The organism is Stenotrophomonas sp. DDT-1, from assembly GCF_001580555.1.
Lineage (GTDB): Bacteria > Pseudomonadota > Gammaproteobacteria > Xanthomonadales > Xanthomonadaceae > Stenotrophomonas > Stenotrophomonas sepilia.
In genome coordinates this window covers 1-54131 of sequence record NZ_LEKR01000027.1, presented here as the reverse complement: position 1 = coordinate 54131, position 54131 = coordinate 1, and the positions used below count along the sequence as shown (strand labels likewise).

The 54131-nt window shown below is 67.3% G+C and carries 60 protein-coding genes and 1 pseudogene; 38 read left to right on the top strand and 23 right to left on the bottom strand.

From position 1 onward, the window contains the following. Nucleotides 1-7 precede the first annotated feature (7 nt). The 16 genes from AB839_RS13735 (at nt 8) to AB839_RS13660 (ending at nt 13176) form a co-directional block, all read left to right on the top strand. Nucleotides 8-1009: a KpsF/GutQ family sugar-phosphate isomerase gene (locus tag AB839_RS13735; protein ID WP_061479792.1), complete on the top strand. Its 1002-nt coding sequence runs from the start codon at nt 8-10 to the stop codon at nt 1007-1009. A gap of 66 nt (nt 1010-1075) precedes the next feature. Then, a complete protein-coding gene (locus AB839_RS13730; protein WP_049415164.1) occupies nt 1076-1624 on the top strand; it encodes an HAD hydrolase family protein in 549 nt (182 codons plus the stop codon). Next, entirely contained in the window at nt 1621-2196 is a 576-nt protein-coding gene (gene lptC, locus AB839_RS13725; RefSeq protein WP_005415560.1) for an LPS export ABC transporter periplasmic protein LptC, read from the top strand. Before AB839_RS13730 ends, lptC begins: the two co-directional genes overlap by 4 nt. Nucleotides 2197-2297: 101 nt before the next feature. Continuing rightward, complete coding sequence (lptA, locus tag AB839_RS13720; RefSeq protein ID WP_061479791.1) at nt 2298-2864, top strand: lipopolysaccharide transport periplasmic protein LptA; 567 nt, start codon at nt 2298-2300, stop codon at nt 2862-2864. Next, the gene (gene lptB / locus AB839_RS13715; protein ID WP_005415558.1) at nt 2864-3583 is read left to right on the top strand and encodes an LPS export ABC transporter ATP-binding protein; all 720 of its coding nucleotides are present in this window, start codon (nt 2864-2866) and stop codon (nt 3581-3583) included. The genes lptA and lptB overlap by 1 nt, the downstream gene beginning before the upstream one ends. 40 nt (nt 3584-3623) lie before the next feature. Beyond that, entirely contained in the window at nt 3624-5045 is a 1422-nt protein-coding gene (locus AB839_RS13710; protein ID WP_061479790.1) for an RNA polymerase factor sigma-54, read from the top strand. 58 nt (nt 5046-5103) lie between these two features. Next, nucleotides 5104-5421 carry a ribosome-associated translation inhibitor RaiA gene (raiA, locus tag AB839_RS13705; RefSeq protein ID WP_005415556.1) on the top strand — a complete coding sequence of 106 codons (318 nt, stop codon included), beginning with the start codon at nt 5104-5106 and terminating at the stop codon, nt 5419-5421. 21 nt (nt 5422-5442) lie between these two features. After that, nucleotides 5443-5895 carry a PTS sugar transporter subunit IIA gene (locus tag AB839_RS13700; RefSeq protein WP_061479789.1) on the top strand — a complete coding sequence of 151 codons (453 nt, stop codon included), beginning with the start codon at nt 5443-5445 and terminating at the stop codon, nt 5893-5895. Then, the gene (gene hprK / locus AB839_RS13695) at nt 5892-6842 is read left to right on the top strand and encodes an HPr(Ser) kinase/phosphatase (RefSeq protein ID WP_005408388.1); all 951 of its coding nucleotides are present in this window, start codon (nt 5892-5894) and stop codon (nt 6840-6842) included. The genes AB839_RS13700 and hprK overlap by 4 nt, the downstream gene beginning before the upstream one ends. Before the next feature lie 27 nt (nt 6843-6869). Next, nucleotides 6870-7754: an RNase adapter RapZ gene (rapZ, locus tag AB839_RS13690; protein WP_005415554.1), complete on the top strand. Its 885-nt coding sequence runs from the start codon at nt 6870-6872 to the stop codon at nt 7752-7754. A gap of 266 nt (nt 7755-8020) precedes the next feature. Then, a complete protein-coding gene (locus tag AB839_RS13685; RefSeq protein WP_005408386.1) occupies nt 8021-8413 on the top strand; it encodes a hypothetical protein in 393 nt (130 codons plus the stop codon). Then, complete coding sequence (locus AB839_RS13680) at nt 8406-8675, top strand: HPr family phosphocarrier protein (RefSeq protein ID WP_005408385.1); 270 nt, start codon at nt 8406-8408, stop codon at nt 8673-8675. The genes AB839_RS13685 and AB839_RS13680 overlap by 8 nt, the downstream gene beginning before the upstream one ends. Nucleotides 8676-8677: 2 nt before the next feature. Beyond that, nucleotides 8678-10447: a phosphoenolpyruvate--protein phosphotransferase gene (ptsP, locus tag AB839_RS13675; RefSeq protein WP_061479788.1), complete on the top strand. Its 1770-nt coding sequence runs from the start codon at nt 8678-8680 to the stop codon at nt 10445-10447. Between the two features lie 126 nt (nt 10448-10573). After that, nucleotides 10574-11935, top strand: a complete 1362-nt coding sequence (gene mgtE / locus AB839_RS13670) for a magnesium transporter (RefSeq protein ID WP_061479787.1) — start codon at nt 10574-10576, stop codon at nt 11933-11935. 105 nt (nt 11936-12040) lie between these two features. Then, the gene (locus AB839_RS13665) at nt 12041-12307 is read left to right on the top strand and encodes a hypothetical protein (protein WP_061479786.1); all 267 of its coding nucleotides are present in this window, start codon (nt 12041-12043) and stop codon (nt 12305-12307) included. Between the two features lie 71 nt (nt 12308-12378). Further along, nucleotides 12379-13176: a prolyl oligopeptidase family serine peptidase gene (locus tag AB839_RS13660; RefSeq protein WP_061479785.1), complete on the top strand. Its 798-nt coding sequence runs from the start codon at nt 12379-12381 to the stop codon at nt 13174-13176. Nucleotides 13177-13296: 120 nt separating this feature from the next. Here AB839_RS13660 and AB839_RS13655 read toward each other — a convergent pair whose 3' ends face one another. The 4 genes from AB839_RS13655 to AB839_RS13640 all read right to left on the bottom strand — a co-directional run bounded on the left by AB839_RS13655 (nt 13297) and on the right by AB839_RS13640 (nt 16055). Continuing rightward, nucleotides 13297-13788, bottom strand: coding sequence for a transposase (locus tag AB839_RS13655; RefSeq protein ID WP_061479784.1), 492 nt, complete (start codon nt 13786-13788; stop codon nt 13297-13299). Nucleotides 13789-14034: 246 nt separating this feature from the next. Continuing rightward, nucleotides 14035-14985, bottom strand: a complete 951-nt coding sequence (locus AB839_RS13650; protein ID WP_061479783.1) for an aspartate carbamoyltransferase catalytic subunit — start codon at nt 14983-14985, stop codon at nt 14035-14037. Between the two features lie 16 nt (nt 14986-15001). After that, nucleotides 15002-15496: a Holliday junction resolvase RuvX gene (gene ruvX / locus AB839_RS13645; protein ID WP_049410643.1), complete on the bottom strand. Its 495-nt coding sequence runs from the start codon at nt 15494-15496 to the stop codon at nt 15002-15004. Further along, nucleotides 15489-16055, bottom strand: a complete 567-nt coding sequence (locus AB839_RS13640; RefSeq protein ID WP_058979385.1) for a YqgE/AlgH family protein — start codon at nt 16053-16055, stop codon at nt 15489-15491. The genes ruvX and AB839_RS13640 overlap by 8 nt, the downstream gene beginning before the upstream one ends. Nucleotides 16056-16146: 91 nt before the next feature. Between AB839_RS13640 and AB839_RS13635 the strand changes: the two genes are divergently transcribed. Continuing rightward, nucleotides 16147-17940: a DUF4153 domain-containing protein gene (locus AB839_RS13635; RefSeq protein ID WP_061479782.1), complete on the top strand. Its 1794-nt coding sequence runs from the start codon at nt 16147-16149 to the stop codon at nt 17938-17940. After that, the gene (locus tag AB839_RS13630; RefSeq protein WP_061479781.1) at nt 17937-18482 is read left to right on the top strand and encodes a DNA-3-methyladenine glycosylase I; all 546 of its coding nucleotides are present in this window, start codon (nt 17937-17939) and stop codon (nt 18480-18482) included. Before AB839_RS13635 ends, AB839_RS13630 begins: the two co-directional genes overlap by 4 nt. An 85-nt stretch (nt 18483-18567) precedes the next feature. Here the strand turns inward: AB839_RS13630 and AB839_RS13625 are convergent, their stop codons facing one another. The 3 genes from AB839_RS13625 to AB839_RS13615 form a co-directional block, all read right to left on the bottom strand. Then, a complete protein-coding gene (locus AB839_RS13625) occupies nt 18568-19275 on the bottom strand; it encodes a YitT family protein (RefSeq protein ID WP_014036228.1) in 708 nt (235 codons plus the stop codon). Nucleotides 19276-19368: 93 nt separating this feature from the next. After that, nucleotides 19369-19818 carry a GNAT family N-acetyltransferase gene (locus AB839_RS13620; RefSeq protein ID WP_061479780.1) on the bottom strand — a complete coding sequence of 150 codons (450 nt, stop codon included), beginning with the start codon at nt 19816-19818 and terminating at the stop codon, nt 19369-19371. A 96-nt stretch (nt 19819-19914) separates the two neighbouring features. Further along, nucleotides 19915-20127: a DUF4287 domain-containing protein gene (locus AB839_RS13615; RefSeq protein ID WP_005408372.1), complete on the bottom strand. Its 213-nt coding sequence runs from the start codon at nt 20125-20127 to the stop codon at nt 19915-19917. 396 nt (nt 20128-20523) lie between these two features. On the opposite strand from AB839_RS13615, the gene AB839_RS13610 reads away from it, so the two are divergent. Beyond that, a complete protein-coding gene (locus AB839_RS13610) occupies nt 20524-21420 on the top strand; it encodes a LysR family transcriptional regulator (protein WP_061479779.1) in 897 nt (298 codons plus the stop codon). Between the two features lie 42 nt (nt 21421-21462). On the opposite strand, the gene AB839_RS13605 is transcribed toward AB839_RS13610, so the two are convergent. The 3 genes from AB839_RS13605 to AB839_RS13595 form a co-directional block, all read right to left on the bottom strand. Beyond that, nucleotides 21463-22446: an aldo/keto reductase gene (locus tag AB839_RS13605; protein ID WP_061479778.1), complete on the bottom strand. Its 984-nt coding sequence runs from the start codon at nt 22444-22446 to the stop codon at nt 21463-21465. Between the two features lie 121 nt (nt 22447-22567). Next, nucleotides 22568-23731: a PilT/PilU family type 4a pilus ATPase gene (locus AB839_RS13600; RefSeq protein WP_061479777.1), complete on the bottom strand. Its 1164-nt coding sequence runs from the start codon at nt 23729-23731 to the stop codon at nt 22568-22570. Nucleotides 23732-23809: 78 nt separating this feature from the next. Then, on the bottom strand, nt 23810-24847 hold the full coding sequence (locus tag AB839_RS13595) for a type IV pilus twitching motility protein PilT (RefSeq protein WP_004147099.1): 1038 nt from the start codon (nt 24845-24847) through the stop codon (nt 23810-23812). A gap of 87 nt (nt 24848-24934) precedes the next feature. Between AB839_RS13595 and AB839_RS13590 the strand changes: the two genes are divergently transcribed. After that, complete coding sequence (locus tag AB839_RS13590; protein ID WP_061479776.1) at nt 24935-25612, top strand: YggS family pyridoxal phosphate-dependent enzyme; 678 nt, start codon at nt 24935-24937, stop codon at nt 25610-25612. An 18-nt stretch (nt 25613-25630) separates the two neighbouring features. Beyond that, nucleotides 25631-26452, top strand: coding sequence for a pyrroline-5-carboxylate reductase (proC, locus tag AB839_RS13585; RefSeq protein ID WP_061479775.1), 822 nt, complete (start codon nt 25631-25633; stop codon nt 26450-26452). A gap of 59 nt (nt 26453-26511) precedes the next feature. On the opposite strand, the gene AB839_RS13580 is transcribed toward proC, so the two are convergent. Then, the gene (locus AB839_RS13580) at nt 26512-27387 is read right to left on the bottom strand and encodes a LysR family transcriptional regulator (protein ID WP_061479774.1); all 876 of its coding nucleotides are present in this window, start codon (nt 27385-27387) and stop codon (nt 26512-26514) included. A gap of 98 nt (nt 27388-27485) precedes the next feature. On the opposite strand from AB839_RS13580, the gene AB839_RS13575 reads away from it, so the two are divergent. Beyond that, nucleotides 27486-28088 (top strand): short chain dehydrogenase, encoded by a 603-nt coding sequence (locus AB839_RS13575; RefSeq protein ID WP_061479773.1) that lies wholly within the window; start codon nt 27486-27488, stop codon nt 28086-28088. A gap of 78 nt (nt 28089-28166) precedes the next feature. Here the strand turns inward: AB839_RS13575 and soxR are convergent, their stop codons facing one another. Beyond that, entirely contained in the window at nt 28167-28601 is a 435-nt protein-coding gene (soxR, locus tag AB839_RS13570; protein ID WP_061479772.1) for a redox-sensitive transcriptional activator SoxR, read from the bottom strand. 29 nt (nt 28602-28630) lie between these two features. Between soxR and AB839_RS13565 the strand changes: the two genes are divergently transcribed. Beyond that, nucleotides 28631-30052 carry an MFS transporter gene (locus tag AB839_RS13565; protein ID WP_061479771.1) on the top strand — a complete coding sequence of 474 codons (1422 nt, stop codon included), beginning with the start codon at nt 28631-28633 and terminating at the stop codon, nt 30050-30052. Nucleotides 30053-30139: 87 nt separating this feature from the next. On the opposite strand, the gene AB839_RS13560 is transcribed toward AB839_RS13565, so the two are convergent. Together AB839_RS13560 and AB839_RS13555 are read right to left on the bottom strand one after the other, a co-directional pair. Beyond that, the gene (locus AB839_RS13560; protein ID WP_061479770.1) at nt 30140-32161 is read right to left on the bottom strand and encodes an alpha/beta hydrolase; all 2022 of its coding nucleotides are present in this window, start codon (nt 32159-32161) and stop codon (nt 30140-30142) included. Further along, the gene (locus AB839_RS13555; RefSeq protein WP_082783349.1) at nt 32161-33135 is read right to left on the bottom strand and encodes a DUF4105 domain-containing protein; all 975 of its coding nucleotides are present in this window, start codon (nt 33133-33135) and stop codon (nt 32161-32163) included. Before AB839_RS13555 ends, AB839_RS13560 begins: the two co-directional genes overlap by 1 nt. 170 nt (nt 33136-33305) lie before the next feature. Here AB839_RS13555 and AB839_RS13550 point away from each other — a divergent pair, with 170 nt between their 5' ends. Further along, nucleotides 33306-33710: a GFA family protein gene (locus AB839_RS13550; RefSeq protein ID WP_061479768.1), complete on the top strand. Its 405-nt coding sequence runs from the start codon at nt 33306-33308 to the stop codon at nt 33708-33710. Between the two features lie 278 nt (nt 33711-33988). Here the strand turns inward: AB839_RS13550 and AB839_RS13545 are convergent, their stop codons facing one another. Further along, nucleotides 33989-35506: an MFS transporter gene (locus AB839_RS13545; RefSeq protein WP_061479795.1), complete on the bottom strand. Its 1518-nt coding sequence runs from the start codon at nt 35504-35506 to the stop codon at nt 33989-33991. Between the two features lie 107 nt (nt 35507-35613). Between AB839_RS13545 and AB839_RS13540 the strand changes: the two are divergent. Continuing rightward, nucleotides 35614-36538 (top strand): annotated as a pseudogene (locus AB839_RS13540) (LysR substrate-binding domain-containing protein). Between the two features lie 25 nt (nt 36539-36563). On the opposite strand, the gene AB839_RS13535 reads toward AB839_RS13540, so the two are convergent. Further along, the gene (locus AB839_RS13535) at nt 36564-37493 is read right to left on the bottom strand and encodes a LysR substrate-binding domain-containing protein (RefSeq protein ID WP_061479767.1); all 930 of its coding nucleotides are present in this window, start codon (nt 37491-37493) and stop codon (nt 36564-36566) included. 115 nt (nt 37494-37608) lie between these two features. Between AB839_RS13535 and AB839_RS13530 the strand changes: the two genes are divergently transcribed. After that, nucleotides 37609-38307: a glutathione S-transferase family protein gene (locus AB839_RS13530; RefSeq protein WP_061479766.1), complete on the top strand. Its 699-nt coding sequence runs from the start codon at nt 37609-37611 to the stop codon at nt 38305-38307. Between the two features lie 87 nt (nt 38308-38394). Beyond that, the gene (locus AB839_RS13525) at nt 38395-39069 is read left to right on the top strand and encodes a class I SAM-dependent methyltransferase (protein WP_061479765.1); all 675 of its coding nucleotides are present in this window, start codon (nt 38395-38397) and stop codon (nt 39067-39069) included. A 3-nt stretch (nt 39070-39072) separates the two neighbouring features. Here AB839_RS13525 and smqnr read toward each other — a convergent pair whose 3' ends face one another. After that, nucleotides 39073-39720, bottom strand: a complete 648-nt coding sequence (gene smqnr / locus AB839_RS13520; protein WP_061479793.1) for a SmQnr family pentapeptide repeat protein — start codon at nt 39718-39720, stop codon at nt 39073-39075. Nucleotides 39721-39879: 159 nt separating this feature from the next. On the opposite strand from smqnr, the gene AB839_RS13515 reads away from it, so the two are divergent. Together AB839_RS13515 and AB839_RS13510 are read left to right on the top strand one after the other, a co-directional pair. Continuing rightward, nucleotides 39880-40656 (top strand): DeoR/GlpR family DNA-binding transcription regulator, encoded by a 777-nt coding sequence (locus tag AB839_RS13515; RefSeq protein WP_061479764.1) that lies wholly within the window; start codon nt 39880-39882, stop codon nt 40654-40656. Between the two features lie 11 nt (nt 40657-40667). Beyond that, a complete protein-coding gene (locus tag AB839_RS13510; protein WP_061479763.1) occupies nt 40668-41801 on the top strand; it encodes an MFS transporter in 1134 nt (377 codons plus the stop codon). 9 nt (nt 41802-41810) lie between these two features. On the opposite strand, the gene AB839_RS13505 is transcribed toward AB839_RS13510, so the two are convergent. From AB839_RS13505 to AB839_RS21235, 5 genes are all read right to left on the bottom strand, one after another. Further along, the gene (locus AB839_RS13505) at nt 41811-43316 is read right to left on the bottom strand and encodes a PepSY domain-containing protein (RefSeq protein ID WP_061479762.1); all 1506 of its coding nucleotides are present in this window, start codon (nt 43314-43316) and stop codon (nt 41811-41813) included. 11 nt (nt 43317-43327) lie between these two features. Next, nucleotides 43328-45466, bottom strand: coding sequence for a TonB-dependent receptor (locus AB839_RS13500; RefSeq protein WP_061479761.1), 2139 nt, complete (start codon nt 45464-45466; stop codon nt 43328-43330). 129 nt (nt 45467-45595) lie between these two features. Continuing rightward, nucleotides 45596-45991, bottom strand: a complete 396-nt coding sequence (locus AB839_RS13495; protein ID WP_061479760.1) for a DUF2946 family protein — start codon at nt 45989-45991, stop codon at nt 45596-45598. Nucleotides 45992-46201: 210 nt separating this feature from the next. Next, the gene (locus tag AB839_RS13490) at nt 46202-46456 is read right to left on the bottom strand and encodes a hypothetical protein (RefSeq protein WP_005408345.1); all 255 of its coding nucleotides are present in this window, start codon (nt 46454-46456) and stop codon (nt 46202-46204) included. 11 nt (nt 46457-46467) lie between these two features. Continuing rightward, nucleotides 46468-46692: a hypothetical protein gene (locus AB839_RS21235; protein WP_082783348.1), complete on the bottom strand. Its 225-nt coding sequence runs from the start codon at nt 46690-46692 to the stop codon at nt 46468-46470. A gap of 487 nt (nt 46693-47179) precedes the next feature. Here AB839_RS21235 and AB839_RS13485 point away from each other — a divergent pair, with 487 nt between their 5' ends. The 7 genes from AB839_RS13485 (at nt 47180) to AB839_RS13455 (ending at nt 52731) form a co-directional block, all read left to right on the top strand. Further along, complete coding sequence (locus AB839_RS13485) at nt 47180-49516, top strand: VapE domain-containing protein (protein WP_061479759.1); 2337 nt, start codon at nt 47180-47182, stop codon at nt 49514-49516. Between the two features lie 156 nt (nt 49517-49672). After that, nucleotides 49673-49900, top strand: a complete 228-nt coding sequence (locus AB839_RS13480; RefSeq protein ID WP_061479758.1) for a hypothetical protein — start codon at nt 49673-49675, stop codon at nt 49898-49900. A 40-nt stretch (nt 49901-49940) separates the two neighbouring features. Further along, nucleotides 49941-50579 carry a hypothetical protein gene (locus tag AB839_RS13475; protein ID WP_061479757.1) on the top strand — a complete coding sequence of 213 codons (639 nt, stop codon included), beginning with the start codon at nt 49941-49943 and terminating at the stop codon, nt 50577-50579. A gap of 154 nt (nt 50580-50733) precedes the next feature. Beyond that, nucleotides 50734-51117 (top strand): hypothetical protein, encoded by a 384-nt coding sequence (locus AB839_RS13470; protein ID WP_061479756.1) that lies wholly within the window; start codon nt 50734-50736, stop codon nt 51115-51117. Nucleotides 51118-51473: 356 nt separating this feature from the next. After that, on the top strand, nt 51474-51902 hold the full coding sequence (locus AB839_RS13465) for a Mor transcription activator family protein (RefSeq protein ID WP_232460607.1): 429 nt from the start codon (nt 51474-51476) through the stop codon (nt 51900-51902). Beyond that, nucleotides 51899-52249 carry a hypothetical protein gene (locus AB839_RS13460; protein ID WP_057501923.1) on the top strand — a complete coding sequence of 117 codons (351 nt, stop codon included), beginning with the start codon at nt 51899-51901 and terminating at the stop codon, nt 52247-52249. Before AB839_RS13465 ends, AB839_RS13460 begins: the two co-directional genes overlap by 4 nt. Beyond that, nucleotides 52246-52731, top strand: a complete 486-nt coding sequence (locus AB839_RS13455; RefSeq protein ID WP_061479754.1) for a glycoside hydrolase family 104 protein — start codon at nt 52246-52248, stop codon at nt 52729-52731. Before AB839_RS13460 ends, AB839_RS13455 begins: the two co-directional genes overlap by 4 nt. Nucleotides 52732-52811: 80 nt before the next feature. Here the strand turns inward: AB839_RS13455 and AB839_RS21575 are convergent, their stop codons facing one another. After that, entirely contained in the window at nt 52812-53012 is a 201-nt protein-coding gene (locus AB839_RS21575; protein WP_156476667.1) for a hypothetical protein, read from the bottom strand. Between AB839_RS21575 and AB839_RS21570 the strand changes: the two genes are divergently transcribed. Both AB839_RS21570 and AB839_RS13440 read left to right on the top strand, forming a co-directional pair. Then, complete coding sequence (locus AB839_RS21570) at nt 53011-53358, top strand: hypothetical protein (protein WP_156476665.1); 348 nt, start codon at nt 53011-53013, stop codon at nt 53356-53358. The genes AB839_RS21575 and AB839_RS21570 overlap by 2 nt on opposite strands. 116 nt (nt 53359-53474) lie before the next feature. Next, the gene (locus AB839_RS13440; RefSeq protein ID WP_061479751.1) at nt 53475-54029 is read left to right on the top strand and encodes a hypothetical protein; all 555 of its coding nucleotides are present in this window, start codon (nt 53475-53477) and stop codon (nt 54027-54029) included. Nucleotides 54030-54131 lie beyond the last annotated feature (102 nt).

Genomic DNA, 54131 nt, shown 5'->3' with positions numbered 1-54131 from the left:
CGTCCGCATGGCCGAATCCCTGTTGCCCCCCCGTTCCGTCGACCCTGCCGGCCTGGTCGCCAGTGGCCGCCGCGTGTTCGAGATCGAGCGGCAGGCGCTGGATGCCGTCGCCGACCGCCTTGGCGAGGCCTTCCAGCAGGCCTGCGAGGCGATCCTGGCCAGCCGCGGCCGGGTGGTCGCCACCGGCATGGGCAAGTCCGGCCACATTGCCCGCAAGATCGCCGCCACCCTGGCCTCCACCGGCACACCGGCGTTCTACGTGCATCCCGGCGAAGCCGGCCACGGCGACCTGGGCATGATCACCGAAGCCGACGTGGTGCTGGCCCTGTCCTATTCGGGCGAGTCCGATGAGGTGCTGATGCTGCTGCCGGTGCTCAAGCGCCAGGGCAACGTGCTGATTTCCATGACCGGCCGCCCGCAGTCGAGCCTGGCCACCGCCGCCGACATCCACCTGGATGTAAGCGTACCGGCCGAGGCCTGCCCGCTGGCGCTGGCGCCGACCTCCAGCACCACCGCCTCGCTGGCGATGGGCGATGCGCTGGCCGTAGCCCTGCTTGACGCACGCGGCTTCACCGCCGACGACTTCGCCCGCTCGCACCCGGCCGGCAGCCTCGGCCGTCGCCTGCTGCTGCACATCACCGATGTCATGCACACCGGCGAGGACCTGCCCAGCGTGAGCGCCGATGCCAGCCTCAGCGAGGCGCTGGTGGAAATGAGCCGCAAGCGGCTCGGCATGACCGCCGTGGTCGACGCCGATGGCGTGCTGATCGGCCTGTTCACCGACGGCGACCTGCGCCGGGCGCTGGACAGCGCGCTGGACGTGCGCACCGCGAAGATCGCCGATGTGATGACCCGCAACCCGCGCACCATCGGTGCCGACCAGCTGGCCGTAGAGGCCGCGCGGCAGATGGAGACCCAGAAAATCAACGGCCTGATCGTGGTCGATGGCCAGGGCCGTGCGGTCGGCGCGCTGAACATTCATGACCTGTTGCGGGCCCGGGTGGTTTAACCGACAGCCCGTAGACCCCATTCAGTCTGTAATGCCCCACACGCCCCCACCGAGCCTGATCGCCTGATGCCCTGGTCCCCGCTGCCCGCGTTCCCCGCCCACCTGCATGCCGCTGCGGCCCGCGTCCGCCTGGCCTGCTTCGACGTGGACGGTACCCTCACCGACGGTCGGCTGTACTACGACAAGGACGGCAACGAGAGCAAGGCGTACTTCGTGCAGGACGGTCTGGGCCTGAAACTGCTGCAGCAGCACGGCATCCACCCCGTGCTGATCACCGCGCGCAACAGCCAGTCCGCGCTCAAGCGCGGCGCCGACCTCGGCATCGACACCCAGATCGCCGTGGGTGACAAGCTGGCCAGCGTGCAGGCGCTGTGTGCGCAGCATGGCATCGGCCTGGAGCAGGTGGCCTTCATGGGCGACGACCTGCCGGACCTGGCGCCGCTGGGCGCGGTCGGGCTGGCGGTGGCGCCAGCCAACGCCCACCCGTGGATCGCCGAGCGCGTGCACTGGCAGACCCGCGCCGATGGCGGACGTGGCGCCGCCCGTGAACTGTGCGACATCCTGCTGGCCGCCCAGGGCCATGTGGACGCGGTGCTGGCGAGGTTCGGCGCATGAACCTGCCCACCCTGAACTGGCGCACCGTGCTCGGCATCGGCCTGCTGCTGGCGGCCCTGCTCAGCAGCTGGGCCGCCCTGCGCAACCGCGACAAGGGCCCGGCCACTGCCGGCCAGGACGCCGGCGTGGACTACATCCTGCACGACTTCCAGATCGTCGCACTGGATGAGCAGGGCAAGGAATCGACCACCCTGCGCGCACCGCGGCTGGAACGGCAGCGCGGCGACCAGACCATCAACATCGCCACCCCACTGTTCGAGATGCCGGACAAGGATGGCAAGCACTGGACCCTGCGCGCCGAGACCGGCTGGCTCAGTGCCAAGGGCGACGAGATGAAGCTGCGCGGCAATGTCGCTGGCGACAGTCCGGCCGATCCGGGCGTGGTGCCGACCACGTTCCGCACCGACCACCTGGATGTGTTCCCGAAGGAAAACCGTGCCCGCACCGATGCGCGGGTCACCATGACCCGTCCCGGCATGGAACAGTCCGGCGTCGGCTTCGAGGTGGATTCGAAGAACAACACGTATCATTTCCTCAGCCAGTCCAAGGGCCGTTACACGCCCCGACGCTGATTCCGCCACCCTCCTGCGACGTCCCCGGACCGGCGCAAGGAAGGCGGCCCACCCACCCGCCGCCGGTTTCCCGGACGGCCCCACCGGTAGAACGGACCCCGATGAAGATCCCCTTTGCAGCCGTACTCGCGCTCGGTCTCCTGGTTCCCAGCGCTGGCTTTGCCAAGTCCACTGATCGCAACGAGAACATGAACATCGACTCGGGCGCCCAGTCGGGCGTGCTCACCGGCGATGGCAAGACCGTGCTCTCGCAGGGCGTGACCGTTACCCAGGGCACGCTGGACATCCGCGCGTCCGAAGCGGAGATCTACCTCAAGGACGGCGAGGCCGTGCGTGCGGTATTCACCGGCAAGCAGGCCACGATGAAGCAGCAGCTCGACGACGGCACCTGGATGGACGCGGTGGCTGATCGCATCGACTACGACATCAAGACCGAGATCATCACCCTGACCGGCAACTACAAGGTCACCAGCGCGCGCGGCACCAATGCCGGCCAGCGCATGGTCTACAACACCCGCACCGGGGAGATGAACTCCGGTGGCGATGGCAGCCGTGTGCGCACTGTCATTCCGCCGAAGAACAAGAACGCGGCGGCACAGCCGGCCGCCGCACCCAAGGCGGCGGCTCCTGCCAGCGCGCCGGCCAGGCCGGCGGGGAGCAAGAAGTAATGCTCGTCGCCAAGGGCCTGCGCAAGCGCTACAAGCAGCGCGAAGTCGTCAAGGACTTCGGGCTGACCCTCGACGCCGGTGAAGTGGTCGGCCTGCTCGGCCCCAACGGTGCCGGCAAGACCACCTGCTTCTACATGATCGTCGGCCTGGTCGCCGCCGATGCAGGCAGCATCGTGCTCGACGGCAAGGACATCACCAGCGACCCGATGTACACCCGTGCCAAGCAGGGCGTGGGCTACCTGCCGCAGGAGCCGTCGGTGTTCCGCAAGCTGACCGTGGCCGACAACCTCCGCCTGGTGCTTGAACTGCGCGAAGACCTGGATTCGGCCGGCCGCGAACGCGAATTGAACAGCCTGCTCGATGAGCTGCAGCTGGGCCATGTCGCCGACCAGCTCGGTGCCAGCCTGTCCGGTGGCGAACGTCGTCGCTGCGAGATCGCCCGCGCACTGGCCGCGCAGCCGCGCCTGATCCTGCTCGACGAACCGTTTGCCGGTGTCGACCCGATCTCGGTGGGCGAAATCCAGCGCATCGTCACCCATCTCAAGCAGCGTGGCATCGGCGTGCTGATCACCGACCACAACGTGCGCGAGACCTTGGGAATCTGCGACCGCGCGTATATCCTCGCCGAGGGCACCGTGCTGGCCCAGGGCTCGCCGGAGGCGATCCTGGACAACGCTGACGTACGTCGCGTCTACCTTGGGGATTCCTTCAAGCTGTGACCGCAGGTGCTGGGTCCCTTTCCTTCCATTCGGCACAGGCATGAAGACTCGGCTGCAGACATCGTTGGGACAGCAGCTGGTGCTCACCCCCCAGCTGCAGCAGGCGATCAAGCTGCTGCAGATGTCCACGACCGAGCTGGAGCTTGAAATCGCCCAGGCCGTGGAAAGCAATCCGCTGCTGGACTGGGCCGACAGCAACGACAGCAGTGCCGCCAATGAAGGCGGCGACAACACGGACGCCGACACGCCGGCCGAACGCACCGACAATGGCGACGACTGGGCACCGGCCGAGCTCGACTGGAGCGCTGCCGGCAGTGGCGGCAGCTTCGACGATGATGATGACACCGGCAGCGCCGCCGAGCGCGTGGCCGAAACCGAGACGCTGGCCGACCACCTGCTGTGGCAGCTGCACCTGTCGCATCTTTCCATGCATGACCGCAGCATCGGCGCTGCGCTGATCGATGCGTTGGACGACGACGGTTACCTGCGCGAACCGCTGGCCACCATCGCCGAAACCCTACTGCCGTCGGTCCATGCCGATGAGGATGAAATCCTTGCGGTGCTGCATCGCATCCAGCGCTTCGACCCGGTCGGCGTTGCCGCGCGCACGCTCGGCGAATGCCTGCAGCTGCAGCTTGATGTGTTGCCTGGCGACACCGCGGGCCTGGCGCTGGCGCGGCAGATTGCCGCAGGCCCGCTGGAACGGCTGCCACGCAGTGGCGTCGCCGGTCTGGCCCATGAACTGAAACAGCCGCTGGATGAGGTCGAGACGGCGGTCGCCCTGCTGCGCTCGCTGGACCCGCGTCCAGGGACCCAGATCGCGCCGCTTTCGCAGGATACCTACGTGGTGCCCGACGTGGTGGTGTGGCGGCAGAACGGCATCTGGCGCGCGGCGCTGGCCGCCCATGCCGGGCCGAAGGTGGTGATCCACCGTGGCTACGAACAGCTGATCCGCCGCTGTGGCGAGGCCGACGCCGGCTACCTGCGTGGCCAGCTGCAGGAGGCGCGCTGGCTGCTGAAGGGCCTGCAGCAGCGCGGCGAAACCCTGCTGCGGGTGGTGCGCAGCCTGATCCTGCAGCAGGCCGGTTTCCTCGAGTTCGGCGAACAGGCGCTGCGTCCGCTGACCCTGCGCGAGATCGCCACCGAACTGGGCCTGCACGAGTCGACGGTGTCGCGCGCGATCGCCCGCAAGCATGTGCGCACGCCGCGGGGCACGCTGCCGCTGCGTGCCTTCTTCGCCTCGGGCATCGATACCGAAGGCGGTGGCGAGGCGTCCAGCACCGCCATCCAGGCGATGATCCGGCGCCTGATCGACGACGAAAATCCGCGCAAGCCGCTTTCTGACGCCAAGCTGGCTGACCTGCTCAAATCGTCGGGAATTCCAGTAGCGCGACGCACCGTGGCGAAGTATCGTGAAGCCATGAACATCTCCGCCTCGCACGAAAGGGTCAGAATCGCTTGACGCACCGCCGCGCCCGGCGGAGAGGTTCATTGGCACATCCGAACACAGGAGAAACCCGATGCGCATCGAAACGTTTGGCAAAGACGTCGAAGTCACCCCGGCCCTGCAGTCCTATGTGGAGGAGAAGCTGGCCCGGATCGGAAAACACTTCGACCAGCACTGCGAAGCGCGGGTGACCCTCAAGCTGCAGAAGACCGAACACCACGTCGACGCCAGCCTCAACATCCCGGGGCAGACCCTGCACGCCGAGGCCGGCGGCCAGACCATGTATGCCGCGATCGACCTGCTTGCGGACAAGCTTGACCGCCTGGTCATCAAGCACAAGGAGAAAAAACAGCAGCACGCACCGCTGCCGGTGGGCGACAATGGTGGCTGATCGCCACCGTTCCCCGCAGACATGCCCCTGACTGACCTCCTGGCGGCCGTGCAGACCCAGCTCTGCGCGGCCACCGACCGCGACAGCGTCCTGCAGGCCGCCGCCGGGTTGCTGGCCTGCCGCCAGGCCAATGCCGAACAGATCTATCTGAACCTGTGCCAGCGCGAAGCCCTGGGCAGCACCGCGATCGGCCACGGTATCGCCATCCCCCACGGCCGCGCGCCGACCCTGGACCGCCCCCGTGGCGCCCTGCTGCGCCTGGCGGCCCCGGTCGACTTCGGCGGCGATGAGCCGGTGGACCTGGTGTTCGCGATGGCCGTCCCGGCCCACTACACCCACCAGCACCTGATGCTGCTGTCCGAGCTGGCCGAGCTGTTTTCCGCGCCGGATATCCGCCAGGCCCTGCGTGAGGCCGGCGATGCCCGGGCCCTGCGCGAGGCGCTGGACATGACCCCACCTGCGAGCGCCGCATGAATACCAGCATCACCGCCCGTGAACTGTTCGAACAGCAGCGCGAGCGGCTGGGGCTGCGCTGGGCCGCAGGCAAATCCGGTGAGAAGCGCGAGCTGGAGGCCGGCAATACCGTCTCGCGGCGTCCCTCGCTGGCCGGCTACCTCAACGCCATCTATCCCAACAAGGTGCAGATCCTGGGCACCGAGGAACTGTCCTGGCTGGATGCGCTGGAACCGCGCCAGCGCTGGGAGACCATCGAAAAGATCATGCAGTCGCACCCGCTTGCGCTGGTGCTGACCCGCAACCAGGCCTGCCCGGAAGACCTGCGCGCCGCCGCCGATGAATCCGGCACGCCGCTGTGGTTGTCGCCCAAGCGCGGCCACGAACTGCTCAACCACCTGTCCTACCACCTGGCGCGCACGCTCGCACCGAGGGTGATCCTGCACGGCGTGTTCATGGAGATCTATTCCATTGGCGTGCTGATCACCGGCGAGGCCGGGTCGGGCAAGAGCGAGCTGGCACTGGAGCTGCTCAGCCGTGGTCACCGCCTGGTCGCCGACGACGCCCCCGAGTTCACCCAGATCGCCCCGGATGTACTCGACGGCACCTGCCCCGAACTGCTGCAGGACCTGCTGGAAGTGCGCGGCCTGGGCGTGCTGAACGTGCGCGAGATGTTCGGCGACACGGCTGTAAAGAAGAACAAGTACCTTCGGCTGATCGTCCACCTGACCAAGCCGATGACCGAACCCACCCCGCATGGCTACGAGCGTCTGACCGGCGACTCGGGCACCCGCCATGTGCTGGACCTGGACGTTCCGCTGATCACCCTGCCGGTGATGCCCGGCCGCAACCTGGCCGTGCTGACCGAAGCCGCCACCCGCCTGCACATCCTGCGCACCAAGGGCATTGATCCGGCGGCCATGTTCATCGCCCGCCACAGCAACCTGCTGGAACGGCGAACACCCTGATCCCCCTGCCCCTCGAAGAGCCTGTCCATGAGCACCGCAATCCCCACCGCCCCGACCCTGATCATCGTCAGCGGCCTGTCCGGCTCGGGTAAATCCGTCGCCCTGAAGACCTTCGAGGACCAGGACTACTACTGCTCGGACAACCTGCCGATCCACCTGCTGCCGGACTTCGTGCGCAGCCTGCTGGCCAACCACGACGGCAGCGCACCGCGCCGCCTGGCCGTAGGCATCGATGTCCGCGGCCAGGCCGACCTGAGCCAGCTGGGCGACTGGCGGCAGCTGGCCACCGACGCCGGCGTGGAAGTGAAGGTACTGTTCTTCGAGGCCAGCGACGAAACGGTGCTCAAGCGCTACGCCGACACCCGCCGTCGCCATCCGCTGAGCCAGCTGGGCCTGTCGCTGCCCGAAGCGATCGCCCGCGAGCGCGAACTGACCGCACCGTTGCGCCGCGAGGCCGATGCGGTGATCGATACCAGTACCCTCAACGTGCACCAGCTGCGGCGGCGGATCATCACCGAGTTCGCGATGGACCATGCCACCGGCCTGTCGCTGCTGTTCGAATCATTCGCCTACAAGCGCGGCGTACCGGCCGAGGCGGACTTCGTGTTCGATGCGCGGGTGCTGCCCAATCCACACTGGGACCCGGACCTTCGCGCGCTGAGCGGCCGCGAGCCGGGCGTGCGCGACTATCTGGAAGCACAGCCCGACGTGCAGCGTTACCTGGCCCAGCTGATGGATTTCCTGGATACCTGGCTGCCGAAACTGGGGGATGGCACCCGCAGCTACGTGACCGTGGCGTTCGGCTGCACCGGAGGCAAGCACCGCTCGGTGTTCCTGGCCGAGCGCATGGCCCGGCACGCCCGCGAGATGGGCTGGCAGGACGTGGCCACCTACCACCGCGAACAGGATTGAGGGTGGTCGGCCGGGCTGCGCCCGGCACCCACCGAGGCCAAGGCAACGGCAACGGCAACGTCAAACGCCTGCATTTCGAGGGATGCGGGGCGGTGTGGGCTGCAGGACACGCCGTGGATGAATCCCGGTCAGGCATCGAAAAAACGGAAAGGGGCGGCCCCCTTTTCAACAGGAAAGGGCCCGGACCCGAGCAACACTGAATACGGGACACAGTACCCCTCATCTGCTGCTATCGCCGATTCACCTTGACCTGTTAACGTGCAGTAATGACCTGTGGCATTCTCCTCGTAACACATCCCGGGGTCGGGACCGCCCTGCTTGACGTGGCGACCCGGCTCCTGCGGCAGTTGCCGCTGAAAACCGAAGCTTTCGAAGTACCGTTCGACGCAGACCTGGACGCCCTGCTCCCGCTCGCCTCGGCCGCTTTGCGGCGGGTCGACGGAGGTGACGGCGTGCTGATCCTGACCGACCTGTACGGCGCCAGCCCCGCCAACCTTGCCGGGCAGCTGGCCCGGCTGGGGACCCCGGTTCGCCGAGTGTCAGCGCTGAGCCTGCCGATGTTGCTGCGGGTGATGAATTATCCGGAACAGGGACTGGATCAACTGCCCGCCACAGCCGCGGCGGGTACCCGTAATGGAGCGATAGTCGACGATGCTTGAACGAGAACTCACCGTCAGCAACCGCCTGGGCCTGCATGCCCGGGCCACCGCCAAGCTGGTGCAGACCCTGGCGCCGTTCCGCTGCAACGTGACCATGGCCGCCAAGGGCCGTGAGATCAACGCCAAGAGCATCATGGGCGTGATGCTGCTGGCCGCCGGCCAGGGCACCCCGGTCACCGTGCGCATCAACGGCGAGGACGAAGCCGCCGCGATGGAAGCGGTGGTCGGCCTGTTCGAACGCCGCTTCGACGAGGACAGCTGAGCGTGCCGCGCGCACGCGCCAGCCAGGTCCTTTCCGGCCAACGGCCGGTACAGCTGCTGGCCGGCCACGGCGCCGCGCGCGGAACGGCGATGGGCCGGGCACGCGTGCGGCTGCCGCATGCGCTGGAGGTGGCCGAGCAGCGCGTGGCCGCCCACCAGGTCGAGGCCGAACTGGCGCGCCTGCACCGGGCGCTGGATGCCGCGCGTACGGAAATGCACGAGCTGCGCCAGCGCCTGCATGGCGCCCTGAACCAGGAAGTGGGCGAGTTCCTCGACCTGCACGCGCTGCTGCTGGACGACCCCGAGCTGCTGCACGGCCTGGACGAGCTGATCCGCAGCGGCCCGTACAGCGCCGGCTATGCCTTGCGCCTGCAGCGCGACCGCCTGGCCAAGGTCTTCGATGGCATGGACGATGCCTATCTGAAGAGCCGCATGGACGATCTCGACCATGTGATCGGGCGCATCCACGCCTTCCTGCAACCCGAACGGCCGTCGGCGGTGAAAGGCCTGGCCGGCGAGATCCTGGTCTGCGACAACATCGCCCCCTCCGAGCTGGCGCAGCTGCAGGCACAGGGCGTGGTCGGCATCGTCACTGCCGCCGGCAGCGCGCTGTCGCACAGCGCGATCCTGGCGCGCAGCCTGCACCTGCCCCTGATCGTCAACGTGCCGCAGCTGCTCAGCCGCATCGCCGATGGCGATGTGCTGATCATCGATGGCGCCGACGGCAGCATCACCGTCAACCCGCAGGCCGACAACCTGCGGGACTACCGCGTCCGGCTGAAGGAGCACGCGCGCGAGCAGCGCGAGCTCGGCCGCCTGCGCAGCAAGCCCAGTCGTACCCGCGACCAGGTCGACATTGCCCTGCTGGCCAATGCCGAATCGCTGGAAGACGTGACCCAGGCGCATGCACTGGGCGCACAGGGGCTCGGCCTGTACCGCACCGAATTCCTGTTCCTGCAGCGCAATGAGCTGCCGGACGAAGAAGAGCAGTTCCAGACCTACCGCGATGCCGCGCTGGGCATGAGCGGGCGGCCGGTCACCATACGCACGCTGGACCTGGGCGCGGACAAGGCCGACCGTACCGGCCTGACCCTGAGCAACGAAGAGAACCCTGCACTCGGCCTGCGCGGGGTGCGCCTGTCGCTGGCACGGCCGAAGGTGGCCGACACCCAGCTGCGCGCGATCCTGCGCGCGTCTGCGTACGGCAAGCTGCGCGTGCTGGTGCCAATGGTCAGCACCCGCGAGGAGCTGCTGGCCGTGCGCCGGCGCATGCTCAAACTGACCGAACAGCTGCGCGGCGAAGGCCACATGGTGTCCGACCATGTACCGCTGGGCGCGATGATCGAAGTCCCCGCCGCTGCGCTGGCGCTGGAGAGCTTCATCGACCTGGTCGATTTCCTGTCGATCGGCACCAACGATCTGGTGCAGTACCTGCTGGCTGCCGACCGCAACAACGAGGCGCTGGGCGAGTTGTATTCACCGCTGCACCCGGCCGTGCTGCGGCTGCTGCAGATGGTGATCGAGACCGGCGCGCGCCACCGCGTCCCGGTGGCGGTCTGCGGCGAGATGGCCGGTGATGCCCGGATGACCCCGCTGCTGCTGGCGCTGGGCCTGAGCGAGTTCAGCCTGCACCCCGGTACGTTGCTGGAGGTACGCCGTGCGATACGCGAAGCCGACCTGTCCGTGCTGCGCGCGCGCGCGCCGAAGCTGCTGGCCGCGCGCGACCGCCGCGCCATCGAACGCTGGCTGGCGCTGGTGGCGGAAACGGCCTGAGCGCCTAGGGTGGTGCCATCCGGCGGCTATGCGCTGAAACATCGCCTTGCGATAATGACGCGCTGAACACCCCTGTTGCCGCATCCTTGCCGGGATCGCGGCTTTTCTTATCCCGCGGGAGCTGCGATGGCTGAAGCTGTACGCCACGACAAGACTGCGCGCCAACTGCGGATGCTGTCCGATGCACTGGACAGCGGCCGGCTGGGCCCGGTACGTCGCCTGGTCAACACCCTGGCCCCGGCCGAGATCGGCAACCTGCTTGAATCGCTGCCGCCGGGCAAGCGCGAGGTGGTGTGGGGCCTGGTCGATCCTGAAGACGACGGCGAGGTGCTGGTCCACGTCGGCGAGGACGTGCGCGAAAGCCTGCTCGCGGACATGGACCCGGACGAGATCATCGCCGCGGTCGAAGACCTGGACATCGACGATCTGGCCGACCTGGTCGAAGACCTGCCGGATACGGTCATCGATGAAGTCCTCAAGTCGATGGACCGCGAGAACCGCGAGCGGCTGGAACAGGTGCTGTCCTATCCCGAGGACAGCGCCGGCCGCCTGATGAACCCGGACGTGGTGACCGTGCGCGCCGACGTCAACGTCGACGTCGTGCTGCGCTACCTGCGCCTGCGCGGCGAATTGCCGGACCACACCGACCACCTGTTCGTGGTCAGCCGGCGGCACCAATATCTCGGCCGGGTGTCGCTGGCGGCACTGGTGACCCACGAGGACACCACCCCGATCAACCGCCTGATCGACGACGAGCAGCCGGCCATCGACGTCGGCGAGAGCGACCAGGAAGTGGCACGGCAGTTCTCCGACCATGACTGGATCTCCGCACCGGTAGTGGACGAGAACAACATCCTCGTTGGCCGCATCACCATCGATGACGTGGTCGACATCATCCGCGGCCAGGCCGAGCACCAGGCGCTGGGCGCCGCCGGCCTGGACGAGGACGAGGACCTGTTCAGCCCGGTCTGGCGCGCCATGCGCCGCCGCCTGATGTGGCTGTCGATCAACCTGTGCACGGCCTTCCTGGCCTCCAGCGTGGTCGGCCACTTCGAGGGCACGATCGACAAGCTGGTGGCGCTGGCGGTGCTGATGCCGATCGTGGCCGGCCTGGGCGGCAATGCCGGCACCCAGGTGCTGGCGCTGATGGTGCGTGGCCTGGCGTTGGGCCAGGTGGGCGCCTCCAACGCGCGCACGCTGCTGTGGAAGGAAGTGCGGGTGGCCGCGCTCAACGGCCTGCTGCTCGGCTCGATACTGGGGCTGATCGTGCTGCTCTGGTTCCACTCGCCCGGACTGTCGGCGGTGATCGCCATCGCGCTGACCTGCAATCTGCTGTTCGCGGCACTGGCCGGCGTGCTGGTGCCGCTGACCCTGAAACGCTTCGGCTTCGACCCGGCGCTGGCCAGTGGCATCTTCCTGACTGCCGTGACCGACTCGATGGGCTTCTTCACCTTCCTCGGCCTGGCCACGCTGGTGCTGCTGCACTGATCCCTGCCGGGCCGGATCCCCGCAACGCGGAGCTCCGACCCACACCAAGACCCAGGGTCGGATCCCCGCAGCGCGGGGCTCTGACCCGATTCCAACTGGACCCTCATGGCCACCACGATCGAAAACTATTTCCAGCCCGGCTGGCGCGACCAGCAGCACACCTGCCCGGCCTGCGAATGGAAGGGCAGCTCGCGTGCCATGGAGATGGAGCTGGACGAGGACGCCACCGAGTACGACTGCCCGGTCTGCGAAAACCCGTTGCTGGTGGTGCTGCACCCGGACATGGCGCAGGTGCAGGCCGCCGCCGCCAGCGGCAATGCCGAAGCCCAGGAACAGCTGGACATCATCGCCAGCTTCCCGCGCCCGCAGTGATGCGGCGCATGATGCCGCGTTGACCTGCGGCGGACTAGGATGCGACTGAACCCACCGCTCCGGGAACGTCGATGGTCCGTACGATGATGCGCTGGCTGCCGATGCTGGCGATCCTGATGATGGCCGGCTGCGCCTCGCACCCGGACAGCGCACGTGGCCGCTTCGAATCGCGTGCGGTGAAAGTGGATGGCCGTACCGCCTATTACCAGGTGTTCATTCCGGCAACCGCGGCGCGCACGCCTGGCGCGCTGCCGGTGGTGCTGTTCCTGCATGGATCCGGCGAGCGTGGCGGCGACGGCGTCAAGCAGACCCATGCCGGGCTGGGGCCGCACCTGCGCAGGCACGCGGCCGACTTCCCCGCGTTGGCCGTATTCCCGCAGGTGCCGGGCCGCCAGGAATGGAGCGGGCGCAACAACCGCGTTGCGCTGGCCGCCCTGGACGCCACCATCGCCGAGTTCGGTGCCGATCCCTCGCGGCAGTACCTGACCGGGATGTCGATGGGCGGCTATGGCAGCTGGAACATCGCGCTGGATCAACCCGGGCGCTTCGCCGCGATCGTGCCGGTATGCGGCGCAGTGCTGGCGCCGCGTGCGGTGCGTCCGACCCTGTTCGTCGAACAGGTGGCCCAGGAATCCGATCCGTATGCCGCGATCGCCAAGCGGCTTCGGCACACACCGATCTGGATCTTCCATGGTGCGCTGGATGACGTGGTGCCGCCGGATGACGACCGCCGGTTGCACGCCGCATTCCAGAACGCCAACGCGCGTGACGTGCGCTACACCGAATACCCCGAAGGCAACCACAATGCCTGGGACGCCACCTACGCCGACCCGGCAATGTGGGCATGGCTGTTCGCGCAGAAGCGCTGAGCCATGGCTTCTGCTGGGAAACACCTGTGGGTGGATGCCAACCGTTGATCGGCTTGGGTATTGGTGGGTGCCGACCGTTGGTCGGCTCGGGTATTGGTGGGTGCCGACCGTTGGTCGGCACTATCTCTCCGCTTCGGGGTAATCCATTGCTTGGTACCTCCCATCGATCTCCCATCGGCACCAGGCATACGGATACTCTGCCACGCAGCTCGCCAAGTTCGCCCTGACCGGGTTGGCGACGATGTACATCGCATGGCGAAACAGTGATTCTTCAGAACGAATGGCGTGATCGTGATAGCTCGATTGCCAAAATGGTCCTGTCTTGCCCAGCGTGCGGTTGATCCGCAATGCACTGCTCGATTTGAAGCGTTGCATGATGTAGTCCAGCGAGAACGCACGGATCTCCACAAGCCAATGGATGTGGTCCGGCATGACCACATAGGCAAGTGAGTGCGTCAGGCCATCATCATCAATGCGACGGAACACATCCATCACCTCCTGTGCCGCAGTGGCATCATCGAAGTAGCGTCGACGTTCCTGGGTGACGGTGGTCAGGATGTAGGATTGCCCGATCCGGGAATGGCGGCCAAGGCGTAGGCGTGCGCGGTTCATGGGCCCAAGCGTGCGCCTGCCGGTATCCCTCTTCTATCGGGCAACCACGTCAGTACAGGTAGGCCCGAAACCATTCAATGGCCAGGCCCGCACTTCACCGCACTGATGGTTCAGTGCCGACCAACGGTCGGCACCCACCGGATCGGCTGAGAACAGATCAGCCGTGCCGACCAACGGTCCGCACCCACCGGGTCGGATAAGGACAGATCAGCCGTGCCGACCAACGGTCGGCACCCACCAAAGTGGTCAGCCCAGCAAGGTTTCCAGCACGGCCATGCGCACGGCGACCCCGTTGGCGACCTGGCGTAGCACCCACGATTGCGGGCCATCGGCCACGTCGTCGGTCACTTCCACGCCGCGGTTGATCGGACCCGGGTGCAGTACCGCAGCGTCCTTGCCGGCACGCGCCAGGCGCGCGCGGGTCAGGCCGTACTGCGCGTGGTACTGCTCCAGCGACGGCACCAGGCCTTCTTCCATGCGCTCGCGCTGCAGGCGCAGCATCATCAGCGCGTCGACGCCTTCCAGCATCGCGTCGAAATCATCGCCGACCACGCAGCCCTTCAGGGTCTCGTCGTCCGGCAGCAGCGACTGCGGGCCGCACACGCGGATCTCGCCCACGCCCAGCGTGCGCAGCGCATGCAGGTCGGTGCGCGCCACGCGCGAATGCTTCACGTCGCCGACGATCACCACCTTCAGCTTCGAGAAATCCGGGCCCTTGGCCTGGCGCAGGGTCAGCATGTCGAGCAGACCCTGGGTCGGGTGCGCGCTGCGGCCGTCGCCGGCATTGATCAGCGCGGTGCCCTCGCCCGCGGCGTCGGCCAGCGCGGCCACGGCGCCGTCATCGGGGTGTCGCACCACGAAGCCGCGCACGCCCATCGCTTCCAGGTTGCGCAGCGTGTCGCAGGCGGTTTCGCCCTTGCGCGTGGACGAGGTCGAGGCATCGAAGTTCAGCACATCGGCCCCGAGGCGCTGCGCGGCCAGCTGGAACGAGCTGCGGGTGCGCGTGGACGGCTCGAAGAACAGCGTGCACACCGCCGAACCAGCCAGCACGTGGCGCTTGTTGCCGACACGGCCGACCGCGGCGTCGCGGATCTGCCCTGCCCGATCGAGCAACTGCAGCAGGGTTTCGCGCGGCAGGCCCTCCAGGGTCAGCAGGTGGCGCAGGCGTCCGGAGGCATCGATTTGCTGGGCAGTCATGGCGGGAGTCGTGCAGTCAGGGAATGGGGGTGGCGTCGTCGGGGGACGACAGCCAGCGGTCGATGATCACCGCTGCGGCAACGGCGTCGAGAGCGGCCGCATCACGGCGGCGCTTGCGCCCTTCGGCGCGCTCGACGGCGAAGCGGCGTGCGGCCTCGACCGAGCTGGAACGCTCGTCGATCATCACCACCGGCAGCTTGAAGCGTTCCCGCAGCTGGCGGGCAAAGCCCTGCGCACGCTTGCGGTTGGGCTGGTCCTGGCCGTCCAGGGTCAGCGGGTCGCCGACCACCAGGCCGTCGGGCTTCCATTCCTTGAGCAGGCGTTCAATCGCGGTCCAGTCCGGGCCGTTGCCGTGCACATCGACCACCGCCACCGCGCGCGCATGCGCGGCGAAGGCACTGCCGATGGCCACGCCGATCCGCCGCGAGCCGACATCAAAACCCAGAACGGTGCCGTCACGGCGAATCGCCGGCGCAGCAGGAACCGGGGCGGGCGTGATGGGCTCAGACATGGCCGCTGTAGTCGGTCAGCCGGAACAGGTCCACGCCGATGCGCGAAGCCGCCCCCTGCCAGCGCTGCTCCAGCGGCAGCTGGAACACCAGCTCGGCATCGGCCGGCACGGTCAGCCAGCTGTTCTCGGACAGCTCGCTTTCCAGCTGCCCTGCGCCCCAACCGGCACAGCCGAGGGTGACCACCGCATTGGCCGGGCCTTCGCCACGCGCCATCGCTTCGAGGATGTCGCGCGAGGTGGTCAGGTACAGGCCGTCGCCCACGGTCAGGCTGGAATCCCACGCGCGCGCGTCGTCGTGGATGACGAAGCCGCGTTCGGGATGCACCGGACCGCCATTGAGCACCATGCGCGCCTGCAGCTCGCCATCACCGGTGGTGATGTCCATCTGCGCAAGCACTTCACCCAGCGTGTATTCGGAAGGCTGGTTGACCAGTACGCCCATCGCCCCGTTCTCGTCGTGCTGGCAGATCAGCGCGACGCTGCGGGCAAAGGTCGCGTCGAGCAGCGACGGCAGCGCGACGAGCAGGTGATCGGCAAGGGAGGTCGGCATTACAGGCATGGGCCCATTCTACCTGCTGGGGGCGGGATGGTCGCGCGATGGCGCCGAACCGCGATGGGCTAGGATGGTGCTTTGCCACGGAAGGTCATTGATGCCATCTTCATCGCCCCTGACCCTGCCGGCACGCAGCGCCATCGTCCTGATCGCCCTGCTGCAGGGCCTGATGCTTTACGCCGCGCAGGAGCTGTCCGATGCCTGGCCCTTCCGCGATATCGGCTGGCGCTATTGCTGGTACGCCTGGGTGCTGGCCATTCCCAGCGCAGTGGCGCTGAGCCTGGTCGAGCTGGGCCAGCGCCGCCTGTGGCTGCAGGCCGTGCTTGGCTCGACGGTGGTGCTGGCGCTGGCCGGCTGGATCGGCTGGAACCTCAATGGCGAAACCGCACTGGAATCGGGCGCGCTGCAGTTTCCGTTGACCCTGGGCATGGGCGTGGCGGTGTTCGTGGCCCTGCCCTGGTGGCAGTTCCAGCTGCAGCATGGGCACTGGCGCGCCAGCTACCCCGAGTTGTTCGAGCGCGCCTGGCAGAACGGTTTGACCCTCGCTTTGGCGGCGCTGTTCACCGGGCTGACCTGGCTGCTGCTGTGGCTGTGGGCAGCGCTGTTCCAGCTGCTGGACGTGAATGTCTTCCGCGACCTGTTCCGGCAGGACGCTTTCATCGCACTGGCCACCGGCAGCCTGGCCGGGTTCGGCGTGCTGATCGGGCGCACCCAGCACCGCGCGATCCAGATCACCCGCCAGGTGCTGTTCGCGATCTGCCGCGGGCTGCTGCCGCTGCTGTCGTTCATCGCCGTATTGTTCGTGCTGAGCCTGCCGCTTACCGGGCTGGAACCGCTGTGGAAGACCCGTTCGGCCGCCAGCCTGCTGGTGGTGGTGTCGCTGCTGCTGGTGACGTTCACCAATGCGGTCTACCAGCAGGGGGAAGACAGTGTCTCCTACCCTCTGGTGCTGCGCAGGCTGGTCGAAGCCAGCCTGCTGACACTGCCGGTTTACGCCGCGCTGGCACTGTATGCATTGGGCCTGCGCGTGGCGCAGTACGGCTGGACCCTGGATCGCTTCTGGGCGGTACTCGTCGCATTGGCCACGGCCGGCTATGCCGTGGGCTACGCGCTGGCGGTGCTGCGCCGGCAGCGCCGCTGGCTGCAGATGCTGGAGCCGGTCAACCGCTGGATGTGCTGGGCGGTGCTGGCACTGGCCCTGCTGGGCAACTCGCCCCTGCTGGACCCGGTGCGGCTGACCCTGTCCAGCCAACTGGAGCGGCTGCGCGCGGACCCGCCGGCGATCACCAGCAGCGACGTCAACGTGCTGCGCTTCGATCTGGGGCGCCGTGGCGTGCAGGCGCTGCGCGAACTGCAGCGCGATCCGGCCATCACCGCTGATGCCAACGCGCCACAGGTGATCGCTGCAGCACTGGCACGCACCTCACGCTGGGACGACGGCCATCGCCTCGACAAGGGGCCGCAGGACGTCGCCGCGCTTCAGCGCGCGCTGAAGCTGGCCAAGGGATCCAGTTCGCCACCGGACGACTGGTGGAAAGCTCTGGCCACCCGATCGATCAATGGCGAATCCTGCGCCCAGAGCGAGCGCGACTGCCTGATCGTGCATCGCGACCTGGACGGCGATGGTACCGGCGAGGTGCTGCTGTGCGAGCTGAACACCCACCGTGGACCGGACTGCGTACTGTACGCACGTGGCAAGGATTCGCAGTGGCGCCGGGCCGGTGCGCTGTTCGGCACCGTCAGCGGCCAGGCCGAGACGATCAACCAGGCCCTGCGTGACGGCAGACTCACGCTCATTCCACCGCGCTGGCCGATGCTGTCCATCGGCGGGCACCCTGCGGTGGCCATCGATCCCGAATCCGAATCCGATTCCAACGAGCCTTCCCCATGAGCGGCTACTGCCTCATCGCCCCGGGCCATCCGGTGCACGACTATTACCACGCCAACGAGTACGGCTTCCCGCAGCGTGACGAGCGCGAGCTGTTCGAGCGACTGGTGCTGGAAATCAACCAGGCCGGCCTGAGCTGGGAAACGATCCTGAAGAAGCGCGAGGGCTTCCGCGCGGCCTACGACGGCTTCGATGTCGACCGCGTGGCGGCGTATGCCGAGCAGGACATCGAGCGCCTGCTGTCGGACGCGGGCATCATCCGCAACCGGCTGAAGGTGCTGGCGGCGATCCACAACGCGCAGGTGATCCAGCAGCTGCGGGCCAGCCATGGCAGCTTCGCGGCGTGGCTGGATGCGCACCACCCGCGCAGCAAGGCCGACTGGGTGAAGCTGTTCAAGAAGACGTTCCGCTTCACCGGCGGCGAGATCACCGGCGAATTCCTGATGAGCCTGGGCTACCTGCCCGGTGCGCACGCCGAAGATTGCCCGGTGCATTCGCGGCTGCTGATGCTGTCACCGCCGTGGTTGAAGGCCGCCGCCCGCTGATGGATATCCGCCGGGCATGGCCCGGCGCTACCGGAACCGCCACGTAGTAGCGCCGGGCCATGCCCGGCGAACGCGGAGAGCGCGATCACACGCCCATGTAGCGGCCGGGGCGGTGGTTGAACATCAGCACGAGGCTGAGCACCACCGCGCCGATGGCCGAGTACAGCACCTTCGATGGCGACAACACGAAGAACGCGGCCACCATCAGGCAGGCATCGTAGGACATCTGCACCTTGCCCGCGCTCCAGCCACGGGTGCGCTGCAGGTACACCGCCAGGATGCCGATGCCGCCAAGGCTTGCACGGTGGCGGATGAAAAAGAGGATGCCCAGGCCGGACAACGCACCGCCGACGATCGCCGAGTAAAGCGGGTTGATGTGCGAGAAGTCGATCCAGCGCGGCAGCAGGTCGGTCAGCACGCCACAGGCGGTGACCGCGGCGAAGGTCTTCAGGGTGAATTCCCAGCCCATGCGCCGCAGCGCCACCCAGTAGAACGGCAGGTTGACCAGCACGAACACCAGGCCGAAGTTCCAGCCCATCGCGTAGTGCAGCAGGAACGCCATGCCCGCCATGCCGCCGATCATCAGCCCGCCCTTGGCGAAGATGGCCAGGCCCAGCGAGGCCACCATCGTGGCCAGCACCATGCCCTGCACGTCCTCGGCGATCGAGTGACGCAGCGCTTTTTCGTCGGCAGTGGTGCCGGCACTGTCGGGCGGCGGGGTCAGCGGACCGGCGGTGACCAGGTGGCCGTCAGCGTCGTCGCACGGCGCGGGGCCATGGGAGGGAAGGGACATGCGGGTGGGGGAACAGCGGGTGGGGAGCGGTATTAGACACGATCTGCATGACAGTTGCAGATGAAATCGTTCAGCCACCCTCGCCCATTCAGGTTATTCCGGGACTGCGACGGGCAGCACGGCCAGCATGTCCTCGCCATCGTCGTCCATCCCGGTCTCGACGAATCCGAAGCTGCCATAGAAGGCGCCGGCCACCGGATTGCGCGGGTTGTAGCAGATCTCGATCTCGGCCAGCCCGGGCGTGGCCCGGATCTGCGCCAGCGCCAGTTCCAGCGCACGTCGACCGATGCCACGGCCCTGCCAGCGTTGATCGACCATGAAGCGCCAGATCGACATCCGCTGCGGCGTCTCCGGCACCCACATGAAGAACCCGACCCACTCGCCATCGGCACGGATGGCGCGGGTCTGGTAGCCGGGATGGAATGCCGCCTGCACCAGCGACCAAGTATTGCTGGCCACGAAACCCTGCTGCGCCTCGCTGACCTCGAGATCGCACACCGCCTCGTAGTTGTCGGGAGTGATCGCTTCCAGCGTGACCTGCATGCGAGCGTCCTGCCTGGGGATGGACGCCCAGTCTGCCCGCCCCCTGCATCCCTTGGGACGATGCTGCCGACAACCGTTCAGCGCAGGGTTGCCTGCTCAACCCTTGCCGGCCAGGTGATGCGCCACCAGCGCGTTGGCATGGCCATGGCCCAGCCCATGCTCACTTTTCAGGAAGCTGACCAGTTCCATGTGTTTCAGGCCCTTCTTCCCCGCCAGCAGCCCGAACCAGTGCGTCACCGGCTGCCCGTAGGTCTTCTCGATGGAGGGGAAGTACGAGGCCGGGCCTTTCGGCTTGGTGTCAGTGCTCATGTGCAGCTCCCGTTGAAGTCATTCATTCGACGAACCACAGTCCCTGAAATCGACATACCCACACGTTTGACCCGGTGCCGACCAACGGTCGGCACCCACCAAAGCAGAATGCCGTTCCAACAGCTCGCGGGAAACTGTCGAAGGCGGGGTGGCTCAGGTTGCGGGGCGTGAGCGCCATGGGCCCGAGGCATGCCTCGGGCGGGTTGGGCAGGACGCCCAACCCCGGTCTTGCCGTGTGCGCAGGACAGCGCACACGAGCAAGCGCGACCGAGCCACACGGACGGCGTCCCCCTCAACCGGACCCACCCCGCCATCCCACGGAATGCACGCATTTGACGTTGACGTTGCCTCGGCTTGAAGCAGGTGCCGGGCGCAGCCCGGCCGTATCATTCCCGCATGCCCCGCGAAAATCTCAACGACCTGCAGGCCTTCGTCCACGTTGCCCGCGAGGGCAGCTTCACCAAGGCTGCCGCCCAGCTGGGCGTGTCCCAGTCCGCGCTCAGCCATGCCATGCGCGGACTGGAGCAGCGCCTGGGCGTGCGCCTGCTGACCCGCACCACCCGCAGCGTCTCGACCACCGAAGCCGGTGCCCGCCTGCTCGATACCCTGGCCCCGCGCCTGGCCGAGATCGAGGACGGGCTGGCCGCGCTGGCCGAGTACCGTGAACGCCCGGCCGGCACCATCCGTATCAATGCCACCGGCCACGCCGCCGAGTACATCGCCTGGCCCAGGCTGGCGCCGCTGCTGCAGCAGTATCCGGATTTGAAGGTGGAACTGGCGGCCGACTACGGGTTGGCCGACATCGTGGCCGAGCGCTACGACATCGGCATCCGCCTGGGCGAGCGGCTGGCGCGCGACATGATCGCCGTACCGATCAGCCCGCCGCTGCGCATGCGCGTGGTCGGGGCGCCCAGCTACTTCCGCCAGCACGTGGTGCCGCGGCATCCAGACGACCTGGCCGGGCACAACTGCGTGACCCTGCGGCTGCCCACGCATGGTGGGCTGATGCCGTGGGATTTCGGCCAGGACGGCAATGAACTGAGCGTGCGCGTGAGCGGCCAGTGGACGTTCAACACCATGGGCATGACCCGCACCGCTGCGCTGGCAGGCAGCGGATTGGCCTGGCTGCCGGAAGACCAGGTGCAGCCGATGCTGGACGATGGCCGGCTGCAATCAGTGCTGGACGACTGGTGCCCGCACTTCGATGGCTACTACGCGTACTACCCTTCGCGCCGCCACGTGACCGTGGCGATGCGGACGGTGCTTGATGCGCTGCGCGGGCCGATGGGGTGAGGGTCAAGGAGTGCGGACCAACGGTCCGCACCCGCCGGGTGGTCAGCCCTTGGCCTGCGCCGCACGCTGCGCGTTGTAGCGCTCGCCGACGATCGACACTTCATCCAGCGCCTGTGCGATGCGCTGCAGTTCTTCCGGTGCCAGCTGCAGGTCGGCCGCGCCCAGGTTCTCTTCCAGGCGATGAACCTTGGTGGTGCCCGGAATCGGCACGATCCACGGTGCCTGCGCGAGCAGCCAGGCCAGTGCGACCTGCGCAGGCGTTGCACCGCGCGCTGCCGCAATCGTGCTGATGCGATCCACCAGCGCCTGATTGGCGCGGCGCGCCTCCACTTCGAAACGCGGCACGCTGTTACGGAAGTCGTTGGCGTCGAAGGTGGTATCGGCGTTGATCGCACCGGTCAGGAAGCCGCGGCCCAGCGGGCTGAACGGCACGAAGCCGATACCCAGCTCCTGCAGCGTCGGCAGCAGCTCACGCTCCGGTTCGCGCCACCACAGCGAGTACTCGCTCTGCACGGCGGTGACCGGCTGCACCGCATGCGCGCGACGCACGGTGGCAGCGCTCGCCTCGGACAGGCCGAAGTGGCCGACCTTGCCCTCGGCGATCAGGTCGCGTACGGTACCGGCCACATCCTCGATCGGCACGTTCGGGTCGACGCGGTGCTGGTAGAACAGATCGATATGGTCGGTCCGCAGGCGCTTGAGGCTGGCTTCGGCCACGGCACGGATGTTCTCCGGGCGGCTGTCCAGGCCGGCATCGGTGCGCGCATCCTTGAAGCCAAACTTGGTGGCGATCACCAGCCTGTCGCGGTAGGGCACCAAGGCCTGCCCGAGCAGGTCTTCGTTGGTGTACGGGCCGTACACCTCGGCGGTGTCGAAGAAGGTCACGCCGCGCTCGACGGCGGCGTGCAGCAGGGCAATGCCCTGGCTCGGTTCGACCGGCTGGCCGTAGGCATGGGTCAGGCCCATGCAACCCAGGCCCAGGGCGGAAACCTTCAGGCCGCTGCGGCCGAGTTCACGTGTCTGCATCGTCGTACTCCAGAGGGGGAATGCTGACGATACGCCTACGGTGGCGATGGATTGAGCCGGCTGGACCGCAGTCGGTCATGACTGGAATTCATCAATCCGGTCATGACCGTTGCCGGTCAGGTCAGCGGATTTCGGAGATCTCCACCCCATCCAGCCCCTGCGACAGGGTCCGCGCGTCGCCGCCCTGGCTGAGCTTGATGCGCAGGCGCACCTCGTTCTGCGAATCGGCGTAACGCAGCGCGTCCTCGTAGCTGATCTCGCCCGCCTGGTACAGCTCGAACAGGCTCTGGTCGAAGGTCTTCATGCCCAGCTGGACCGAGTCCTTCATCACTTCCTTCAGCTTGTGGATCTCGCCGTCGCGGATGTAGTCCTGTACCAGTGGCGTGCCCAGCAGGATCTCCATCGCGACCTTGCGCGAGCGGCCATCGGGCGACGGCACCAGCTGCTGCGCGACCACGCCCTTGAGGTTCAGCGACAGGTCCATCAACAGCTGGTTGCGGCGGTCTTCCGGGAAGAAGTTGACGATGCGGTCCATCGCCTGGTTGGCATTGTTGGCATGCAGCGTGGCCAGCACCAGGTGGCCGGTTTCGGCGAACGCGATGGCGTGGTCCATGCCTTCGCGGGTACGCACCTCGCCGATCATGATCACGTCCGGCGCCTGGCGCAGGGTGTTCTTCAGCGCAGCTTCCCAGCTGTCGGTATCGATGCCGACTTCGCGCTGGGTGATGATGCAGCCCTCGTGCTTGTGCACGAATTCGATCGGGTCTTCGATGGTGATGATGTGGCCGGTTGAGTTCTGGTTGCGGTAACCGATCATCGCCGCCAGCGAAGTCGATTTACCGGTACCGGTGGCACCGACGAACAGGATGATGCCGCGCTTGGTCATCGCCAGCGTCTTGATGATCGGCGGCAGGCTCAGCTCTTCCACGGTCGGAATGCGCGTCTCGATGCGACGCAGCACCATGCCGACCTGGTTGCGCTGGTAGAAGCAGCTCACGCGGAAACGGCCGACACCGGACAGGCCGATGGCGAAGTTGCATTCGTGGGTCTTCTCGAATTCCTCGCGCTGCGCCGGGGTCATCACGTTGAGGACCAGGTCGCGGCTCTGCTGCGGCGTCAGTGGGGTCTGGGTGATCGGCGAGATCTTGCCGTTGACCTTCATCGCCGGTGGCATGCCGGCCGTGATGAACAGGTCCGAGGCGCGCTGGTGCGCCATCAGCTTGAGGAACGAAGTGAAATCGATGGTGGTCGCGGTGCTGTTCACGGCGGGCTCCCAAGAGGGCATGTACCAGGAAACGATCGGTGGAGGAAACGGCACGGGGACGGCGCCGCACTGGTGCACGCCGCCCGTCGCTGTCCCGCCTTACTCGAACAGGCGCTTGTCCTTGGCGTACTCGCGGGCCTGGTTGCGGGTGATCAGGCTGCGCTTGACCAGGTCCTGCAGGTGCTGGTCCAGGGTCATCATGCCGTACTGCTGGCCGGTCTGGATGGCCGAGTACATCTGCGCCACCTTGTCCTCGCGGATCAGGTTGCGGATGGCCGGGGTGCCGACCATGATTTCCCACGCCGCGGTCCGGCCGCCGCCGACCTTCTTCAGCAGTGCCTGCGAGATCACCGCACGCAGCGACTCGGACAACATCGAACGCACCATCGGCTTTTCGCCAGCAGGGAACACGTCGATGATACGGTCGATGGTCTTGGCCGCCGAACTGGTGTGCAGGGTGCCGAACACCAGGTGGCCGGTTTCCGCGGCGGTCAGTGCCAGGCGGATGGTTTCCAGGTCGCGGAGTTCGCCGACCAGGATGATGTCCGGGTCCTCACGCAGTGCCGAGCGCAGTGCTTCGTTGAAGCCATGCGTGTCACGGTGCACTTCGCGCTGGTTGATCAGGCACTTCTGCGAGGTGTGCACGAATTCGATCGGATCCTCGACGGTGAGGATGTGGCCGTATTCGTTCTTGTTGATGTAGTCGATCATCGCCGCGAGCGTGGTCGACTTGCCCGAGCCGGTCGGGCCGGTCACCAGGATCAGGCCCTGCGGTTGCTGGATCACCTCGCGGAACAGCGGCGGGCAGGCCAGGTCCTCAAGGGTGAGCACCTCGGACGGAATGGTACGGAACACCGCACCGGCGCCGCGGTTCTGGTTGAACGCGTTCACACGGAAGCGCGCCAGCGACGGGATCTCGAAGGAGAAGTCCACTTCGAGGAATTCCTCGTAATCGCGGCGCTGCTTGTCGGACATGATGTCGTACACCAGCGCGTGGACCTGCTTGTGGTCCAGGGCCGGGATGTTGATCCGGCGAACGTCGCCGTCCACGCGGATCATCGGCGGCAGGCCTGCAGACAGGTGCAGGTCGGACGCTTTGTTCTTTACGGAAAACGCCAGCAGTTCGGCGATATCCATGAGCGGCTACTCCCCAATAACGGCTTCGACTGGAAGGATCTTTCCCCGGGCGGCAGTATAGCCTCCTGATTCAACGGAACGCGTTACGTGGCCACTCCCCTGCCCCAGATCCTGAGCAACCTGCATGCCGCCGCCGAGGCGGCCGGCCGGTCCGATCCGCGCCTGCTGGCGGTTTCCAAGACCCAACCGGCCGAGGCCGTGGCCGCGCTGGCCGCACAGGGCCAGCAGGCCTTCGGCGAAAACTATGTGCAGGAAGCGCTGGCCAAGATGCAGGCGCTGCAGCACCTGGCGCTGGAGTGGCACCTGATCGGCCACCTGCAGTCGAACAAGGCCGAGGCCGTGGCCACCCACTTCGACTGGGTGCAGAGCGTGGACCGGCCCAAGCTGGTAACGGCGCTGGCGCGCCATCGCCCGGCCGCACGCGGCCCGCTGAATGTGCTGATCCAGGTCAACATCGACGATGAATCCAGCAAGCACGGCTGTGCTCCGGAAGAAGTGGACGCACTGGCCGCGGCGATTGCCGCCGAGCCCACCCTGCGCCTGCGTGGCCTGATGGCGATTCCTGCGCCGTGGCCCGAGGTGGAGCGCCGTCGGGATGCGTTCGTGCGCATGCGCACACTCTTCCAGTCGCTGGCCGCCCAACATGCACAGGTCGACACGCTGTCGATGGGCATGAGCAGCGACTACGCCGACGCCATCGCCGAGGGCGCCACCCTGGTGCGCATCGGCACCGCCCTGTTCGGCGCGCGCCCGCGCCCGGCCTGATTTTCCAAGGAGACATCCATGGCAGCTGATTCCATCACCTTCATCGGCGGCGGCAACATGGCGCGCAGCCTGATCGCCGGTCTGATCCGCCAGGGCGTGCCCGCCGCGCACATCCATGTGGCCGAACCGGTTGCAGCGCTGCGCGAGTCGCTGGCTGCCGACTTCGGCGTGCAGGTACACGACAACGCCACCGATGCCGCCGCACAGGGCAGCACCTGGCTGCTGGCGGTGAAGCCGCAGGTGCTGCGTGAGGTCTGCCAATCGCTGCAGGCACTGGCCCAGGCAAACCGGCCACTGGTGGTGTCGATCGCTGCCGGCATCACCAGCGCACAGCTGGAGCGCTGGCTGGGTGGCAACCTGCCGGTGGTGCGCGCGATGCCCAATACCCCCGCTCTGCTCGGCGCCGGCGTGACCGGCCTGTATGCCACGCCCTCGGTGGATGCACAGCAGCACGCGCAGGCAGAACAGGTGCTGGCCAGTGCCGGGCGCACTGTGTGGATCGAACGCGAGGCACTGATGGATTCGGTCACCGCCGTGTCTGGCAGCGGGCCGGCCTATGTGTTCCTGCTGGCCGAAGCGATGGAAGCAGCGGGCATTGCCCAGGGCCTGCCGGCCGACGCCGCGCGCACGCTGGTGGTGCAGACCCTGCTGGGCGCCTCGCGCATGCTGGATGAGGCCGGTGAGAGCCCCGCAGAGCTGCGCCGCCGCGTGACGTCACCCAACGGCACTACCCAGGCCGCGATCGAGAGCTTCCAGGCTGGCGGCTTCGAGGCACTGGTGGACAATGCACTGCGCGCCGCGCAGGTGCGTGGACAGGAATTGTCTGCGGCGAATGATTGATCCCGATGTGTGCCGACCAACGGTCGGCACCTACCATCATCCACGCATGGCGTGGATGTTCATTGCCCCAACGTGGCCATGACGAAATCCACGAAGCACTGCAAACGCGGGCGCGGGCGTCGATCGGGCAGGTAGATCAGGTGCATCGGCCGCGGTTCGGGCAGGTAGTCGCGCAGCAGCGGCTTCAACCGCCCCGCTGCGATCTCCGCCGCCAGCAGTGCGGTGGGCTGCAGTATCAGCCCGGCCCCGGCCACGGCGGCTTCGCGCAACGCGAAGCCATCGTTGCTGCTCAGCCGTGCCTCCCAGTCGACCTGTTCGCCGTTGGCCAACTGCCAGCCATGCCCGCCGCGCCAGGCCACGTGGCTCAGGCAGTCGTGCCCCTGCAGGTCATCCGGTGTTCGCGGCGTGCCGCGCCTGCGCAGGTAAGACGGCGCCGCGCACAGGCTCATCGCATACGGCGGCAGCGGCCGCGCCACCACTTCCTGCGATGGCAACGGCCCGACCCGGATCGCCGCGTCGAAGCCATCTTCGATCAGGTCCACGCGGCGGTTGCTCAGGTCAAGCTCGATATTCAACTGCGGCTGCGCGCGCAGCAGGCCGGCCAGCTGCGGCGCCAGCACGCAGCTGCCCCAGGTGGTGGGCGCGCTGACCCGCAACAGGCCACGCGGCTGTACCTGCAGGCCGGCCACATCGGCCTCGGCCTGCTGCACCTGCTCCAGCACCTGCCGGCACCCGGCCAGGTAGGCGCTGCCGGCTTCGGTCAAGCGCTGGCGGCGGGTGTTCCGTTGCAGCAACGCGGTGCCCAGATGTGCTTCCAACTGCTGGATGTACTTGCCCACCATCACCGCCGACACCTGCAGCTGTTCGGCGGCCCCTGCAAAGCTGCCGCGCTCGGCCACGGCGACGAAGGCCTGCATGCAGCGAAGGGTATCCATTGCTAATCCAGAGTTAGGAATCTGCGAATCATACGCCGCTTACCTAACCCCGCTGTGACGACGCAGACTGCGCTCACTCCCACACGCAAGGAACGGCCATGAAGATCCTCCTCGTCGGTGCCAGTGGCACCCTCGGCCAGGCAGTCGCCCGTCAGCTCGGCCAACAGCATCAGATTCTCGCCGCCGGCCGCCACAGTGGCGAACTGCGCGTGGACCTGACCGACGACGCCAGCGTCGCCGCGCTGTTTGCGCGTACCGGTGCAGTCGATGCGGTGATCTCCACCGCCGGCAAGTTGCACTTCGGTCCGCTGCAGGACATGACGCCCGAGCAGTTCAACCTGGGCCTGCAGGACAAGCTGCTGGGCCAGGTGCGGCTGGCACTGGCCGCCCAGCACCATCTCAACAGTGGCGGCTCGATCACCCTGACCAGCGGCATCGTCAGCGCACAACCGATCCGCGCCGGCGTCAACGCCACCGCAGTGAATGCCGCACTGGAAGGCTTCGTGCGCGCCGCCGCACTGGAACTGCTCCCGCGCGGCCTGCGCATCAACGTGGTCAGCCCGAACGTACTGATCGAATCGATGGCGGCCTACGGCCCCTACTTCCCGGGCTTCGAAGCGGTAAGCGCGCAACGCGCCGCACTGGCCTTCCAGCGTGCAGTGGAAGGCATCCAGAGCGGCGAGACGATCACGGCCTGGTAAGAAAAAGGGGACGGAGGGGATTAAGTCGTTTTCGTCCGCCGGGCATGGCCCGGCGCTACCGGGAGCGCGTCCCCTTTTTCATTCCCAGCGCATCGGGCCGTCGCCGAGTTCGCCGAGGACGTCGCCGGGGTTGGCCAGGCGGCAACGCTGCAGCGACAGGCAGCCACAGCCGATGCAGCCGGTCAGTTCATCGCGCAGCAGCTGCAGCATGTGGATGCGCTCTTCCAGCTCGGTGCGCCAGCGCGCGGACAGCTTGGCCCAGTCAGCCTTGGTCGGTGCACGGCCTTCAGGCAGGCTCTCGAAGGCGCGGCCGACCGCTTCCAGGGGCATGCCCACCCGCTGCGCAACGCGGATCACTGCCAGCCGGCGCAGCACGTCGCGGCTGTAACGGCGTTGGTTGCCCGAGGTGCGCAGGCTGCTGATCAGCCCCTTGCGCTCGTAGAAATGCAGTGCGGAAACGGCCACGCCACTGCGCTGGGAGACCTCGCCAACGCTGAGTTCCTGGGATGCCATTGCTTGACCTCAACTATAGTTGAGGTGTCATGCTGCTATCTTCGCCGCCCGTTGACAAGCGCGGCCCGCACCTGACAGGTATGACCCCGACCCTCTCTCCCGCCGACACCCGCCTGCCGGCTGACACATCGATCCTGTCCGCGCGCTACCGCGCCACCACCCTCGGCATGGTCGCGCTGGTCGCGCTGCACGCCTTCGAAGCATTGGCCGTCGCGGCCGCGATGCCCACGGTGGCCGAAGCACTCAGCGGCCTGCGCCTGTATGCGCTGGCCTTCGGTGGCACCCTGGCCACCAGCGTGATCGGCATGACCCTGGCCGGACGCTGGGCCGACCGCCAGGGCCCGGCACGGCCGCTGTGGTACGGCCTGGCCTGCTTCGTGCTGGGCCTGCTGCTGGCCGGCTTCGCCGTGCGCATGGGCATGCTGGTGGCCGGGCGCCTGCTGCAGGGCCTGGGTGCGGGCGCGATTTCGGTCTCGCTGTACGTGATGGTCGGCCGCAGCTACCCCGAGCACCTGCGGCCGAAGGTGTTCGCGGCATTCTCGGCGGGCTGGGTGGTGCCCTCGATGGTCGGCCCGGCGCTGAGCGGCCTGATCGTCCAGCATCTCGGCTGGCGCTGGGTGTTCCTGGCAGTGCCGCTGCTGGCAGTCCCTGCTGCCCTGTTGCTGCGGCCTGCGCTGGCGCGCATGCAGGCCTCCGCCGACAGCAACGACGACGAGGGGCGCGGCAACGTCGTACGTTGGGCCAGTGGTGCATCGCTGGCGGCGCTGCTGCTGTACTTCGGCGGCCAGCAGCACGGTCCGACCGCCCTGCTCTGCATCGGCGTGGCGATGCTGGCGCTGCTGCTATGCGTGCATCGCCTGCTGCCGGCCGGAACGCTGATCCTGCGCAGGGGCCTGCCCAGCGTGATTGCACTGCGCGGCATCGCCGCTGCCGCATTCTTCGCCTGCGAAGCCTACCTGCCGCTGCTGCTGCAGCGCGAACGCGGACTCCCGCCCAGCTGGGCCGGCGCGGTGCTCAGCCTCGGCGCACTCGGTTGGTTCGCCGGCTCCTGGCTGCAGGGTCACCAGCAGCGCGGCTGGTCACGCCAGCAACTGCTGCGCGTCGGCACGGCGATGATGACGGTCGGCATCGCCGCAACGCTTGCGGTGTTGTTCAATGCAGTGCCATTGCCGGTGGCCCTGGTGGGCTGGACGGTCACCGGTTTCGGCATGGGCATGATCTACGCCAGCCTCTCGGTACTCACGCTTTCGCTGTCAGCAGCGCATGAGCAGGGTGCCAACACGTCGGCCCTGCAGCTGAGCGAGGCCCTGTCGGTGACCACCGCGCTGGCGGTCTCCGGTGCGTTGTTCGCGCTGTTCGTGGAAAGCGCGCCGCACACCGGCTACCTGCTGTGCCTGGCGATCACCTTCGGCCTGGCGGTGCTGGCTGCGGTGATCGCGCGGCGGGTGTAGCGCCGTCGGGTTTCGGCAGTGCCGGTCGCTGGCCGGCACCATCACGGGATTCCCGCGTGCGCGGAGAGTGCCGGCCAGCGGCTGGCACTACCGGGTCCCCGTCCCCACGTCATCGATATCCCGGTGCAGGATGCGCCGCACTTCCAGCACCGCTTGCGGGGTCTCCTGCACGCTGTGGCCGGAAATGATCACCTTCTCCGACTGTGCACCCGGCAGGTGCGCACTCCAGTACGGCACCAGTCCGTCATCGGACTTGTCCACCGGCAGCTCCGGCTTGCGCTGGGCGATGATCGAGTGGTACTTCAGTCCCGCTTCGATCGGCAGCTGCGCTGCGGCCTTGACGAACGGATCGCTGGCCTTGAGATTGTCGATGCTGTTGGGAATCTTCGGCTTGGCCGTGCCATCGACCTGCTGCTCGGCCTGCGCCAGCGCCATGAACACATCCTCGAACTTGCCGAGAATGGTCAGCGGCAGGCGCACCAGCCGGCCCAGCAGGCGCCCGACCTTGTTGCCGGCAATATCGGTGCCCTGGTGGGGAGCGGCGATGAAGATCGCGCGCTCCACGTTCGGCTGTGCCTTGAAATGCAGCAACGGCCCCAGCTTGTTCTGCACGCGCTTCAGACGCTCGCCCTTCAGGTCATAGTTGGCCAGCAGGTCGTTCCACAGCACGTCACCGGAATCGCTCACCAGCAGCCGCGCGAGCACGCCGCCCATGCTGTGGCCGATGTAGACCATGTCCTTCGATGCACGCGTGCTGCCATTGGGATCGAAGTGCTTCAGCGTGTCGTTGAACGCGTTGGCGATCTCGTAGCGGTTCAGCGCGATCGGTGCGTTGGTCGGGTAATAGACCTGCCACACCTGGAACTGCTGGCGCAGCTCCGGGTCGCCCATGATCTCGTTGGCCAGGTTCACCCAGGCTTCCGGGCTGCTGGCCAGGCCGTGCAGCATGAAGATGATGCGGCGGTTCGGGTCCCACGGTTGCATCAGGTAGATGTGTGGCTCGCCGATGCCCTCGCTCATGCCGAACAGGGTGCGCAGTGACTGCCGGGCGAAGCCGCTCTGGGCAAGCCACAGGCCGTAAGCCGCGGTGAAATTGCCGGCCAGCGGCACCTGCTCGCCGTGCAGGGTGATGCGCTCGGTGGCTTCCGGCGAATAGGCATCCAGTTCAACCCGGCGCGTCCGCATCACATCGTCCAGGCTGCTGCCTTCGAAGCGCAGCAACGCGGTGACGTTGATCGAGGACATCTCGCTGAACTCAGGCACCGAATCGTCATGCCGGTGGCGACGGCCACGGCGCTCGTCACCGCCTTCATCCGCTGCCGTTTCGGCCTTCGGGCCATCCGCTGCGACTACGGGTGCGACCAGCTTCGGCGGGTCCATCACCATCACCAGCTCGGCACCGAAGCCGTCACGGCGATAAGTACTGCGCAGCCCGACGAAGCTGACCGTGCCGGCCGGCACCAGCTGCGCGGGAATGCTTTTCAGGTTCAGCTGCTGGTAGTTGGAGGCCAGCGACCAGCTGCCAACCGAGATCGGCTTCGTGTAGTCCTCGCCCGCCAACGCAGCGGCGCGCGCACGCACGAACAGCACCACCGCTGCCTTCTCGGCGGCGTAGTTGTAGTAGTCGCGCACCTGTGTCTGCCGGTCCTCGAAGGCACGGTCGGACGGCGAGCGGCCGCTGTAGAACAGGTAGGCATAGGCGTAGCGCGCGGCCTCCAGCCAGGCGTCCAGCGCTGCGTCGCTCATCGGCGGATCACCGGCTGCGGTCTTCTTCGGCGTCAGCGCCAGCGCGGCCTTCACCCACAGTTCGGACAGCGCCGACAGCCGCTGCTCGACATTGAGATCGTCGGTCATCAGCAGCGTGCTGCGGCAGACCAGGAAGTCCTTCTCGCACTGCGATTCGTCCAGGCCTGCCGCGCTGAGCGTCTCGCGCGCGGCGGGGCTGAGCTTGCCGGTATTGAGCACGTCGGCACGCTTGTTGACCAGCGAATCGCTGGATTTGACCTGCTTGACGGTGACCATCGCACAACCGCTGCTGCCCAGCAGCAGGAAGGCGGCGAACAACACCGGCAGCGCACGCTGCCAGCGGATCAGGAGGAGTCGAGTCATTACTGCGGGTCCTGCTCGGTGCCAGGTACGCCCTGGCGGATCACGGTGGAGAAGTGTTCGCCGCTGCCCAGGTCCAACGCGCGCTGGGTGATGCGGCCCTTGTCGTGCAGCTCGGCGTACGGCACACCCGGGGTCAACGCACCCACTTCCTGTGCGTACTCGGCCAGGTAGCCGGACAGCAGCAGGCGGTAGTCCAGCGGCAGGCGCGGCGCGATGTGGCGGGCCAGGTCGAAGACGATGGTGGTGCAGTTGCTGGTGAGCGTATTGTAGAAGCCCGGCTTCGCATCCAGTTCGCGTGCCTGTGCGATGTACGCGGCAAACAGCTCCTTCAGCTGCGCCCGGTCCATGCCATGCAGGCGGTACAGGTAGACATCCTCACCGCGCGCATTGGTGCGGGTGCGGATGATGTCGGTCTCCTCCGCGGCTACCAGGGTCATCTCGAACTTGCGGAAGAAGCCGCCCAGTGCCGAGAACGATTCACCGCGCTCCTTGCGGATCTCCAGCGAGAACACCACGTGGCGCCCATCCTCGAAGCCAAACGAGATGAGGGTGTGGGCGATCGCCGGGCCCATCCAGTACGACAGCACCAGGTCGGCCGAGCGCAGCTGGTCCAGGTCGTACGCGCGGCGCACCCAGTGCGCGTCGTAGTCGGTTTCACTGCGCCAGGTGAAATCACGCACGTTGTCGAACACCACGTGGCGCCCATCGAAGGACACCACATGCAGGCGCTGGGCCACGTCGTCGGCCCATACGCGGTCCTGGCGCGGGGTCAGCAGCAGCCACCAGAGGCCAGCCAGCGCCAGCGAAGCGCCGAACGCCAGGCCCAGGCGACGGCTGCTGCGGCCACGCGCGACCCGCCACGAGGCCCACAGCGCAGCCAGCAGCCACAGCACGGCAATACCGTTCGCCAGCCAGCCCGGCCCGGGCATCTGGTAAGCCAGCAGCCCGGTCACCCACAACGATGCCAGCGCCATGGCACTTCCTGTCATCCAACGTCCTGCGGCTCTCACTGGCATCCTGTCGCGGTCCCGAAGCCGCATAGTTAGCCACAAGCGGGTTCACCGTGGCATCTACGGCCCGTTCAGGCACGCCGGCGCACCGTCTGCGGCGGCCCTGCGGCCAGATGAATCACACAGGAGCAACGATGGGCATCACTTCCGTGGCCGGCGTTCCGGTCCAACCCCGGCACCGCGCAACCTGCCACTGCGGCACGGTCGAGCTGCTGCTGGACCTGCCGGACGGCATCGTCGATCCCCGCCGCTGCGACTGCTCGATGTGCCGGCGCCGGGGTGCCATCGCCGCCAGCGTCCCCCGCCAGGGCCTGCAAGTGGTGCGCGGGCAGCATCACCTGCAGAAGTACCAGTTCAACACCCATGTGGCCGAGCACTACTTCTGCGGCGTGTGCGGCATCTACACCCATCACCGGCGCCGCTCCAACCCCGACCAGTACGGCTACAACGTGGCCTGCCTGGAAGGCATCGACCCGTTTGCGCTGGGGGTCATTCCGGTCAGCGACGGGATCAATCACCCGTCAGACCGCAGCGACTAGTGGCGCGTGCGCCGCGGCGGCGTGGCGATCTTCTGCCAGGGCGCCATGCCGCTGCGCCCCGCCCGCGCGGGTCGTTTCAGCCAAGGCCGGCGCGGCGGTGCCTGCGGCGCATCCGCGGCCGGGGGAGGAAGCGGTCGACGGCCAGGCCAGAGATGATCGAGCAGCCACATGGCGGGTCTCCGTGGGGGACGGGGACGATCAACATTAGACCTGGATGGGCATGGGTGGCGTGAGCGGAAGACGACAACGGGATGACGGCGGAGGGGGCGATGAGCCTGCTACGCCGTATGCTCGGCCAACGTGCCTTTGCGTTTCCGCAGCAACAGGTGCAACAACACAGCACACACAGCCGTCAGCAGTGCCAGTACACGCAGCAGTGTTGCCAGCGCCTTGGCGCTGACCTGCTGCAGCTGCTCACCGCTCATCGCCGGCAGCAGTGCCGCCGCCTGGTCGCGGGACCCGCTCGCCAGATAGGCACCGGCGCGTGCCAACGACGAGGGCGATGCCCCATGCAGCTGCTGGTCGGCCAGCATCGCCAGCAGCGCCGTCACTGCGGCCAGGGCGATGCCTTCGCCCGCTACCCGCACGGTTCCGAAGATGCCGGCGGCCATGCCCGCACGCTGTACAGGCACCACGCTCACCGACAGCCCATCCATCAGGCCCCATGGCAAGGCCGTCCCTGCACCGACCAGCATCAGCAACGGCACCCACTGCGAGGGCGACGGCTGCGATGCGTGGCGCGACAACAGGTACAGGCCAGAGGCACAGACCAGCAGTCCCAGCGTGCACAGCCGCGCACTTCCAACGCGCTCCGCCCAGCGCGCAGCCAGCATCGGCAGCACCAGCATCGGCGCGGACAGCGCCAGCATCTGCAGTCCCACCAGCGTCGTGCTCTGGCCATGCACGCCCAGCAGTTGCAGAGGCAACACGACCAGCAGCACCACGTAGCCCAGGCAGGTCGCCACCGGCAGCAGCTGGACGCCGAGAAACGCCGGTTGCCAGAACAGTGAGAGGTCCAGCAACGGGGAAGGATGCAGCCGTTCGGTACAGACGAACGCGCCGCCCAACAGCAGCGTCGCCAACAGCGCCAGCTGCACGCGACCGGCGTGCAGGCCGTACTCGCCCAGCCACAGCAGGGCCAGGGTCAATGCCGCCAGCATCAGGCTGAAGCCCAGCATGCCGGCGATGTCCAGCCGTCCGCGCTCGCCCCGGCTTTCGGGCAACGCGCGCGCGGCCAGTGCGAACGCCGCCAACGTCAGCACACCGCCCGCAGCGAACACGCTGCGCCAGCCCAGCGCCTGCAGCAGCAGGCCCGCGAGCAGCGGCCCCAGCGCCAGGCCCGCACCGAATGTCGTGCCCAGCAGGGCGAAGACACGGGCACGCCTCGGTCCCTGCCAGCCCTGCGCCAGCGCAGCGGTGCCCGAGGCCAGCGCTGCGGCAGCGGCAACGCCCTGCAGAGCGCGCGCCAGATCCAGCCACAGCAGCGTAGGCGACAGGCATACAGCGGCCGTCGCGACGGTGAAGCCGGCCGTGCCCAGCAGGAACATCCGCCGTCGGCCATGGCGATCAGCCAAGCCACCGGCAGCGAGCAGCAGGTTGCCGAAGGTGAGCATGAAGGCGTTGGTCACCCAGGCCAGCGCAGTGGGCGATGCCACTGAGGAGCGGGACAGCACCGGCACCGCGACGGCGCCGGCGGTGAAGGACAACGGCAGCGCCAGCGCGGCCAGGCAAACCGCAAGCAGCGTCCAGCGTTGCGGCGTCTGGGCAGGTACAGGGAGCATCGAAACCGGGGCCATGCGGGCCTCCATCCATCAGGGGCACTGATGATGGGCGGGCCGTTATTCCTGAAAAACAGGCTCTATGGACGTTGATTGCGGCCATATGTTCCGCAATCATGTCGGTCATGGACTCCATCTCTGCCCTGCTCGCCTTCGTCCGAACCGCAGAGGCGGGCAGCATCGTCGGCGCTGCCCGCGTACTCGGCCTGTCCGCCTCGGCGGTAGGCAAGCGCATCGCCCGCCTTGAACAGAACCTGGGCACCCGTTTGTTCCAGCGCACCACCCGCCGCGTGCACCTCACCGACGAAGGCGAACTGCTGCTGCAGCGCTGCCGCCGCGCACTGGATGAACTTTCCGAAGCGCAGGCGGACCTGGCGCAACGACAGCACGCTCCCAGTGGGCTGCTGCGCATCGGCCTGCCCACCATCGGCTACCGCTTCCTGCTGCCGGTGTTGCCCGGATTCCAGCGACGCTACCCCCAGGTGCAGCTGGAACTGGAGTTCAATGACCGCATCGTCGACGTGGTCAGCGAAGGGCTGGACGCGGTGATACGCAGCGGCGAACTGGCCGATTCCAGCCTGACCGCACGGCGACTGGGCGGCTTTCGTTTCATCCTCTGCGCGGCACCGGGGTATCTGAAGGCGCACGGCATTCCCGGCGATGTAGGCGACCTGCGCCTGCACACCGCGCTGCGCTTCCGTTACCCCACCACCGGAAAACTGCATCCGTGGCAGCTGCCGGGCATCGAAGGCGACGCCGGGGCGCGCCTTTCCACGGCGATGACCTGCAACAACATGGAAGCCGTGCTGGCCGCTGCGATCGGTTGCATGGGCCTGGCCTGGATGCCTGACTTCCTCGCCGCCGACGCGCTGGCCGACGGCCGCCTGCAACAGGTGTTGCCCACACTACCTACGCACCAGGGGCAGTTCTCGCTGCTATGGGCCGGTGGGCGCCATCCCAGTGCACGCCTGCGGGTGTTCATCGACTATGCCGTCACGAACCTGTTCCAGGACGCCTCATAAAAAGGGGACGGAGGGGATTAAGTCGTAATCGGCCCTACTGTGCCCGAAACGACCTAATCCCCTCCGTCGCCTTTTTCCCTGGGCGCTGGCGCTGCGTTGAGCTGGTAATGCGCGACCAGCGCATCCACCACCGCGCGCACACCCGGCAACTGTCCACGACGATGCGGCAGCAGCACGCTGGTGGTCACTTCGCCGGCATGCCACGCCGGCAGGACCTGCTGCAGGCGGCCGGCCGCAATCGCTGTGGCACACAGGCTGTGCGGCAACACCGTGATGCCAAGGCCCGCTTCGGCCGCCGCGATCAGCAGCTGCGATTCATTGCCGACCAGCGCAACCTGCGGTTCCACCTGCACGGTGCGGGCGTCGGTGCCGTGCAGTGTCCAGCGCGTTGCGTGGCGCGCCGTCAGCAGGCCGGCATGCGCGCGTAGCTGCTCGGGCGTATCCACTGCTGGCGCGGCTGCCAGATAGCCAGGCGACGCCACCAGCACGATGCGTTCTCTACTCAGCGAGCGCTGCACCAGACCGGAATCCGGTAGCGGACCGAAGTGGCTGCGCAAGGCAATGTCGATGCCTTCCTGCGCCAGGTCGACGAAACGATCACTCACTTCAACTTCGATGCGCAGCCGCGGATAGCGGCGGGCCAACGGGGGCAGGCACACGGCGAGCTCGCCCTGCACCACCGGAATCGAAGCGCTGATGCGCACGGTGCCACTCGGTTCGGCCTGGCGGTCACGGACAATGGCCTCGGCGGACTCCACCTCGGACAACGCCGCGCGTGCGCGATCAAAGAACGCCTGGCCGACTTCGGTCAGCGCGAAGCGCCGCGAACTGCGTTGCAGCAGCCGTACCCCGAGGTGTTCTTCCAGCAGCGCCACGCGCTTGCTCAACGTCGAGCGCGGCAGGCCCAGATGGCGTCCGCCTGCTGCAAAACCGCCCTGCTCCACTGCGGCCACGAACAGGGCCAGATCGTTGAGGTTGAGCATGCGCAACGTCCACAGGTGTGGACTTCAGGATGCCATTCGAACCGCTTCCGGGGCAATGTCCACGCAGGCACGCTTTCCTCACCCGCCGCATCGCGGCTTGAACCGGAAACCTGCCATGACCCCGATCCTCTTCTACGGCGTGCCCTCGGGCTGCTCGTTCGGCTCCATCGTCGCGCTGGAATGGCTGCGCCAGCCGTATCACCTGTGCCGTATCGACATGCCCGGCCAGGTGCAGGGCGAAGACTATCGCCGCCTCAATCCACTGGGCGAAACCCCCACTCTGTGCACCGCGCAGGGCGAACTGCTCAGCGAGAGCCTGGCCATCCTCAACCACCTGGCCGCCAAGGGCGTTGCGCAGGGGCTGGGCTTCGCACAGGGCACCTCCGGCTTCGACCGCCTCAACCACCGGCTGGCCTATCTCAACACCAGCTTCTTCGGTGCCTACGCCCCGCTCTGGCACGCGCTGGAACACGCCGAGGGCGATGACGGCAAGGCGCTGCGTGCCTATGGCACCACCAAGGTGCGCCAGGCCCACCAGGCGCTGGAGCAGATGCTCAGCACAGGCCCGTGGCTGCTGGGCGAGCAGCGCAGCTTCGCCGACGCCTACTTCGCCGGCATCGCCCGCTGGAACGATTACCACCAGGTGGTCGACCGCCGCGAGTTCCCCAGGGTGCAGCAGCTGTTCGAGCGCCTGCAGGACGACGCCGGCGTGCAGTTCGCCCACGCCATCGAAGCACAGCGGCCGGCTACCAGCAGCGGTGGCTTCCTCGGCGAGGTGCGGCTGGAAGACGTGCTTGAGGCCGCGGCGGCCTGAGTCCTGCCCTGCCTGTGCGGCAGCGGCGCGCAATGCCTCTTGCGCGCCGCGCTACAGTGGTATGTCCCCTGCTGCAGGAATCCGCGCATGTCCTCGTTCTCCGACCCGCAGGCCGTTGCCCGCTATGCCGAGGGCCCGCTGCGCCAGGTGCCGGGCTTCCTCGCGCTGCAGCAGATGAGTCGCCTGCTGCTGGCCGAACACGTTCCCGCGCAGGGCCGCGTGCTGGTGCTGGGCGCCGGTGGCGGGCTGGAGCTGAAGGCTTTTGCCGAGGCGCAGCCGGGCTGGCAGCTGCTGGGCGTGGACCCGGCCGCACCGATGCTGGCCCTGGCCGAGCAGACACTGGGCCCGCTGATGTCGCGCGTGCAGTTGCTGGAAGGCTACATCGACGATGCCCCCGACGTGCGCTTCGAAGGTGCCAGCTGCCTGCTGACCCTGCACTTCCTCGACGCCGCGCAGCGCCTGCACACGCTGCGCGAGCTGCACAGGCGCCTGCAGCCCGGCGCGCCGCTGGTGGTGGCCCACCACAGCGTGCCGCAGGATCCGGACGGCAAGCTGCGCTGGTTGCAGCGCTACGCCGCGTTCGCCGAAGCCTCGGGTGTTGCCCACGCCGATGCACAGCGCGCGATCGACGCCATTGCCGAGCGACTGCCACTGCTGGCGCCCGAACAGGAAGTGGCGCTGCTGCAGGAGGCCGGCTTCGACGGCGTGGAGCTGTTCTATGCGGGCTTCAGCTTCAAGGGCTGGGTGGCGTACGCCGGCTGATGCCTACGGCACCACCGTGATGCCGATGCGCTGCATCAACAGCGCCACCTGCTGCACACCCAGCGTGGCGCCACGCAGGTTGGTGCTGCGCAGGTCCAGCTCGCCCAGATCGGAATTGGTCAGGTCGCAGTCGGTGAAGTTGGCGCTGTTCCAGTCGACACCCTCGAACTGGCCACCGGACAGGTCCGAGCCAGCGAAGCTGGCGCCGCTCACGTTTGCACCGTCCCAGCGGTTTTCCCATAGCTCGCACTTTTCCAGCGTGACCCGCGAGAAATTGGCATAGCGCAGGTTCGACTTCTTGATGAAGGCGCTGCAGAACCCGCTGCGCGTGGTGATCTGGTTCATGAAGCTGGCGTTGCTGAAATCCGCACCCTGCGCGCGGCACTCGCTGATCTCCAGGCCCAGCGCCTTGATGAAGTTGAAGTGGCACATGCTGATGTCGCAGCTGCGGAAGCTGGCCTCCTTCAATGTGGCGCCATTGAAGCGGCAGCCGCTGCGGCTGTCGGCATCGTAGAAGCTGCAGTCGATGAACTCGGTGGCGGTCAGGTCGGCACCGGAAAAATCGCACTCATGGAACTGCTGGTCGACCACCTTCTGGCCGGTGTACTGGTCCGCGCCGATGCGCAGCTTGCGGTGAACGGTGCGGGACATCAGGGATTCCATGCCAGGAGTCCCGCCATCATGCCGGGCCGCGAGGGTGATCCATAGACGTGGGCGCGGGCGGATTCACCGGCAGTCCAGCCGCCCCGTGCCCCCCAATACCGGATGCACGGTGTTGCACGTTAATGCACGAACGTGCAGACTTGTGGCATGAGCTCCGATCCCAGCCCCCTCCCCGCCCAGCGCACCCGACAGATCCTGGAGGAACTGCGCCAGCAGGGCCGCGTGGTCGCCGCCGAGCTGGCGCGCCGCTATGCCGTCTCCGAAGATTCGATCCGCCGCGACCTGCGCGAACTGGCCGCACAGGGCCTGTGCCAGCGTGTCTACGGCGGCGCCGTGCTGCCGCCGCCAAAGGAGCGCCCGCTGCGCGAGCGCCTGACCCGCGACCGCGGCGACAAGGCCGAGCTGGCCGCACGCGTGTGCGCGCTTCTGCAACCCGGGCAGGTCGTACTGCTCGACGCCGGTTCAACCAACCTGGCGATCGCCCAGCAGCTGCCGCCCGCGCTCGGGCTGATGGTGATCACCAATGCGCCACAGATCGCCACGGCCGCCAGCATGCTTGAAGGCACCTCGGTGCAGCTGATCGGCGGCCGCCTGGCCAGCGGTGGCGGTGCGGTCGGCGCAGAAGCACTGGCCCAGGTGCAGCGCCTGCGCGCCGACGTGTACCTGCCCGGCCCCTGCGCGGTGGACGGCGATACTGGTGTGTGGGCAATGGATGCAGAAGAGGCCACGCTGAAGCGCGCGATGGTCGCGTGCAGCAGCCGCGTCATCGTCGCCGCCACTACTGAGAAGCTCGGTGCACGCGGCAACTGGCAGATTGCCAGCCTCGACGAGATCGACGACCTGGTGCTCACCACCTCGGCCCCGCCGGCGCTGGCGGCACGCTTCCGCGCCGCAGGCATCGCGGTACACCCCACTCCGCCCTGACCGTACCGCTCATGTCCGTTGCCAACCGCGCGCGTGCCGAACAGCACGCGACCCGCGCTGCGTTCTTCATTCCCGGCTTCGCCACCGCGCTGTGGGCCACCCTGGTGCCGTTCGCCAAGGCGCGCACCGGGATCAACGACGCCACGCTGGGGCTGGTGCTGCTCTGCCTCGGTGCCGGTTCGCTGCTGGCGATGCCGTTGTCCGGCGTGCTCGCCGCGCGCCTCGGTTGCCGGCGGGTGATGGTGGCCAGCAGCCTGCTGATCTGCCTGACCGTGCCCGGCCTGGCGCTGGCCGGTTCGGCCTGGACGCTGGGCCTCGTGCTGTTCGTGTTCGGTGCCGCCGTGGGCGCGATGGACTGCACGATGAACGTACAGGCCGTCATCGTCGAGCGCGACGCACGGCGCGTGATGATGTCCGGCTTCCATGCGTTCTTCAGCATCGGCGGCTTCCTCGGCGCGGCCACCATGACCGTGCTGCTGTCTGCTCACCTGCCTCCCTTGGCGTCCGTGCTGATCGGCGTTGGCGCCATGCTGCTGGTGATGCTGCTGTCGGCGTCGTACTGGCACAGCGAACGGATGCCGCACGACACACCGATGCTGGCCCTGCCACACGGCATCGTGCTGTTCATCGGCGTACTCGCCTTCGTCGCCTTCCTGGGTGAAGGCGCGATGCTGGACTGGAGTGCGGTCTTCCTCAGCGATGTGCGTCGCATCGATGCCAGCCTTGCCGGTATCGGCTATGTGACCTTCACCCTGACCATGACCGTCGCACGACTGTTCGGCGACGCACTGGTGGCACGCGTGGGCCGCCAGCGCGCGATTGTCTTCGGCGCTCTGCTTGCCGCTGCCGGCGTGCTGGTGCTGACCCTGGTCACGCCGTGGCAGGCATCACTGCTCGGCTATGTGCTGGTCGGCCTCGGCTGCGCCAACATCGCACCCGCACTGTTCTCGCTGGCCGGCCACCAGACCCGCATGCCCGGCGCGCTGGCCATCACTGCCGTGTCCACGCTGGGGTTTGCCGGCATCCTTGCCGGACCGGCGCTGATCGGCTTTGCTGCCAACCACTTCGGCCTGATCGCCGCGTTCATCGGCGTGGCCACGGCCTTGTTGCTGGTGGCGATGTCCACGCGTTGGCTGCGGGTGTAGCGCGGCGCATCAACTCCGCCTGCGGCGCAGCTTCATCCGCACGCGCCGGTAGCCGATCACCGTCGCCGTGGCACACAACGCGGTGCCGGCAGCGCTCAGCAGCAGCAACACCGCCAGCCGGGCACCTTCCTGGCGCAGCATCGCCGGCAGATCCCAGCTGTGCAGGAAGTAGAACAACCAGCGCCCCACCCGCTCGCGATGCCCCATCGTCAGCAACGGATCGCCCGTAGCCAGATCGAGATAGACGCGCGTCGCTTCGGCATCACCGAAGTCCACCACGGCCACCGGGAAGCGGCGCACTGCTGCGCCGTTCATGGCTTCCGGTGCACGCGGATAGAAGTAGGCATCCGCTGTCTGCTGCACCACGAAGCCCTGCATGGGCGCAGCGGACAGCGCCCGCGCCTTCTGCTGCAGCCACGCGGCCGGCAGCAAGTGCGCAACCTGCAGATGCTCGTCGCTGCCGGACACGATGCGGGTCTCGCCCTGCCCGTCCAGCAGCACCGCGAACAGCTCACCACCGATCCGTCGCCACTGGATCTCCACCGGCCGGAAGCGCTCGGCATCGGCCACCGCCAGAAGCTTTGCCGGCTCACCCAACACGCCATCCACCGCCACCGCGCCGCCACGATAGCGCCCACCGTCGATCGCAGCATGCGTGCTGCTGAAGACGCCCAATGGATTCATCGACATCAGGCCGCTGAAAATCCAGGTGAACACGAAGGCCGCGGCACACAATCCGATCAGATGGTGCCAGCGCATCCACGACTCCACGTACGGCGTCTTCGCACCGGAACGATAGTGCCCACGGAAACGCCAGCGCCACACTCCCACCACGATGCCGCTGATCGCCGCCACGGTGCACAGCGCGGACAGCACGATCACCACCCACGTCCACACAGGGTCCACCGACTGCATGCGCAGGAAGTACAGCCAGTGCAGCCAGGCGCCCACATAGTTCCAGCGCTGCTGCACATGCGGGGCGTCCAGCACCACTTCGCCGGTACGCGAGGACACGTACAGGTAGCCCGGCTGCGCGCCGCCCACCTCCACCCGATACAGCGGTCGATGCACATCCAATGCGCGCGAATGCGTCCAGCGGTCCTCCTCCACGCGCATCGCACCCACAAAGGCCGGGCCTCCGGCGAACTGTGCAGCGGATGCTTCGGCGCGCTGTGCCGACACCAGCAGCAGCGCCTGGCCGGTCACGGCAGACCAGGCGCCCACGTTGCTGCCACTTCGCACCACATAGGCAGGCGCTCCACGCAGCGTGGTCAACGCCACAGCCTCCGGCTGGGCCTGCACGGCGGCAGGCAGTACCGACAGCCCCTGCAGGTCGCGGGCCTCACCCAGCACCGGCAACGCCGCCAGCCGCTCGCCGGGCGTCAGCTTCGGGTAACCAATGAACAGCATCACCATGCCGCTGACGAACCACAGCAGCATCAGCAGGCATCCGCCGATGCCCAGCCAGCGATGCACCAGGTAGGTCCAGCGCTTGGCGGTGGAACGCAACGTCATCGCCAGCGCCCTCAGAAGCGATGGTCGACGGTGAATTCGACGCGCCGGTCCGCCCCCAGCAGCCACTGGGTGCTGGTGTAGTACGCGGTGGCGTAGTACGCCTTGTCGAACACGTTGAACAACCGCGCGGACAGCCGCGTGCGCGGTGCCGCCTGCCAGGTCAGTGCCAGATCGGTGGTGCTGTAACCGGGCAGCTCCAGTGTATTGGCGTTGTCAGCATAGCGCTTGCCGACGTAGCGAACGCCACCCGCCGCATTCCAGTCCGGTGCGAACTGCCAGCCCAGCCACACACTGGCCAGGCGCTCGGCTACGTTCGGCGGCACGTTGCCATCACGCGATACCAGCACCGCCGGCGAACCCGTGGTTTCCAGGAAGTCCTCGAATTCGGCCGTCAGCACCGTCGCGTTGGCATCCAGCGTCCAGTGCGGCGCGACATTCCAGGTCAACGACGCTTCAATACCGCGCGAGGTCTGCGCGCCCACCTGCACGCGGCGATCCGGCACCAGCGGATCGCGGCTGAGCAGCCCGGTCTTGCGGATGCGGTACGCCGCCAGCGTCCACTCGCCACCGTCGAAGGCCTGCTTCAGGCCCACCTCGATCTGCCGGCCCTTGGCCAGGTCGAAGGCACCGTTGGCCGGGCTGATCATCAACAGGCCACTGACCGGGTCCGCCGCCTGCGAGTACTGCGCATACAGGCTCAGCGTCGGCTGCAGCGCAAATACCGTGCCTGCACGCCAGCCGGTGCTACTGTAGGTCTTCGAGAACGCCTTCTGGCCACTGATCAGATCGGTGCGATCGATGCGCGCGCGGTCGTGGCGCAGCCCACCCAGCACCGACCAGCGCTCGCTCAGCGCCAGCCGGTCTTCCGCGAAGAGCGCGTACTGTTCGGCACGGTTGCGATAGCGCGGCAGGTTCGGCGCATCGCTGGCGAACTGCCCCGGCACCGGATGGAACGGATCGACCGGGCCGGAGCTGCCGGTGTAGGTGTTGTTGGTGTGCTTGAAGTGCGCGCGGTTGGCATCCAGGCCCACGGCAAAACTGTTCTGCAGGTCACCCACGCTGCCCTGCACGCGCAGCGTCGAGGTCAGCCCCGTCTGGTCCTGGTTGTGGGTGATCTGGGTGTTGCCCGAGCGGTCGACCAACCCGGTAGCGCGGTTGTAGACATAGGCCTCGGCATTGCGCCAATCACGCTGGCTGTCGATCTGGTAGACGCGCGTGCGCCATTCCACGTTCGCGTTCGGTGTCCACAGCGCGTCGAGCTGGGTCCAGCGGTCGCGGAAGCGGATCTCGCTGTCGTCCACGTTGTAGTTGCGGTGGCGCAGCGCCTCCAGCTGGCGGCCCTCGACCAGCGGCGTGCCGAAGTAGCGCATCGGCTGCTGGTAGCCCTGCGCATGGGTGAGCGTCAGCTGCAGGTCCGGGCGAGCCTGCCACAGCAACGCACCGGAGAACGTCGCATCGCTGTTGCGGCCACGGTCGACCCAGCCACCGCTGTAGTTGCCACTCACATCCAGCCGGTAGGCCAGCCCGGGCGTCAGCGCGCCACCACTGCCGAAGCCCAGCCGCGCGGTGTCCTCGCTGCCCACGGTCATGCTGATCTCGTTTTCGATGGCACCGCGCGAGGGCTTCTTCGGCACGATATTGATCACGCCGCCAATCGCCCCGTCGCCATGGATGACCGAGGCCGGGCCGCGCAGCACTTCGATGCGCTCGATCGACCAGGTATCGAACGGGAAGGTGATGCCCACGCCGCCGTACTGGCGCAGCCCGTCGTACAGCCGCATCACCGAGGCACCGTCCGTGAAGCCGCGACTGGACAGCGCACTCAGGCCATTGCCCGGGTGCGGCATCGCACTGATCGCACCCGCCCGGCTGATCGCATCGTTGAGGTTGCTGTCGCCGCGCTGCTCCAGTTGCTCGCGCGAAATCACGGTCAGGCTCGCCGGCGTCTGCAGCACGCTCAGGCCCAACGCAGAGCCGGCGCTGGCGGTGGAGGACAGCTCGCCGCTGCGGGTATCGACCACCCGCACGGTATCCAGCGTGGTCGGGGGTGCCGCGTCGGCGGCAAGGGCAGAAGCGGAGTGCAGCAGCAACGCGCAAGCGACAGGCAGCGTCGCCCGGCGCAGGTACGCGGGGTTGGGGTTCGTTTTCATTTTTTCACGGCATGCAAGGCCACCCCGCAATGGCAGGGCAGCAATCAGAAAGGGACAGACACGCGCGTGCGGGCAGCGGCCGTGGCCGGCAACCTCATGGAAAAACGTTCAATGCAACGCGCGTGCGGCTCAGGCGGCCATGAAGGCCGGTGGCCCGCGCGCTCCCAATGTGCCGCTGATCCGTTGCGGCAACGTCCGTACCGCACCGCGCAGCGCGCGGCACACCTGTGCCATCGGCGCCAACAGCAGCACTGCCGCCACCAGCAGGGTGATCAGCCGCGCAGCGATCAGGCAGTAATCGCAGTCCACACCCATCTCATGGTCGGCGTGTGGATCGGCAGCCGGCTTCGCTTTCGATTCCCCGTGCTGCATTGCCATCGCGTGATGGTCGTGGTGCCCTTCCATCGCGTGCTGCGCATGCTCTGCGTGCATCGCGTGATTCATGGCTGCCACCGGTGCGGTGGTCGCAACGTGGCCATGCGCCAGCCAGCGGCTCACCAGTGGGGCGAGCAGCACCAGCAGCATGGCAAGCCATGCCAGGACCTGGAACCGGCGGTGGAGGACAGAACGACGCACACCCCCATTCTACGGGGGGATGACCAACCTTGGACCATGTTCAGGGTTTCCAGAAAGATGGTGCGACGTTATGACGCAGCCTCGGACGCAGGCGCTCTCCATGGCCCCAGGGGGGACGGAAGGCGACCTTACGGCCCCTTCCGTCCCCGCATCGCATTGCTAGAACCGCGCGGGCTGCTGCACCGCACGTTCCAGGAACATGACGCCCGCCTGCAGGCTGTTGCGGGCGTTCTCCAACCAGCGTTCCGGATCGGCCACCGCGAATCGCTCCTGTGCATCCACATCACCCGAATCGGCCAGGTCGGCCAACTGCAGATGGATGTGGTTCTCCACCAGGCTCACCAGCACGGCGAGCTCGGCCGACAATCCGGCGATGCGTTCGGTGAAGCCAGCGTCGTTGCTGTTCAGAGACATGTCCCCTGTTCCTATGCGTTGCGGTGTTGATGGATGGCTTCGAAACGCTCGGCACAGGCAGGCCCACAGAACAGCCTGGCCGGATCGTTGTCGAAGTCTTCGCTGCAGTCCGGGTTGTGGCATTCCCCAATGGGTGAGAGAGGAGCAACGTTGCTGGCCCGCGTTGCGTGCCGGGCCAATGCGCGTTGCAGATGGCGCGCTTCAAATTCCTGCGCTTCGTCGATGGTGTCCGTCATGCCAGCTGTATTTTATCGGGGGGTGGTCGCACCGATTGAGAACGCCGCGACGACAGTGGAAAACGCGGGCTCGGCATCGGATCGGCGTTCGCAGTTGCAGTGGATTTCAGGCATGCAGGCTCCTTGTGCATGGGTGCCCCGAGGGGCGGTGGATTGAAACGAAGGGCCGTCTCTGACGGCGATCGCATCATCGGAAAAGCGGTTCTCGCCAACTGCGACGCAACGTCGCGCAGGCGACGATCTGCGCACGTCATCGCAGATCCATCGCCCGCTGACAGTTTTCATCCGGACCAGGGATGCAAGGTACTGGAAGGTGTTGCAAATGGTGTCACTTTCCGACACCATGATCACGTCATCTCCCTCCACCTTGCCCTGGCCACGTCGCGTTGGTCCGCCGTCGCGTGGCCGGCACACGGCAGGCATTGCACAGCGCATTGGCCACTACCCGCTGCGGTGGACCGATCCACGTTCCAAGGGGCCCCGTCGAATGCACACACCGCACCCAGCGCAGGACATCGTTCCGGCGTTCCTGCAGGCCATGCACGCGCATGGCATCGTGCCGGATGCACGTGGCCGCGACGCACTCAACGCCGATGGCACGCTGGTGCGCTTCCATGTGGAAGGCGACCGCCATGGCACCCGCAATGGCTGGGCCGTGTTGTTCGGAGACCACGTGCCGGCCGGTGAGTTCGGCAGCTGGCGCACTGGCAGCCGCCATGCCTGGTGTGCGAAGCCGGAAACCACACTGAGTGCTGCCGAACAGCGCACGATCCGGCAACGCCAGGAAGTCGCCCGTACCGAACGGGAACGGCAGCAGCGCGAACGAGAGGAGGCCGCAGCCAAGGCCGCCAACGTATTGTGGAACCGCGCCCTGCCCGCAGACGTGCACCATCCCTACCTGATGCGCAAGGGTATCCACGCGCATGCGCTGCGTGTGGCGGCATGGCCCGTGCGCAACAGCGACGGCCTGGTCTTCCGCTACATCGACAATGCCCTGCTGGTGCCGGTGATGAACGCCACGGGCCGGATCGTCTCGCTGCAGGCGATCTTTCCGCGCACGGATCCGGCACTCGGCCGCGACAAGGACTTTCTCAGCGGAGGCCGCAAACAGGGCTGCTTCCACGTCATTGGCAAGCCGCTGCCTGGACAGCCGATCGCCATCGCCGAGGGCTACGCCACGGCGGCGTCAATCCACCAGGCCACGGGCGGGTGCGTGGTGGTGGCCTGGGACGCAGGCAATCTCGCTGCGGTCGCCCGTGCCTGGCGCAGCGCGGTTCCCGATGCCGACTTCGTCATCTGTGCCGACAACGACCGATGGACCCGGCAACCGCTGGACAATCCCGGTGTCACCCACGCCACTCGCGCTGCCGCAGAGATCGACGCGCGCGTGGTGTGGCCCGAGTTCGCCGCGCTGCACGACGACGATGACCGCCCGACCGACTTCAACGATCTGCACCTGCGCGAAGGGCTGGAGGCAGTGCGCACCCAACTGCTCCCTCGGCCGCCTGCCATTACCGAGGAAGACACTGCGGAAGAGGATGCGCCATCGTCGTCCAACGCACGCTACCAGGTACCCGGCAACCTGTCCGCATTCGATGCCTTTACTCCGTTCCCCGACACCGGCGCGCGCGGACGCCCGCTGCCGACCGCGCGCAATCTGGCCGAGCTGTGCCGGCGCACCGGCGTCACCGTGCGCTACAACGTCATCCGCAAGGATCTGGAGATCCTGGTCCCGGGGCTTCAGAGCACGGTCGACAATGCCAAGGAGGTGGCTGCCGGTGAAGTGATGGACTGCATGCACCGCGCCGGCATGGCCATCGCCAGCTTCGAGACCAACCTGTGCCAGGTCGCCGAGGCCAATCCGTACAATCCCGTCGCCAGCTGGATCACCTCACGGCCCTGGGATGGCCAGTCCCGCCTGCAGGCGTTCTTCGACACCGTGCAGGAAGCTCAACCCACGCGCATGGCCGACGGCCGCATCCTGAAGGAAGTGCTGATGCGTCGCTGGCTGATCTCCGGCGTGGCCGCGGCGTTTGAGCCGGACGGCGTGGTGGCGCGTGGTGTGCTGACCTTCGTTTCGAAGCAGAACCTGGGCAAGACGCGCTGGGCACGGCAACTGGCACCGGCCGAGCTGCAGTTGATCGCCGATGGCGTGGTGCTCGATCCGGCCAACAAGGACAGCATCAAACAAGTCATCTCCAAGTGGATCGTGGAACTGGGCGAAGTCGACGCCACGTTCCGTCGCACCGATATCGCTGCGCTGAAGTCGTTCATCTCACGCAGCCACGACGAGATCCGCCGCCCGTATGCGCGCACGGAATCCCGCTATGCGCGGCGCACCATCCTGTTCGCCAGCGTGAATGACGAGCGCTTCCTGCGCGACGCCACCGGCAACACCCGCTGGTGGACTGTGCATGCCGTGGGCCTGGGCGAACCGGCACGGATCGACATGCAGCAGGTGTGGGCCGAAGCCCATGCGCTCTACTGCGACGGCGAGACCTGGCACCTGTCCAGCGAGGAACTGGATGCGCTGAACGCCACCAACAGCGAGCACGAACCGATCTCTCCGATCGCCGAGCTGATCGACCGCTACTTCGACTGGTCCGTCCCTGCCGTGCAGTGGAGCGCACAGTACCGTGCCACCGAGATTGTCATCGCGGTCGGCATCGACAAGCCGAACCGCCGCGAGGTCAACGAGGCCGCCGCCTATGTGGTCAAGCGCCATGATGTGCGCACGAAGGTGGTCGGCAAGGAACGGGCCAAGGTCTGGTTGATGCCACCGCGAAAGCTCAACCTCGCCGGGCACGCAGCCGGTCCGTTCTGATGCCATGAATCCATGACGGCCATCAGATCGACCGCAGCAGCGCTGAGTGTCACCTCGCCCAATTGGGATGACAGTAGATGAAAGGTGTTGACGAGGACGGTCCACAGAGGCAGGATATCCGTATCGGCTTCGCCACCTTCCAGGAGCGCTTCCGCCATGCCTCGTCCCCGACTGCATGCCTTCGAAGGTGAGCAGCTGACCGTGCAGCAGATCCACCAGCGGGTACCGGTGCTTTCCGAACGCACCATCCGCGACCACCTTGCTGCCGGCCGCCGTACACGTTCCGCCATGCTGAGCTTCGACCCGATCGCGGCGGCTGCCCGAGGTGGTCGCATCACCCAGCGCATCCTGCGCGCACGCAGCACGGCCGGTCGCGATTCCTGACCCGCCCGCACTGCCGAATTTTCCCAGGAGTAGATTCCGCATGATTCCCGCCTCCCTCGACAGCGGCCATCGCATGATTGCCGACACGCTGGCTGCGTTCCGTACCGGCCCCGCTCTGGGCAGCATCGCGCTGAGAGCGGCTCCGCAAGCGCGTCCTCCGCTCTATATCGGCATCGCCGGCGGCAGGCGGGCCGGCAAGGACACCCTCGCCAACGGACTGGCCTCGGCACTGGCACTACCCTGCGACAGCTTCGCCGCCCCGCTACGGCAGTTCGTCGCCTCCCTCCTCGGGTTGTCGCTGCGTGAACTGGACAACCGCAAGGAGGACGCCATCGACTGGCTGGCTGAATTCACTCCACGCCACCTGATGCAGGCCGCCGGCATCGAATGGGGGCGTGATCGCGTCCATCCCGAGCTGTGGGTACGTTCGCTGTTCGCACGCCTGCCAGCGGGCGGCCTGGTACCTGATGTCCGCTTCGCCAATGAAGCACATGCGATCCGCCGCCGCGGCGGTGTCGTGATCCGCGTCAACCGCCCGGGCCATGGTATCCATCAGACCCACACCAGCGAGCAGCCACTGCCCGATGAACTGATCGACATCGAGGTGAGCAACGACGGTAGCCAGGCCGATCTGGTACGCAGGACGCTGGACCAGCTGCTGTCGCGCGGCGTGATCTGAGCCTGGAGCAAGGCCGCGTTGCCCTGCCGCGTGCCCTGTCCCGCCCGCAGGTTCCGACCCATCGTCGGCGAAAATGATGTAAGGTCGTCCCCCATCACCGACGACACCTGTCGTCACCCCGCATCCCCAACCCCGTTCGCAAAGAGGAAATGCCATGGAGGTCGAACAGTTCACGTCGACGCGCCTGAAGGCCATCGAGTTGTTCAAGTCCCAGCCCAAGGGCGGCAAGGACACCGTGAGCCTGGACGCGATCTTCATCTCGCTGTGCTCGCAGGCCAACGCCCAGAGCGACGCCGGCAGCGCCAGGCAGGCACGGACCGCCGCACGCCCCGGCAGCCAGCAGCCGCCCGCGCCGTGGTTCACCGAAACCCTCGCTGCCTTGAAGGGCAAGGGCGAGTCGATCACCGTGGCGCGTTTCCTGATGTTCGCCAACCGCTTCCCGGTCAAGCGCATGGACCAGGTCAATGCCGCCCGCTGGCTGCGCGACGCGGGCTACATCCCGCGCAAGACCGGCGGCAACCTGGTGTTCGACCTTTGATCCAGCTCCACCTGCAGTTCTGAAGCCCCGGCATCGTCCGGGGCTTTTTCGTTTCAGGGCCCGCTCGCCTGCATGAGGACGGCCCACGGGGCGTCGTCCTCACCCTGTACCTGCCGCATCTCCTTGATCTGCTCTTCCTTCCGCCTTGTGAGGACCACGAGTACGAAAGGAGGGGAAAACATCGGTGGCAACAGCCAGCGGTTGCAAGGCATCACACCGCGCCCAGCAGCACTCCTCACCCGTCCTCGCGGCGCCGATGAATGTCTTCAGCACACACGACCGAAAGTAGATGAAAGGTGTTGACTGAAAGGGCGGGATGGCAACAGTGGAGATCAATGCCACTGACGACATCCTTCATGAACGCCCTGCCCGACAGCATCCAGACCCTGGCCGAGGTCATCGGCGAATCCGCAGCCCTCACGCTGGTGCGTGCATGGCCGCCGACCACCTCCAGCACCACCGGCCGCCACCGCGTCATCGTCTACGTTCCATCCACCCTGCCTGATCAGCATCGCCTGATCGACATCCTCGGCCACGACGTCGCCCAGCGGCTGGTCGCGCATTTCGGTGGCGAGCTGCTATTCCTGGCCTCCTGCTTTGCCGCCGGGGCGCACGAACGCCGCGATCAGATCGCGCGTGCCGTGGCCAGCGGCATGCCGCGCGAACATGTTGCACGTGAGTTCGGTGTCTCGCAGACCACCATCAAGCGCGCCCTGCGCGGTGCCCGCTCCGCGCCACCGCCGGCGGTCCACCCGGCCCTGCTCAAGGGATACGCGCGCGCATGAACGAAAGCGACCTGCTGGCCGGTGTACCGGACTGGGCCAAGTACCTGGGGGGAACCTCGGGCGTGCTGATCGCGGTATCGCTGTGGCTGCGCCAATGGTTGTCGTCGGCCAAGGTCGACCGTACCGCCGACGAAGCCACCAGCAACACGCTGCGCACCCTGCAGGAGCAGCTTGCCGCCGAACGCACCCGCGCCGACGGCCTGATGCACGAACGCGAGGCAATGGCACAGGAGATCGGCCAGCTGCGCGGCGAGGTCAGCGCCCTGCGCGCACAGATCGTCCAGCAGAGCGTGCAGATAGATGCGCTGCTCGCGCTGGTGCGCAAGCAGCCGGGAGCCGCCGCATGACGGCCGCCGCAGCCAGCGCCCTCGGCGGCGCCAATGTGGTCGCATTCCTGGACATGCTGGCCGTGTCCGAAGGCACCGACATCCCCAGCCAGCGCTCGCGTGACCGTGGCTACGACGTGATCGTCGGAGGCCAACTGTTCAACGACTACCGCGACCATCCCCGCGTGCTGGTGTCGCTGCCACGCTGTGGCATCAAATCCAGCGCCGCCGGCCGCTACCAGTTTCTTCGCAGCACCTGGGACGACCTGCGCGCGCGCCTCGGCCTGCCCGATTTCGGCCCGGTCTCGCAGGATCGCGCGGCGGTCGCCCTGCTTAGGCAGTGCGGGGCCTACGAGCTGATCCGGCTGGGACGTTTCGATGCCGCCATCACCGCGGCCCGGCGCATCTGGGCGTCGCTGCCCGGTGCCGGCTATGGGCAGAAGGAACATGCGCTGGAAACACTGCGCGTGGCCTACCACGCCGCCGGCGGAGCCCTGCAATGACGCCCCTCGCCCTGCGGTTCCGAATCGGCCTGCTGGTCCTAGCCGGAAGCCACGCAGGCTGCGCCTGGCTGGGGTGGACGCTACGGGACCGCAGCGCAGACCTCGCCGTTACCAGCACCCAGGCCGCACAGCAGGCATCGCGCGCTGATACGGCGCAGGCCGCCCATCAGCGGGACCTCGCCAACGCCCGCGCCGGTGCTCGGGCCGAATCGCAGCGCTTGGCCATGCAGGCCCAGCGCACCCGGCAGTTCAACACCCTGCAACAGGACATCGAGACCCATGCCAAGACGCCTGGCCGTGATCGCGGCGACGCTGATGCTGAGTTCGTGCGCATCTGGCGCGAAGCCAACGCCGGCCGCGCCCTGCCTCGTTGATCTCAGCATCGCACCGGCGCAGTTGCGTGCGCCGGACGAGCTGCCAGACCTGCAGGCAGCTACTGATGATGCACTGCTGCGCAATCACGTTGCGGTCGCGCGGCAGTACCACGCGCTGGCCGATCAACTGCGAGCGCTGCTGTGCAGCCTCGGCAGTCAGCGCGGCATCACCCTCAACGGCTCGGCACCGGTAGCGCCTCCAGGCTGCGGCGTCGCCGCCGGCAACAACCACGGCGCCGCGCCGGCCTTCTGACCCCGCCGCGGGCGGCCACGCCTGCAATGCCGTGCCCATCCGGTGATGGCAACACTGGCTGCAGACCGCGCGTGCCACGCGGCCACGCCCTTCCACCATTCACTACATGAGCTGATATGGCGACTGACTCCCCCTCTCCGACGCTCGACACACTGCACGGCGCCATCGAAACCGCCATCCGCGCACGCTTTCCGGACTTCGCAACCGTCGAGTTCTATCGCGAGGCCAGCACCGAAGGCATGCCCACACCGGCCTGCCTGCTGGCACTGACCCGCTGTGACCGCAGCCGGGAAGGCAATGACGGCAGCGGACTGCTGCAGGCGGTACTGCGTTTCGAGGCACGCATCGTCGTGGCGGCCGGTAGCACCGCCGGCGCGCTGCAACTGCGCAATGCCGCGATTGCATTGGCCACCTGGCTGCACCAGCTCGGCCGCTTCCAAGGTGCCTCCAGCGGTGCGATCGACGTAATCGCGGCCCTGCCCGAAGACGCCGCAACCGCACAGGCCGGCCTGCGCAGCTGGGTCGTCGAATGGTCACTGCCGGTCGCGCTGGGCGACAACGCCTGGGACGATGAAGGAGGCGTAGTGCCACAGGCGTCCTACAGCTTCGCGCCAGAGATCGGCCGTGCCCATGTAGCGCGCTACCAGCCCCTGCCGGAACGCGCACCATGAGCGCCGAACACGCACGTTTGATCGGCAACCTGCTGATGATCGGTGTGATACGCGAGCTGGACGAGGCGAATGGGCGTGTTCGCGTCGATGCCGACGGCATGC

Bases quoted from the DNA above. Each gene is read 5' to 3' on its own strand.
- AB839_RS13735 (WP_061479792.1), top strand. From the start codon at position 8: ATGGCCGAATCCCTGTTGCCCCCCCGTTCCGTCGACCCTGCCGGCCTG.
- AB839_RS13730 (WP_049415164.1), top strand. From the start codon at position 1,076: ATGCCCTGGTCCCCGCTGCCCGCGTTCCCCGCCCACCTGCATGCCGCT.
- lptC (WP_005415560.1), top strand. From the start codon at position 1,621: ATGAACCTGCCCACCCTGAACTGGCGCACCGTGCTCGGCATCGGCCTG.
- lptA (WP_061479791.1), top strand. From the start codon at position 2,298: ATGAAGATCCCCTTTGCAGCCGTACTCGCGCTCGGTCTCCTGGTTCCC.
- lptB (WP_005415558.1), top strand. From the start codon at position 2,864: ATGCTCGTCGCCAAGGGCCTGCGCAAGCGCTACAAGCAGCGCGAAGTC.
- AB839_RS13710 (WP_061479790.1), top strand. From the start codon at position 3,624: ATGAAGACTCGGCTGCAGACATCGTTGGGACAGCAGCTGGTGCTCACC.
- raiA (WP_005415556.1), top strand. From the start codon at position 5,104: ATGCGCATCGAAACGTTTGGCAAAGACGTCGAAGTCACCCCGGCCCTG.
- AB839_RS13700 (WP_061479789.1), top strand. From the start codon at position 5,443: ATGCCCCTGACTGACCTCCTGGCGGCCGTGCAGACCCAGCTCTGCGCG.
- hprK (WP_005408388.1), top strand. From the start codon at position 5,892: ATGAATACCAGCATCACCGCCCGTGAACTGTTCGAACAGCAGCGCGAG.
- rapZ (WP_005415554.1), top strand. From the start codon at position 6,870: ATGAGCACCGCAATCCCCACCGCCCCGACCCTGATCATCGTCAGCGGC.
- AB839_RS13685 (WP_005408386.1), top strand. From the start codon at position 8,021: ATGACCTGTGGCATTCTCCTCGTAACACATCCCGGGGTCGGGACCGCC.
- AB839_RS13680 (WP_005408385.1), top strand. From the start codon at position 8,406: ATGCTTGAACGAGAACTCACCGTCAGCAACCGCCTGGGCCTGCATGCC.
- mgtE (WP_061479787.1), top strand. From the start codon at position 10,574: ATGGCTGAAGCTGTACGCCACGACAAGACTGCGCGCCAACTGCGGATG.
- AB839_RS13665 (WP_061479786.1), top strand. From the start codon at position 12,041: ATGGCCACCACGATCGAAAACTATTTCCAGCCCGGCTGGCGCGACCAG.
- AB839_RS13660 (WP_061479785.1), top strand. From the start codon at position 12,379: ATGGTCCGTACGATGATGCGCTGGCTGCCGATGCTGGCGATCCTGATG.
- AB839_RS13655 (WP_061479784.1), bottom strand. From the start codon at position 13,788: ATGAACCGCGCACGCCTACGCCTTGGCCGCCATTCCCGGATCGGGCAA.
- AB839_RS13650 (WP_061479783.1), bottom strand. From the start codon at position 14,985: ATGACTGCCCAGCAAATCGATGCCTCCGGACGCCTGCGCCACCTGCTG.
- ruvX (WP_049410643.1), bottom strand. From the start codon at position 15,496: ATGTCTGAGCCCATCACGCCCGCCCCGGTTCCTGCTGCGCCGGCGATT.
- AB839_RS13640 (WP_058979385.1), bottom strand. From the start codon at position 16,055: ATGCCTGTAATGCCGACCTCCCTTGCCGATCACCTGCTCGTCGCGCTG.
- AB839_RS13635 (WP_061479782.1), top strand. From the start codon at position 16,147: ATGCCATCTTCATCGCCCCTGACCCTGCCGGCACGCAGCGCCATCGTC.
- AB839_RS13630 (WP_061479781.1), top strand. From the start codon at position 17,937: ATGAGCGGCTACTGCCTCATCGCCCCGGGCCATCCGGTGCACGACTAT.
- AB839_RS13625 (WP_014036228.1), bottom strand. From the start codon at position 19,275: ATGTCCCTTCCCTCCCATGGCCCCGCGCCGTGCGACGACGCTGACGGC.
- AB839_RS13620 (WP_061479780.1), bottom strand. From the start codon at position 19,818: ATGCAGGTCACGCTGGAAGCGATCACTCCCGACAACTACGAGGCGGTG.
- AB839_RS13615 (WP_005408372.1), bottom strand. From the start codon at position 20,127: ATGAGCACTGACACCAAGCCGAAAGGCCCGGCCTCGTACTTCCCCTCC.
- AB839_RS13610 (WP_061479779.1), top strand. From the start codon at position 20,524: ATGCCCCGCGAAAATCTCAACGACCTGCAGGCCTTCGTCCACGTTGCC.
- AB839_RS13605 (WP_061479778.1), bottom strand. From the start codon at position 22,446: ATGCAGACACGTGAACTCGGCCGCAGCGGCCTGAAGGTTTCCGCCCTG.
- AB839_RS13600 (WP_061479777.1), bottom strand. From the start codon at position 23,731: ATGCCCTCTTGGGAGCCCGCCGTGAACAGCACCGCGACCACCATCGAT.
- AB839_RS13595 (WP_004147099.1), bottom strand. From the start codon at position 24,847: ATGGATATCGCCGAACTGCTGGCGTTTTCCGTAAAGAACAAAGCGTCC.
- proC (WP_061479775.1), top strand. From the start codon at position 25,631: ATGGCAGCTGATTCCATCACCTTCATCGGCGGCGGCAACATGGCGCGC.
- AB839_RS13580 (WP_061479774.1), bottom strand. From the start codon at position 27,387: ATGGATACCCTTCGCTGCATGCAGGCCTTCGTCGCCGTGGCCGAGCGC.
- AB839_RS13575 (WP_061479773.1), top strand. From the start codon at position 27,486: ATGAAGATCCTCCTCGTCGGTGCCAGTGGCACCCTCGGCCAGGCAGTC.
- soxR (WP_061479772.1), bottom strand. From the start codon at position 28,601: ATGGCATCCCAGGAACTCAGCGTTGGCGAGGTCTCCCAGCGCAGTGGC.
- AB839_RS13565 (WP_061479771.1), top strand. From the start codon at position 28,631: ATGCTGCTATCTTCGCCGCCCGTTGACAAGCGCGGCCCGCACCTGACA.
- AB839_RS13560 (WP_061479770.1), bottom strand. From the start codon at position 32,161: ATGACTCGACTCCTCCTGATCCGCTGGCAGCGTGCGCTGCCGGTGTTG.
- AB839_RS13555 (WP_082783349.1), bottom strand. From the start codon at position 33,135: ATGGCGCTGGCATCGTTGTGGGTGACCGGGCTGCTGGCTTACCAGATG.
- AB839_RS13550 (WP_061479768.1), top strand. From the start codon at position 33,306: ATGGGCATCACTTCCGTGGCCGGCGTTCCGGTCCAACCCCGGCACCGC.
- AB839_RS13545 (WP_061479795.1), bottom strand. From the start codon at position 35,506: ATGGCCCCGGTTTCGATGCTCCCTGTACCTGCCCAGACGCCGCAACGC.
- AB839_RS13535 (WP_061479767.1), bottom strand. From the start codon at position 37,493: ATGCTCAACCTCAACGATCTGGCCCTGTTCGTGGCCGCAGTGGAGCAG.
- AB839_RS13530 (WP_061479766.1), top strand. From the start codon at position 37,609: ATGACCCCGATCCTCTTCTACGGCGTGCCCTCGGGCTGCTCGTTCGGC.
- AB839_RS13525 (WP_061479765.1), top strand. From the start codon at position 38,395: ATGTCCTCGTTCTCCGACCCGCAGGCCGTTGCCCGCTATGCCGAGGGC.
- smqnr (WP_061479793.1), bottom strand. From the start codon at position 39,720: ATGTCCCGCACCGTTCACCGCAAGCTGCGCATCGGCGCGGACCAGTAC.
- AB839_RS13515 (WP_061479764.1), top strand. From the start codon at position 39,880: ATGAGCTCCGATCCCAGCCCCCTCCCCGCCCAGCGCACCCGACAGATC.
- AB839_RS13510 (WP_061479763.1), top strand. From the start codon at position 40,668: ATGTCCGTTGCCAACCGCGCGCGTGCCGAACAGCACGCGACCCGCGCT.
- AB839_RS13505 (WP_061479762.1), bottom strand. From the start codon at position 43,316: ATGACGTTGCGTTCCACCGCCAAGCGCTGGACCTACCTGGTGCATCGC.
- AB839_RS13500 (WP_061479761.1), bottom strand. From the start codon at position 45,466: ATGAAAACGAACCCCAACCCCGCGTACCTGCGCCGGGCGACGCTGCCT.
- AB839_RS13495 (WP_061479760.1), bottom strand. From the start codon at position 45,991: ATGCTGCTGGTGCTGCTCGCCCCACTGGTGAGCCGCTGGCTGGCGCAT.
- AB839_RS13490 (WP_005408345.1), bottom strand. From the start codon at position 46,456: ATGTCTCTGAACAGCAACGACGCTGGCTTCACCGAACGCATCGCCGGA.
- AB839_RS21235 (WP_082783348.1), bottom strand. From the start codon at position 46,692: ATGACGGACACCATCGACGAAGCGCAGGAATTTGAAGCGCGCCATCTG.
- AB839_RS13485 (WP_061479759.1), top strand. From the start codon at position 47,180: ATGCACACACCGCACCCAGCGCAGGACATCGTTCCGGCGTTCCTGCAG.
- AB839_RS13480 (WP_061479758.1), top strand. From the start codon at position 49,673: ATGCCTCGTCCCCGACTGCATGCCTTCGAAGGTGAGCAGCTGACCGTG.
- AB839_RS13475 (WP_061479757.1), top strand. From the start codon at position 49,941: ATGATTCCCGCCTCCCTCGACAGCGGCCATCGCATGATTGCCGACACG.
- AB839_RS13470 (WP_061479756.1), top strand. From the start codon at position 50,734: ATGGAGGTCGAACAGTTCACGTCGACGCGCCTGAAGGCCATCGAGTTG.
- AB839_RS13465 (WP_232460607.1), top strand. From the start codon at position 51,474: ATGAACGCCCTGCCCGACAGCATCCAGACCCTGGCCGAGGTCATCGGC.
- AB839_RS13460 (WP_057501923.1), top strand. From the start codon at position 51,899: ATGAACGAAAGCGACCTGCTGGCCGGTGTACCGGACTGGGCCAAGTAC.
- AB839_RS13455 (WP_061479754.1), top strand. From the start codon at position 52,246: ATGACGGCCGCCGCAGCCAGCGCCCTCGGCGGCGCCAATGTGGTCGCA.
- AB839_RS21570 (WP_156476665.1), top strand. From the start codon at position 53,011: ATGCCAAGACGCCTGGCCGTGATCGCGGCGACGCTGATGCTGAGTTCG.
- AB839_RS21575 (WP_156476667.1), bottom strand. From the start codon at position 53,012: ATGGGTCTCGATGTCCTGTTGCAGGGTGTTGAACTGCCGGGTGCGCTG.
- AB839_RS13440 (WP_061479751.1), top strand. From the start codon at position 53,475: ATGGCGACTGACTCCCCCTCTCCGACGCTCGACACACTGCACGGCGCC.